This window comes from Parasphingorhabdus sp. (genome assembly GCF_036964565.1).
Classification (GTDB): domain Bacteria; phylum Pseudomonadota; class Alphaproteobacteria; order Sphingomonadales; family Sphingomonadaceae; genus Parasphingorhabdus.
This window is the reverse complement of record NZ_JBALTN010000004.1, coordinates 1-55,256: the sequence shown is the minus strand read 5'-3', so window position 1 is coordinate 55,256 and position 55,256 is coordinate 1. Positions and strand designations below refer to the sequence as shown.

Sequence of the window (55,256 nt, the reverse complement as noted above, 5' to 3'; positions counted from 1 at the left end):
CGAGCGTGGCGAAGACGCCGGGATGGCCATCGGTCGGGACGATCTCGACATGCTGGAATCCGGCGTCCCTTGCCAAGTCGGCCATATATTGCGCGCCTTCCGCCATATTGCGGTCTTCGGCGGCGATCGAAGGAAGGGCGATCCAGTCCTGAATACGCTTGACCGATTGCTCGCGGCCCGCTTCCGCTGCCTTGCGGATGGCGGCCAAATCCGTGGTGGCTGCAAGCGCCATCCCCGGCGAAAGGAACATTGCCCCGGCGCCCGCCATTGCCGCTCCCCGTAGCGCCTGACGGCGGTCGATGGTCGTGAATTCCTTGTCGTCGGTCATTGGCTGTCCCCTTGTTCGGAGAGGCAAGAATGACCGCAAAATCTCCTCATCGCAAGAGCGAAGCGACGCCCGCGGTCAGGCCACCATAGCGGTCTTGCTGAAATGCTCGGTGAAGCGCGGCTGCATCGGCTGGCTGGCGACCATCGCCAGCGGCAGGGCGGTCTCGCAATGGGCGCATTCGGCGCTGAACCGGCCGACGTGCCAGTGCGACTTGCCGCAGCCCGGGCAATGGTTGACGACATCAAGATGATAGAGCGGCTGGTAGCCGCGCTGCAGTCCGTGGTCGGCCAGGGCTTGAGCAGGCTGATTGATGAATGATCGGGGTGACAAGTACATCGTTTCTTCCTTCCATATTGCCAGACTGTGGACCCTTGCAATGGCATCTCGTTGCTGAATCAGCGATGAACCGTTGCTTTTGGTCGATGAAATGATATGCCTCTTCCGCTCCCAGCAATAGGATATTTACGCCAAATTGCCGTGACCGGCATCACACGGTCCGATAACTGCCTGCGAAACCGAGAGAAAAACATTTTTGGTTCGGCCGCTGGGTGGCTTGGATTCCGGGCTCAGGGCGCTCCCAGCTTCCGCCAGGCCAGTCCGGCAAATTCGCAGAGCAGCGGCCGCGTGTCGCGCGGGTCGATGATGTCCTCGACGCTGAACTGTTCCGCGGTGCGGAAGGGCGAGGTGACCTTGTCGAGCTTGGCGCGGATTTCGGCCAGCCTTGCGACCGGGTCGGCGGCGCTTTCGATATCGCTCTTGTAGGCGACCTCGAGCCCGCCGGCGATCGGCAGCGAACCCCAGTCGCCCGAGGGCCAGGCGAAGCGATACTGGAAATTCTCGGCATTGCTCATCGCGCTGCCGGCGATGCCATAGGCGCGGCGAACGATGACGCTGGCCCAGGGCATGGTCGCCCGGTAGACGGCGTTCATTGCCTGCACGCCATAGCGGATGGTGCCGGTGCGCTCGGCCTCGGCGCCGATCATGAAGCCGGGATTGTCGACCAGATGGACGACCGGCAGATGAAATTGTTCGGCCAGCTTGGCGAAGCGCTCGACCTTTTCCGACGACTTGGCTTCCCACGACCCGCCGAGGAACGACGGGTCATTGGCGATTACCGCGACCGGCCAGCCGTCGAGCCGGGCAAAGGCGGTGATCGCGGCGCGGCCCCAGCGCCTGCCCATTTCGAACACCGAGCCCTCGTCAAACACGGACGTCATGATCTTGCGCATCGAATAGACCTGCTTGTCGGCGCGCGGCACGGCGGAGAGCAGGCTTTCGTCGCGGCGGTCGACCGGATCCCAATTTTCGGTGCGCGCGGACTTCTGGTCCACGTTGCTCGGCAGATAGGAGAGGAATTTGCGGGCGGTGACAAAGGCTTCCGCCTCGCTGGCGACCTCCTCGTCGACGACGCCATTGGTCGCGTGGATGTCGGAACCGCCAAGCTGTTCCTTGGTCAGCGTGTCGCCGATCGCCGCGGCGACCGCCGGGCCGGCAGCGAATATCTGCGACAGGCCCTTGACCATGATCGAATAATGGCTGGCAACGGTGCGCGCCGCGCCCATCCCCGCCGTCGGTCCCAGCGCCAGCGCCACCACCGGCACCGTGTCCAGGTTCCTGATGATGTCTTCCCAGCCGGGCACGGCGGGGACATAGGTGAAGCCCATATCCTCGAGGCTCTTGACCGAGCCGCCGCCGCCGGTGCCGTCGATCATCCGGATCATCGGAATGCCCAGCGTGTGCGCCATTTTCTCGCACTGGGTAAATTTCCGGTGCAGCGCCGCATCGGCGGCGCCGCCGCGCACGGTGAAATCATCCGCGCTGGCGACCACCGGGCGGCCCTCGATATTGGCGCGGCCGAAGATCAGGTTGCTCGGCGCGAAATCCTCGAAGCTGCCATCCTCGGCATAGGTGCCGCGGCCGGCGATCTTGCCGATCTCGCGGAAGCTGCCCTCGTCGACGATGCCGGCGATCCGGGCGCGCGCATCGAGCTTGCCGCGGCCATGCTGGCGCGAGACCTTTTCCTCGCCGCCCATTTTTTCGGCCAGCCGCTGGCGCTCGGCCAGTTCGTCGAGTTCGGGTTGCCAGCTCATGTTTTTCTCCCGCCCGCTTTACACAATGGCGCCTGTTTAATTTCCGTGACTTTTGGCTGGAGGCAGCAGAAAACTGCCGATCGCACCCGCCCTGAGGGGTGCCGAGTGTGACCTTTCCGAATCGGCGTGGCGCGACAGGCGGAAAGAGGCATCATCCCGCCAATATAGCGCCGCGCGGCGATGTAGGACAGGGCAGATTGGCGGTGGGCTGGATTCCGGATCATTCGACGGGTTTAACCGACTGGTTAAGGGAGGGGAAGCGGCAAATTGGGGAGGGTGGTGTCCCGGTGTGGTTCCCCGGCGCAGGCCGGGGTCCATCGCGGAGGCGTTGCTCCAGGAAAGGGGGTTCCTGACCGCAATGCCGCGAGGCAGGCTCTTCGCAAGGCCCATTGTTCGGTGACGGAAGTTCTGGAGATGGGCCCCGGCCTGCGCCGGGGAACGGGGTGCGCTGTTGAAAGCCATTGCCAGAAGTTGCCTGGTATATTACTGCATTAGGGCAGCAATACAGAGAGGGAGCGGGCGATGTTCAAATGGGTGCCTTTTGTTGGAGCCTTGTGCCTTCATGCCGTTTCTGCGCATGCCCAGAGTCCCGATCCCAAGGATGCGCCAAGCGAGTCGATCGAAATCCTGGATGTCGGATTTAGCGATGCGGGTCTGTCGGGTGCCGGCGGCGAACGGCTGAAGGCGGAACTGGCAGAGGCGCAGTTTGTTGCGCTAGGCGAGGATCATGGATTTGCCGGTGCGCCGCAACTGGCCCTGGCGCTGGCCAGCGAAGCGCGGGCCTACGGGCCGCTCTATCATGCCGTGGAAGTTGGGCCGGTGACGATGGATTGGATCCGCGCACGGCTGGCGTCGGGCGGGCTCGAGGCCATGCGGGCCGGCATCGCGGGCAAGGCCCTGGCTATTCCTTTTCTCAGCAACCGCGAAGATGCAGCACTGGCGGACAATTTTGACCATGGCGAAAGGGTCTGGGGTATCGACCAGGAATTTGTCGGGGCACCGACGATCCTGATGGATGAACTGGCCAGGCTTGCACCGGATTCTGCGACACAGGCGAGGCTGCACGCGATCCGCGATGCCGATATCGCCAGTCTCGCGAAAGGCGATTTTGGCGCTGTCTGGCTGAACCGGGCCAGCGCGATGGAATTTGCGGATCTGCGGAAGGTCTTTGCCGGCTCGGAACCGGCCGGGGCGATGATCGATGCGCTGGCGGCCAGCGCCCGGATTTACCAGTTGAACGAGCAGGGTGCCTATCTGCAGAATAACGAGGCGCGCGCGGCGCTGATGCGCGGCTATTTTCTCGATCGGTATCGGGCAGCGCCGGAAGCCGCCCCACGGGTTCTGTTCAAGATGGGTGCCTATCATATGGGGCGGGGTACAACGCCGACCTCCATTTATGACCTCGGGTCGCTACTGCCCGGTCTGGCTGCGGCCAACGGCCTCAAGTCGGTGCATATCGCCTATCTGCCGATGGACGGCACGGTGCGGGTGATCAGGCCCGCCGAGGGCAGGGCGACCGCGGTCCAGGCCTATGAAGACGAGGGCATTGCCGCGATCCTGGCGGCGGCAGATTTTGCGCCCGAACGAATCGGTCTGTCCGGCCATGTGCTGATCCCGATCGCACCGCTGCGTCATGCGCTGGCCGGGAAAAAGCTCAACGCGCTGCCGGGCTTCGCCCGGTTCGTGCTGCTGGGCTATGATTATCTGGTGACCACGCGCGAGGCCGAGGCGGCCACGGCTTTCGAGGCGCTGGCCGACTAGTTCCACGCTATCGCATCGCAACGCCGATCAGCGCGGTCGAGGGAATGGGCAATTCCGTCCGGTCACTCGCCATCTGCCGCACCTCGGCGACAACCAGCGCCTTGTCCGCGTCGCTCAGGCTGGTCCAGTCGGGGGACATGCCGAACAATGTGTCCGGTTCGTCGAGAGCGGCCACGTCCAGCAGGAAGTCATGGGTGACGCTATCGATTTCGGGGTCGCGATAGCCGGCCGCGACCAGTTCGCGAGCAAAATCAGCGGGGTCGCTCAAGGCCTGCACCGCTTCCGGCATAGTCATGCCCGAGCGATCGGGGAACAGCCTGCCCCGGATCTGGCCGAGCAGCAGGAAGGTGGCGGCCCCCTGGTCCTGCCAGGTCGCGACCACGCCGTGGCCGCCGGGCCGGGTCACCCGGGCCATTTCCCTCAGGCCCTTGCGCCAGTCGGGGAACATGATCACGCCGAAGATCGAGAAGACCGCATCGAAGCTGGCATCGGGCAGGTCGAGCGCCTGGCCGTCCATGGTCCGGGTCTCGACATTGGCCAGTCCGGCCTCTTCGATGCACGCCACCATGCCGGGAGAAAAGTCGGTCGCCAGTACCTGCGCGCCGGTCCGGGCGGCTGCCAGGGCAAGGGCGCCGGTGCCGGCGGCGATGTCGAGCACCCGGCTGCGGTCGGTGAGGGGGACCTTCGCGAGCGCCGCCTCGGCATAATGCGAGGTGAAGCGATGTGCGGTCTGCTGATAGTTTCGCGCCGTCTTGTCCCAATGGTCGGGATTTTCGAACGGGGGCCTTTCCACTTCCGTCATTTACCATTCTCCACGAATCATGTAACATTAGAAGTATCATGACTATAGGGGCTTGCCAAGCGGGATAATGAGGGGAAGAGTTACAGGATGCGAAACGACAGCCGTCTTTCCCGAATGCTCCATGTGCTTCTGCACATGGCGCGGCACGACGGGCCGATGACATCGGAGGCAATTGCCGCGATGTTGCGGACCAATGCAGTCGTCGTGCGCCGAACGATGGCCGGGCTGCGCGACGCCGGCTATGTCCGTTCGGAAAAGGGTCATGGCGGCGGCTGGGTGATCGCCTGCGATCTCGAGCATCTGTCGCTGCTCGACGTCCACCGGGCCGTGGGCGGACCAAGGCTGTTCGTGATCGGCAACGAGCATGCAAATCCCGATTGCGCGGTCGAGCAACTGGTCAACGAAGCGGTCGAGGATGCGCTGGACGAGGCCGAGGCCCTGCTGGAAAAGCGGCTCGCCGCCGTCAGCCTGGCCGAACTGAGCCGGGGCTTCGATGTCCGCTGTGCGGGGTTGAGCTGAACCGGAACCTTTGCGGCGCAGTCTGGCGCTTTACCTCGATAGCTTTCCGTGCAAACTGCGCCGATGATGGGCCTGCGCGATCCGATTCGATTGATTCCATTGCTTTTTCTATGCGCTATCGCGCTGGGTACGCTGTTGTTGAGTCTTCCCTGGGCGACCACTGAAGGCGTCCGCGCGCCGCTTTTGACCGCCCTGTTCACTTCGACGTCGGCCGTAGCGGTGACCGGACTGATCGTGGTCGATACGCCCACCTACTGGTCCACCTTAGGGCAAGTGACGATATTGCTGCTGTTCCAGATCGGTGGCTTCGGCATCATGACCGCCGCCACGCTGTTCGGCCTGATGGCCGGACGCGGCTTTGGCCTGCGCGAGCGGATGGCCACCCAGGTCGAGCGCAGCCGGCTGGAAACCGGCGATACCGCCTCGGTCCTCAAGCTGATCTTCGTGATTACCCTGGCCGTGGAAGCAGTGGTCGCCGCTATCCTGTCGGGCCGCATGATGACGACCTATGCCATGCCCGTCGACCAAGCGCTGTGGCACGGCATATTTCATTCGGTCAGCGCGTTCAACAATGCCGGATTTTCGACCCATTCCGACAGCGTCATCGGCTACCAGACCGACCCGTTCATCCTTGGCCCGATCATGTTTGCCGTGATCCTGACCGCGCTGGGCTTTCCGGTGATGCAAGATATAAAGGCCAACCACTTCCACTGGCGGCGCTGGTCTCTGCATACGAAAATCACCGTATCAGGCACGGTGGCGTTGCTGGCCTTCGGCTTTGTCGCCATCCTGCTGATGGAATGGAACAATCCGGCAACCCTGGGGGTGATGACGCTGGACGGAAAGCTGCTCAACGCCGCGTTCCATTCGGTGATGCCGCGCACCGCGGGTTTCAACAGCCTGGATGTCGGTGCGTTCGAGGACGAGACCATCATGGTCAATTATTTCCTGATGTTCATTGGCGGGGGCAGCGCCGGGACAGCCGGGGGTATCAAGATCACGACCTTCGTCGTGCTGTTCGCCATCATGCTGTCGGAAGTTCTCCGCCGCCGGGACGCGAGCCTGTTCCAGCGCCGCTTTGGCAGCGCGGTCGAACGGCAAGCGCTGTCGGTCACCATGCTCGCAGCCACGATGATTTTCGTGGCAACGACCTATATCGCCTCGATCAGCGCCCTGCCGCTCGACGATATCCTGTTCGAATGTATATCCGCCTTTTCCACCGTCGGCCTGTCGACCGGCATCACCGCCGACCTGCCGCCAAGCGCCCAACTGGTCATCATAGCGCTGATGTTTGTCGGGCGGGTGGGAACCATTACCGTTGCTACGGCTCTTGCTCTTGGCAGGCGTGATCGCGCCTATCGTTATCCCGAGGAGAATCCCATTGTCGGCTGACAAACGCAAACCGGTTTTGATCATTGGGCTCGGTCGTTTCGGCGGCGCGGTGGCAAGGACGCTGGAGCGCATGGGCCACGAAGTGCTCGGTGCGGATACGGATCCGCGTCAGGTGCAGGCCTTCGCGCCCGAGATCACCAAGGTTGTGGAAGCGGATTGCACCAATAGCGCAACGCTCCAGCAACTGGGCGTGCTGGACTTTGAGGCCGCGGTCGTGGCCATCGGCAGCGACATTGAAGCGAGCGTGCTGACGGTGCTTGCCTTGTCCGATCTGGGCCTGACCAATATCTGGGCGAAGGCCAGCAACGAGAAGCACGCCCGCATTCTGGAACGGACCGGAGCGCATCATGTCGTTTTCCCCGAGCAAAGGATGGGCGAGCGGGTTGCGCATCTGCTCAACGAACGGCTGCTCGATTTCATTTCCTTCGGGGACGAATTTGCCATTGCCAAGCTGGCGGCGCCGGCGGCGATCGTCGGTCTTCCGCTGATGATGAGCGAGTGCCGGAAGAAATATAATGTTACGGTGGTGGGCGTCAAAAGAGATGGCGAGGATTTTATCCACGCCATTCCCGACACGCTGATCTTTCCCGAGGACGAGCTTGTCGTATCGGGGCGGATCACCGATATCGAGCGTTTTTCCAACATTTGATGATGAAGGCTCGGGCCGGAGCATGGTTTCCGGCGTCCGGGCGGCTCGGGTTCATTGCTCGTCGCCGTAGATCGCCACGCTCGCCTCGCCGCCGCTGGTCGCCCGGCCGCGGTACATGCCGGGTGTGTTGAAACTGTAGCCGGCCTGGCCCCAGGGGGTGGCGTAGATGATGCCGCCGTCGCCGCCGAGGGTGCCGAGTTCAGCGATCACGTCGTCGGCGATCTGCTGGATTTCCTCGTCCGGCAGCATGAACTCGCTGGCGTGGATGACATAGGTGTAATTGCCGTCGGAATCTTTCGGCACGGCCAGCTGGGCTTCGGCGATGGCGGCGGGAAAGCGAATCCGGATGCGGGTGCAGATTTCGTGGGCGACGCCGAGGCGGATGAAATATTCGCCCGAACCGGTTGCGGAAATGGCGCAGCTGCGATCGTCGGCGTAGGTGCCGGCGCCGATGACCGGGCTGTCGCCGATCCTTCCCCAGCGCTTGCCGGTCATGCCGCCGGTCGAGGTACCCGCCGCCATATGGCCCTGGCTGTCCATCGCCACCGCCCCGACCGTGCCGAACTTATAGTCGATGTCGGCGGCGCTGACCTCTTTCGAAAGCAGCCTGTCGATCTGTTCGAGCCGGTAGGGGGTGGCGTAATATTCCGGCGGGACCTGTTCGAGGCCCTGCTCGCGGCTGAACTGGTTGGCGCCTTCGCCGGAGAGCATGACATGCGGGCTATGGTCCTTGACCGCACGGGCCAGCAGGATCGGATTCTTGGTGCCGTTGATGCTCGCCGCGGCGCCGGCCGAAAGGTCGCTGCCGTCCATGATGCTGGTGTCGAGCTCGTTGGTCCGGTCCCAGGTGAAGACCGCGCCCTTGCCGGCGTTGAAATTGGGGTCATTTTCCATCGAGACGATGGTGGCGGTGATCGCGTCCATTGCGCTGCCGCCATCGTCGAGGATCTTCGAGCCGATCGCCAGCGCCTGGTTCAGAGCCGCCCGGATCTCGGCATCCTTTTCGGGCGTGATCCTGTCGCGTTCCAGGGTGCCGGCGCCGCCGTGGATGGCGATCGACCAGCGGCCTTTTTCGGGTTCGGCTTCAGTCTGCGCCATCACGGTACCGGCCCAGCAGAGCATGGCGATCACGGCAAAAGTGGATCTGATCATCGGCGGGCTCCTCCTGGCACCGGTCTAGATGCCAAAGGAGGGGGCTGCAAGGCCGATGTCTACCAGGGGATTTCGCGGCCGCTCTGGTCATAGAATTTGCCGTTGCGGTCGGGGCTGAGGCCGTCGATCACCGCGCGCATGCCCTTGACGCTTTCCTGCGGGGTCAGGTCGGCATTCTCGCCGCCCATGTCGGTCTGCACCCAGCCCGGGTGGAGCATGGCGAGGGTCAGGCCGTCGTCCTGCCACTGCTGGGTGAGCGAGTGCCAGGCCTGGTTCACCGCCGCCTTGCTGGTACGATAGTATATCATGCTGCCGCTGTCGTTCTCGGCGATGCTGCCGACTTGGCTGGACAGCACCACCATCTTGCCGTCCGCGGCTTTGGTGACATGGTCCTTGAGCGCGGTTGCCAGCCGCACCGGTCCGATGACGTTGACGTTGAACAGGTCGAGCCACTGGCCGCGGTCGAAGTCCGACGGGCCGTAGACGCCGGCGTTGTTGACGAACAGGTCGATTGGTCCGTCGCCCAGCTCCTGGACGAATCTGTCGATGCTGGCATCGTCGGAAGCATCCAGCGGCAATACCGTGACGCCGTCGATGGCGGCCAGTTCGCTGGCCTCGTCCGGTTCCCGGGCGGTGCCGATCACGTCCCAGCCTTCGGCTGCATATTGTTTCGCCATTTCGAGGCCGAGGCCCCTGTTTGCACCGGTGATCACGATATTTGCCATGTCCATTTCCTTCGGATTTGCGTCTTTTTTCGCCATTGGCCCAATCGCCCCTCGCACCTGCGGGGGGAAGCCGCTATATATGGGTACATGAGCAACAGCCCCGCAGGTTTCAACCGATGACCGCTGAAAATCCCTCCCTGCGCCCGTGGCGCGACATTGAACGGCGCAAATGCCGGCAGATCATGGTCGGCGACGTACCGGTCGGAGGCGATGCGCCGATCACCGTGCAGACGATGACCAACACGCTGACCTCGGACGCGAAGGCGACGATCGACCAGATCCGCCGCTGCGAGGAAGCGGGGGTCGACATCATCCGCGTTTCCTGTCCCGATGTCGAGAGCACGGCGGCGCTGAAGCAGATCGTGCGGGCGAGCAACGTGCCAATCGTCGCCGACATCCATTTCCACTACAAGCGCGGCATCGAGGCGGCGGAAGCGGGCGCGGCCTGTCTGCGGATCAATCCCGGCAACATCGGGTCGGCGGCGCGGGTCAAGGAAGTGATCGACGCGGCCAAGGCCAATGGCTGCGCGATCCGCATCGGGGTCAATGCCGGCAGCCTGGAGAAGGATCTGCTCGAGAAATATGGCGAGCCCTGTCCCGAGGCTTTGGTCGAGAGCGCGCTGGATCATATCAAGATCCTGCAGGACCATGATTTCCACGAGTATAAGGTCGCGGTCAAGGCGTCTGACGTGTTCCTGGCGGTGGCGGCCTATATGCAGCTGGCCGACGCGGTCGACTGTCCGTTGCACGTCGGCATCACCGAGGCCGGCGGCCTGATCGGCGGCACGGTGAAAAGCTCGATCGGCATCGGCAACCTGCTCTGGGCCGGGGTCGGCGACACGATCCGGGTGAGCCTGTCGGCGGAGCCGGAAGAGGAAGTGCGGGTCGGCTATGACATGCTGAAGGCTCTGGGTCTCAGGACGCGCGGTGTCCGTGTGGTCAGCTGCCCGAGCTGCGCGCGGCAGGGTTTTGATGTGATCCGCACGGTGCAGAAGCTGGAAGAGCGGCTGCAGCATATCCGCACGCCATTGTCGCTCTCTGTATTGGGTTGCGTCGTCAACGGCCCGGGCGAGGCGCGGGAGACCGATATCGGCATCACCGGCGGCGGCAAGGGCAAGCATATGGTCTATTTGTCCGGCGTCACCGATCACCATGTCGCGGACGAGGACATGGTCGATCATATCGTCAAGCTGGTGGAAGCGAAGGCGGCGGAGATCGAGGCGGCGGATGTGGCGCTGGAGGCGGCGGAATGAGTTCGGGCGGCCGCAAGCGCGCCAGCGACTTCCACCCGCATATACTCGAGATTTTCGACGGCTACGTGCACGGCGCGATCTCGAAGCGGGACTTCATCCGGCAGGCGGGGCAATTTGCCGCCGCCGGGGTGACCGGGGCGATGATCCTGGATCAGCTGCAACCGAATTATGCCTGGGCGGCGCAGGTCGAGCCGGATGATCCGGCGATCACCGCCGAGCGGATCAGCTATATGAGCGCTGAAGGCCACGGCCAAATCAAGGCGCTGATGGCGAAGCCGGCGGGGGCCACCGGCAAGCTGCCGGCGGTGCTGGTAATTCACGAGAATCGCGGGCTTAATCCCTATATCGAGGATGTCGCGCGGCGGGTCGCCAAGGCCGGCTATCTGGCGCTGGCCCCCGACGGCCTGTCGCCGCTGGGCGGCTATCCGGGCAGTGACGACGAAGGGCGGACGATGCAGGCCAAGCTCGACGGTGCCAAGCTGATGGAGGATTTTTTCGCGGCGTTCGAATTTCTGCGCGATCATCAGGGCTCGACCGGCAAGGTCGGTGCGGTCGGTTTCTGCTATGGCGGCGGCGTGTGCAACGCGCTGGCGGTGGCCTATCCCGATCTCGCCGCTTCGGTGCCCTATTACGGCCGCCAGCCCGATGCCGCCGAGGTGCCGGCGATCGAGGCGCCGCTGATGATCCACCATGCCGGCAATGACGAGCGGATCAACGCCGGCTGGCCGGCCTATGAGGCGGCTTTGTCCGAGCATCAGAAGGAATATAGCGTCCATTTCTATCCGGGCGTCAACCATGGTTTCCACAATGACACGACGCCGCGCTACGACGAGGAAGCGGCGACGCTGTCGTGGCGCCGGACGCTGGCCTTTTTCGACACCCATCTGCGGGGCTGAGCCGGTTTTGCACCGAATATCGTTCCTGCTGTTTCTCGCCCTCGGTAGCGCTGCTGCCGTGCAACCGGCGCTGGCCGAATCGCCTGCCCAGACGGGGCATCCCGAAGCGCGCGTGTTTGACGACAGGGCAGACGCGGCGGCGGAGGTTGATGCGGCGCTGGCGCTGGCGCAACAGTCCGGGAAGCGCGTGATGCTGGTGCTGGGGGCCAACTGGTGCCATGACAGCCGCGGTCTGGCGGGATGGTTTGCCGAACCGCGCTTTGCCGCGATGCTCGATGCCAAATATGAACGGGTCAATGTCGACGTCGGGTACAAGGACCGAAATCTGGCGATCGCCCCGCGCTTTGGCATTGCCGAGATCAAGGGGACGCCGACGGTGCTGGTGCTGTCGCCCGAGGGGCAATTGCTGAACCGCAAGTCGGCGCCGAAATGGCGGAATGCCGCCAGTCGCGAGCCGGATGATATTTTTGCCTATTTCGACCAGTTTACCCCCGAACCCTGATCCGAAGGAAAGCAGGTGCCGCGCGCATTGACCTATTTGCTGATATCCGTGGCCGTGATTGCCGTGATCCTGTTCTTTCTGCCGCTGCGCCTTGCGGTCGGCATGGCTGGGCTGGAGGGCTCCGGCTTTTCTGCCCGCGCCGTCACCGGCTCGGTGTGGAACGGGCGGATCGAGGCGGCCCAGATCGGACCGTTCGGGCTGGGTGACCTCGATGCCGGGGTGCGGGTCCTGCCGCTGTTCACCGGGCGGGTGCTGATGGATCTCGAGCGACCGGCGGCCGGAGGTGATCGCGGGTTGGTCGCGACGGTGGGAAAAAGCGGCAACCGGCTGCTGGTGCAGGAGCTGACGACGGTCGTGGCGGTGGGCAGCCAGCTGGCGCCGCTGCCCGCATCGGCGATCGACCTGCAGGCCGTCAATATCGCCTTTGCGCGCGGGCGCTGCGAATCGGCCAGTGGCCAGGTGCGGGTATCGCTGGATGCCAATATTCCCGGTCTTGATCTGAAGCAGGGCTTGCTCGGCCGCGCCGAATGCCAGGACGGGGTGCTGGTGCTGCCGTTGCAAAGCGGGTCCGGCATGGAGCAGCTGACCCTGAAACTGCAGGGCAACGGGTTCTATACCGCGCGACTGTTTCTGTCCGGCAGTGATCGCGCCTGGACACTGCTGCTGCCGACGCTCGGATTCCGGAAAGTGCCGAGCGGCTATGCGATAAAGGTCGCCGGGCAACTGGGAGCAGGCCCGAGTCGCTGACAGCGTTGAGCGGCTATTCCTCCGTCCGGCCGGGGTAATAGTAATAATAATCATATTTGCGATGATAGGTCTTTTTCCCCGATATCTTCTCGAACATCCATCGAGTGAACCGGAAAAGCATCTCGAGGCCGCTCCCGATCAGGCGCACGATCATCAACGTCGGTAAAAGCACCGGCACCAAGGGAAATAGGTAGAATTTCCTTCGCAGCAGCCTGACCATCGTGCCGCTTCGCGCGCGTCGGGCTTGCCGAACGTGCAGTGCGGCAAGAAAAAAGGAGAGCACAAGATATGCGGCCAGCACAGTAACCATATTCATGATTTGAGTATCCCTGCTTATACAAAGGCAAAGCTGGTCTCTTGGCCAAGACTCGAAAATCCCCATTTCCGGTGATCTTAGCTATATTTATTTACAAACGGTTACAAATTAATTTTTCTCTGACCCGGTTTCCCGTTGTTGCGTCATCCCGAAGCGGGTACCCTTGCCCTCAAACGCGATATTGAACGGTGAAAAGCAGCATGAAATTTTCGATTCTGGACCTCTCTCCGGTTCCCCAGGGAGCGGATGTAAGAACCGCGCTCGACCGGTCGCTGGCTCTTGCGCGGCATGGCGAGACTCTGGGATATGAGCGGTTCTGGATGGCCGAACATCACGGCATGGACGGCATCGCCAGCGCCGCCACCGCAGTGGCTCTGGGCTATATCGGGCAGGGCACCAAGACGATCCGCATCGGCGCGGGCGGGATCATGCTGCCCAACCATGCCCCGATGGTGATTGCGGAACAATTCGGCACGCTCGAGGCGCTGTTCCCCGGACGCGTCGACCTTGGCCTTGGCCGTGCACCGGGATCGGACCAGCGAACCGCGCAGGCGCTGCGCCGAAACCTGAACAGCGATGCCAATGAATTTCCGCGCGACGTGCTCGAGTTGCAGGCGTTCCTGGCCGGCGACGAGCGGCTGGGTGTCCAGGCAACCCCGGGGCAGGGCAGCCATATCCCGCTCTATATCCTCGGCAGCAGCCTCTTCGGGGCACAGCTGGCGGCGGCGCTCGGCCTGCCTTATGCCTTTGCCTCGCATTTCGCGCCGCAGATGCTGGACGAGGCGCTGTCCATCTACCGCCGGGATTTCAAGCCGTCCGACCAGCTCGCCGAACCCTATGTCATGTGCGGATTCAATATTTTTGCCGCCGACAGTGACTCGGAAGCAGAATATCTGGCGAGCTCCATGCTGCAGAGCTTTGTCGCGCTGCGCACCGGGAATCCGGGCAAGATGCCGCCGCCGGTCGAGGGCTATCGCGACAGCCTGCCGCCCCAGTTCCAGTCGATGCTCGGGCAGATCATGCAGGGCAGCGCGATCGGATCCCTGGACAGCGTGAAGCAGGGGGTGGAAGCTTTTGTCGAGCGGACCGGTGCCGACGAGCTGATCATATCGGGATCGATCTTCGATCAGGCGGCACGCGAGAAAAGCTACGAAATTGCGGCGGAGATCCGCGACCGGATTGTCGCCTAGCGCCAATTTCCGGCCACAGAAGCCTTGATTTTACGGCCAGCCCTGCGCATGACCTGAGCCAATCCGAACATCAAAACAGGGCCCCCCTATGGCAGACAATAAAGTGCAACGATCCGGCAGGAATTCTGCGCTCCGCGGCTTTCTGAAAAGCGAAGCGGCCGGCGGCATCCTGCTGATGGCGGCTGCCGCGCTGGCGATGGTGGTGGCGAACAGCCCCTTGTACGACATGTATCACCATTTTCTGCACGAGTTGAAGGGACCGACCCTGTCGAGCAAGCTGGGCCCGATGACGCCCCATTTGTGGATCAACGACGGGCTGATGGCGATATTCTTCATGCTGGTCGGGCTCGAAATCAAGCGCGAATTTGTCGACGGCCGGCTCAACACCTGGGATCGCCGTCGGTTGCCGGTGCTGGCGGCTGCGGCAGGCATGGTGGTTCCGGCGCTGATCTACCTGTTCGTCGTCAGTGATGCGCCACCGCTCTACAATGGCTGGGCGATCCCGGCGGCGACGGATATTGCCTTCGCGATCGGCGTGCTGGCCCTGCTGGGCCCGCGGGCACCCGCCTCGCTCAAACTGTTCCTGGTCACGGTTGCGATCGTCGACGACATGGGTGCCGTGGCGATTATCGCGCTCGTCTACACATCGGAGATCAACGGCGCGGCGCTTCTGGCCAGCGGCGCGATACTGGCGATCATGTACACGATGAACCGGAACGGGGTGCTCAGGCTGTGGCCCTATCTGATCGGGTCGGGCCTGCTCTGGTACGCGGTGCTGATGTCCGGCGTGCACGCGACCATCGCCGGCGTCTTGGCCGCGATGACGATCCCGATCGTGATCACCCCGACCTCACCGGACGCGAAACATTCACCGCTGCACCGGATGGAGCATGCCATCGCGCCGTGGAGCGCCTTCCTGATCGTGCCCGTGTTCGGTTTCGCCAACGCCGGCGTGTCGCTGTCCGGTCTCGGCATGGAGCAGATTTTCGCGCCGCTGCCGCTGGGCATTGCCGCCGGCCTGTTCTTCGGCAAGCAGATCGGCATTTTCGCCAGCGTCTGGATCGCGGTGAAAACCGGCTTTGCCGGGCGCTTGGGCGGGGCCAGCTGGCTGCAGGTCTATGGCGTTGCCATGCTCTGCGGCATCGGCTTCACGATGAGCCTGTTCATCGGCGCGCTCGCCTTTCCGGGAAATGCCCTGCTGATCGAAGAGGCCAAGATCGGCGTGCTCGGCGGCTCGCTGCTGTCGGCGGTGGTCGGCTATTGCGTGTTGCGCTTTGCACCGCAGGACACCCATCTGAAATCGCTGGGCAAGGAGGAGGCGGAGCAATTGCTCTATGCGCTGCCCGACAGTGAATCGGACAAGCTGAAAGACATCCGCTGATGCGGTCCGGGCTGGTCGCGGCGGGCTGCCTGATACTGGCCGCCTGCAGCGCGGTTGCCGGGCCGGCTGCGCCGGCGCCGGTCGCTGGTCCTGCCGTGGCGCCGGCCGTCTCCGAACTCGGTGCCATCGCTACCGACTATGTCCGGCTGACGCTGGCGCTTGGCGAGCAGGAAGCCGGCTATGTCGATGCCTATTACGGGCCCGCCGAATGGGCCGCAGCAGCGAAGACCGATCCGCGCGACATGCGCGAGCTGGGCAATGCGATCGTGGAGCTGATGCAGCGGCTCGACGCGTTGCAGGCCAGCGACGATCCGCTGGTTGAGGCGCGCAAGCGCTTCCTGTCGGCGCAGCTGGAAGCGGCGCTGACCCGGCATGCGATGATCCAGGGCGAGGTCTTTCCCTTCGCCAAGGAAGCGCAGGGCCTGTTCGGGGTGACGCCGGAACTGCGGCCGCTGGCGGAATTCGATGCGGTGCTGGAGGAGATCGACAATCTGGTGCCGGGGGATGGCGCGCTCAGCGAGCGGGTGGCGGCGTTCGAGCAGAATTATATCATTCCGAAGGACCGGCTGAAGCTCGTGTTCGATACCGCCATTGCCGAGTGCAAGGTGCGGACCAAACGCCATTTCGACCTGCCCGAGGGCGAGAATTTCAAAATGGAATTCGTCACTGGCAAGAGCTGGAGCGGCTATAATTATTATCAGGGCAATTACCAGAGCCTGATCCAGGTCAACACCGACCTGCCGATCTTCATCGGCCGTGCCGTCGATCTCGGCTGCCACGAGGGTTATCCGGGGCACCATGTCTACAACATGCTGCTCGAGCGTAACCTGACCAAGGGCAGGGGCTGGCAGGAATTTTCCGTCTATCCGCTGTACAGCCCGCAGAGCCTGATCGCCGAGGGATCGGCCAATTACGGCATAGAACTGGCCTTTGGTGGCGAGGAGCGGCTGGAATATGAGCGGGATGTGCTCTACCCGCTGGCCGGGCTCGATCCCGACACGGCGGCCGCATACTGGGCATTGCAGATCGCCAAGCAGGCGCTGAGCGGGGCGAGGATGACGATTGCCCAGCAATATCTGGATGGCGAGATCACGCGCACCGAGGCGATCACGCTCAACCGGAAATATCAGCTGGTCTCGGCCGAGCGCGCGGCGCAGATGACCGACTTCAACGAGCAATATCGCAGCTATGTGATCAATTATGGCCTTGGCATGGAGATGGTCCGCGACTGGATCGAGGCGCAGGGCGATGCGCCGGTGTGGCGCTGGAAGGCGATGGAGCGGTTGCTGAGCGAGCCGATGCTGCCGGGGGATTTGGCGGAAAAGTGAGAGCTGCGGCCGTCATCTTTCCCTGGAAGCCGAGCCAGGTTCAGGATGACGATCGCGATGGTGCGAATCCCTCTTGCGCATCCCAAAAATCGGCGTAATCCAAGCGCAGTTTTTCTGATTGGGATTGTTCCATGGCGTTTCACCTGTTCGGACGTATCAAGCCTCTCGATGCAATCCTCGCTACGGCAGAGAAAAAGGCGCTGACCCGCACGCTCGGGCCAATCCAGCTGACCCTGCTGGGGGTCGGCGCGATCATTGGCACCGGGATTTTCGTGCTGACATCGGAGGCGGCGCAGAAGGCAGGCCCCGGCATGATGTGGAGCTTTGTCATCGCGGGACTGGTCTGCGCGGTGGCGGCGCTCTGCTATTCGGAACTGGCCTCCATGGTGCCGGTATCCGGCTCGGCCTATACCTATACCTATGCGGTGATGGGCGAATTGCTGGCCTGGATGGTCGGTTGGGCGCTGATCCTCGAATATGCGGTGGCGGCGAGCGCGGTTTCGGTGGGCTGGTCGGGCTATTTTGTCGGGCTGCTGGCCAATGCCGGGATAGAATTGCCGAGGGCGCTGACCATCGGCAGCTATGCGCCGGGCGGGCTGATCAACCTGCCGGCGCTGATCATCGCGCTGCTGGTCACGCTGCTGCTGATGATTGGCACCAGCGAGAGCGCCAAGGTCAATGCGGTGCTGGTGGCGATCAAGGTGACGGCCCTGACCATGTTCATCGTCCTGACCGTGCCGATGATGCAGGGGCAGAATTTCGATCCGTTCCTGCCCAATGGCTGGTTTGGCGAAAGCCGCGGCTTTGGCGCGGTCGGCGCAGCGGCCTCGATCTTCTTTGCCTATGTCGGATTCGACGCGGTGTCGACCGCGGCCGAGGAAACCAAGAATCCGCAGCGCAACGTGCCGATCGGCCTGATCGGCAGCCTTGGCATCTGCACGGTCTTCTACCTGCTGGTCGCCGCCGGTGCGATCGGCACCGTCGGCGCGCAGCCGATTGTCGATGCCGCGGGCAATGTGCTGGCGCCCGGCAGCACCGCATTTGCCGCCCAGTGCCAGGCGCTGCTGTCGGCCGGCCGCGAGCCGCTGGTGTGCAGCCACGAGGCGCTGGCCTTCGTGCTGCGGACGATCGGCCACCCGGCGTTCGGCAACATGATCGGTATCGCCGCCTTCCTGGCGCTGCCATCGGTCATCCTGATCATGCTGTTCGGCCAGACCCGGATTTTCTTCGTGATGGCGCGCGACGGCCTGCTGCCCGAGAAGCTGGCCTCGATCCACCCGAAATGGAAGACCCCGCATATCGTCACCGCCATCACCGGCGTTGCCGTATCGGTTTTCGCAGCCTTTCTGCCGGTCGGGCAACTGGCCGACATTTCCAATTCGGGAACGCTGTTCGCCTTTCTGATGGTAGCGGTGGCGGTGCTGATCCTGCGCCGGACCGATCCCGGCCGGCATCGCCCGTTCCGCACGCCGCTGGTCTGGATTGTCGCGCCACTGGCCATTCTCGGTTGCCTGGGCCTGTTCTACAATCTGCCCTATGAAGCGAAAATGGTGCTGCCGATCTGGGGCGGAATCGGGTTGCTGCTCTATTTTGCCTATGGTTACAGGAAGAGCCATGTCGGGCGCGGCACGATCGAGGTTCACGAATCGGATGCCGACGCACCGCCGCAGCCGCTACCACCCATCGCAGGCCAATAACCGCCAGTTTTCGGTGTCGACGGGTCGAAAATTCGTGACCCTGTTAACTTGTCGCTAACCAATTTCGTTCACTCCGGTTCTTGAAACATGCACCGCGCCGCACAGGGCGCTTCATGGACAGGGACCGGACTTGATGACAACGCCAGGCAATATTGCAGATACCCCCGTGGATGTAGCGATTATCGGGGCAGGGCCTGCCGGCCTGACCGCCGCCTATCTGCTCTCGAAAAAGGGCTATTCGGTCACCGTGATCGAAAAGGACCCGAAATATGTCGGCGGCATCAGCCGGACAGTGGAGCATGAAGGTTTCCGCTTCGATATTGGCGGCCATCGCTTCTTTTCGAAAAGCCAGGAAGTGGTCGACCTGTGGAACGAGATTCTGCCCGACGACTTCATCCAGCGGCCGCGGATGAGCCGCATCTATTATGAAGGCAAATTCTACAGCTATCCGCTGCGTGCCTTCGAGGCGCTGTGGAACCTCGGGATCTGGCGCTCGACCCTGTGCATGCTGAGCTATGGCAAGGCGAAGGTCTTTCCAAACCGCAATGTGAAGAGCTTCGAGGACTGGACGGTCAACCAGTTCGGCTACAAGCTCTATTCGATCTTCTTCAAGACCTATACCGAGAAAGTCTGGGGCATGCCCTGCGACGAAATGTCGGCCGACTGGGCGGCGCAGCGGATCAAGGGCCTGTCGCTGTGGAACGCGGTGACCGACGGGCTGAAACGCTCGCTCGGGCTCAACCGGAAGCCCAATGACGGGCAGGAAGTGAAGACGCTGCTCGAGACCTTCCGCTATCCGCGGCTCGGACCCGGCATGATGTGGGATGCCGCCAAGCGCCATGTCGAGGACAGGGGCAACAGGGTGCTGATGGGGCACAGCCTGAAACAGCTGGCGCAGGATGGCGACGGCAACTGGCGGATGAGCGCGACGAGCGCCGATGGCGAAACCATCATCACCGCCAGACACGTGATTTCCAGCGCGCCGATGCGCGAACTGGCGACCCGTATCCACCCGCTGCCGAAATCGATGCCGGAAGCGCAGGACCTTAATTATCGCGACTTTCTGACCGTGGCGATCATGGTCAAGTCGGAGGACCTGTTCCCCGACAACTGGATCTATATCCACGACGACCGCGTGCAGGTGGGCCGGGTGCAGAATTTCCGCAGCTGGTCGCCGGAAATGGTGCCGGACGAGAATATCGCCTGCGTCGGCCTGGAATATTTCTGCTTCGAGAATGACGGCCTGTGGTCTTCTTCCGACGCCGAACTGGTGGAACTGGCGAAAAAGGAAATGGCGATCCTCGGCCTGTGCAAGGCGGAAGATGTCGTTGGCGGGGCGGTCGTCCGGCAGGAAAAGGCCTATCCGGTCTATGACGACGCCTATGAGCAGAATGTCGCGGCGATGCGCGATGATCTGGAGGGCCGGTTCCCGACGCTGCATATGGTCGGCCGGAACGGCATGCACCGCTACAACAACCAGGATCACGCGATGATGACGGCGATGCTGACGGTCGAGAATATCGAAGCCGGTACGCGCAAATGGAATGTTTGGAATGTCAACGAGGACGCCGAATATCATGAGGCGGGTGACGAAGGCGCGCAACGGGTGATCGCGGAAGAGATCAGCGAGGACCGTGCGGCAGCGCTGGAAAGCATGCGCGATGTGCCCAAGCGGGTCGAAGAGACGCCCCGGGACAAATCGCGGAAGGCTGCGTAATGACGCCGTGCAGCCGCGGCATGGCCTGTTCTCCCGCGGAAGCGGAAGTTGATCTCCACCGGCTTACCCAAGACGCACCCGCAGGAATCGGATTCCTGCCTCCACAGGGGCACTGAACCATGGATCGCGGCGGTCAGGACAGACGATCGATTGTCGGTCTCTGGGTTGGGCATCTGCCTGGCCCTCTTGCCATGCTGAACCGGTTTTCGCTGACCCGCTATCTGCTGGCGAGCATTGTCAGCCTGGCCTTTGATGTCGCCCTGTTCATGGTGCTGGTGGCCTTTCTGGTCGATCCCGGCTGGGCCTCGGCCGCCGGCTATAGCGCCGGCATTGTCGTGCACTGGCTGATTTCCTCCAGCTTCGTTTTCCCGGGCAAGGCGCGCGACGGCGCGGCACTGCAATTGCAGCGGCTCGGCTTCATCGGCACCGCGGTGCTGGGTCTCGGCATCACCGTCAGCATGGTCAGCGCACTGACCGGTGCCGGGGTTCAGCCGGTCATGGCCAAGGCAGCCGCAGTGGCGGTCAGTTTCTTCGCGGTCTATCTGACCCGTAAATATGGGGTGTTCCGGTGAGCTACATGGACAATAGCATCGCGGCGCCCGAGCCGCGGCTGCGCTTCAGCGCCGATTTCACGCGCTTTCTCAACTGGGCGCTGGTCTGGATCGTGCTCGCCAATATTCCGTTCATGGCGATGTGGCTGGTCGGGGCACCGCCGCGCGCGATCCCGATTGCGCTGGCGGGTCTTGTCGGCCTGATCGTCAAGCGAATGCCGCGTGCGGTACAGTGGATCGCCTTTGTCGCGACGATGCTCTATTCGCTGCTCTCCTTCGTCGCCGGCCTGTTCAGCCTGACACTCAACTCGCTGCTCTACTCGCTGCAGTTTTTTGCCGAGATCAAGCCGAGCAACTCGATCGAATATATTGCCGCTGCCGTGGTCATTCTCGGCATATTGATCGGCAGCTGGTTTCTGCTGAAGCGCGACACCAATTTTTCCAAGCCGCTGCATATCCTGCTTGGCGGGGCGCTGATCTTCGGGCTGGTCGGGGCCGATGCCGCGGTCGGGCAGGGGATGCGCGGCCATTATTTTCGCCCCGCGCCCGTCGGTGCGAGCTTTGAATCGGCGGTCGTCAAATCCGGTTTCGCCGCCCGCGCCGACGGCAAGCGGCATCTGGTGCTGATCATCGTCGAATCGCTCGGCGTTCCGAAAGGCAACCAGGCGATGGCGGACAAGCTGTTCGCCTATTATGACAGCAGCGCCGTGAAGGCGCGCTATGCGGTCAGCCGGGGCACCAGCCTCTATTATAACAGCACGACTGCCGGTGAGGTTCGGGAACTGTGCGGTCGCTGGGGCGACTATTATGAGTTGCTCAGCACCGATGATCCCCGGCGGCTGGATTGCCTGCCGGCGCAGCTGGCCAGGAAAGGCTATGCGACCCGCGCGATGCACAGTTTCAAGGGGCCGTTCTTCAAGCGGGAAGACTGGTATCCCAGGATCGGGTTCGAGAAGCGCGAATTTGCAGCGGATCTGGAAAAGCGCGGGGCAGAATGGTGCGGCGGCGTCTTTGCCGGTGCCTGCGACCGGCACATACCGAAGATGCTGGCCGAAAATCTGAAACGTGCGACGCAACCGACCTTCCAATATTGGCTGACCTTGAACACCCATTTGCCGGTACCGACGGAACTGAATCTGAACGCAGGCAATTGCGAAAAGGTCTCGGCCGAGCTGGCGCGTGACTATCCGATGATCTGCCGGCAGTTTGCGATTTTCGACGATATCGACCGGGCGTTGATTGCCGAGATCACGGCCAGCGATTTTCCCGAGGCCGATATCCTGATCGTCGGCGACCATATGCCGCCATTTTTTGACCGTCACCACCGGTCGCAATTTGACCCGGAGCGGGTTCCCTGGCTTTACCTGAAAGCCAAGGGCACGCAGCCCGAGGGGTAGGATTTTGGAACGCTTGCGCGGCAACCTGCCCCTATTGCTGATCTGGCTCGCGGTCTCCGCGGTGCTGATCCTGGTCAGTCATGGCCGGATCGCGACCGGTATCGGCTGGGATCCCGACGACCAGCTGCGCATGGTGCAGCTGCGCGACTGGCTTGGCGGGCAGAGCTGGTTTGACACCACCCAATATCGCATCGGTCAGCCGGACAGCCAGCCGATGCACTGGCCGCGCTGGGTCGAACTGCCGCTGGCGCTGGTATTTCTGGCGGTGCGGCCGTGGCTGGATGCCACCAGCGCGGAAACCGCGGCGATGGTGATCGTGCCGCTGATCACGCTCGGCATGATGATGTGGCTGATGCTGAAAATCGCCGAGCCCCTGTTTGGCCGGGCCGTCGCCCTGCTGGCTGCTGCCCTGACCGCCACCGCCGTGCCGGTCATTGCCCAGATCCGGCCGATGCGGGTGGATCATCATGGCTGGCAGATCGTGCTGGCGCTGGCCGCCTTGTGGACCATGTACTGGCCCGAGAAGCGCAAGGGTGGGATCGCGCTTGGCGCGGCGCTGGCGTTGTGGCTGTCGATTTCGCTGGAGGGGCTGCCGCTGTCGGCGGCCTTTGTCGTGCTGCTGGTCTGGCGCTGGGTGTTCCAGGTCGAGGAAGGGGTTCGGCTGTTCTGGACGCTGCTGTCCTTTCTGGCGACCAGTCTCCTTCTCTACCTTGCCGCGCAGGGTGGTTTTGACGCGGCGGTCAATTATTGCGACGCCCTGTCGCCGGCCCATCTGCTCGCCTGCGCGGCGGGAGCGGCGATCATCCTGCCGTCGATCAAATGGCTGCCCGCGCATATCGGGCTGCGCATCGCCGGCCTGGCCGCCGCTGGCGGCGCGGCGCTGGCTGTACTGAACGGAATGGCACCGCAATGCATCGGCGGCGCATTCGGGACGATGGATCCGCTGGTCCGCGACTATTGGCTGGTCCATGTGCTCGAAGGCCTGCCGATCTGGTACCAGAACGCCACGACCATGGTCACGCTGCTCGGTGGGTCGATCATCGTCGGGCTGGGCAGCCTGATCTACATCCTGCGCGTCCGGCCCGCCGGGCTGGATCGCGACCAGCTGTTCGTGCTGGCCTATGCATTGCTCTGGGCGGTGATGCTGTCGCTGTTCGTCCAGCGCGCGACGGCGGTTGCGGCCGTCTATGGCGTGCCGTTCATGGCCTGGGCGGTGCATCAGGCCTTTGTCCGCGCCCGCACGGTCCGGCGTCCCGTGTCGCGGATATTCGCAACCGCGGCGGTGGTGTTGCTGATCATGCCCGGACCGCTCGCGGTGGCCCTGTTCAACCGCGTCTCTGCGGAGCAGAAGCCGCCCGTGGAGACTCCTGCAAGCGACAGTTGCGAGGGCAATGATTCGCTGGCAACGCTCAACGCCTTGCCCCGGTCCAACCTGTTGGCTCCGTTTGATTTCGGTCCGCGGATCTTGCTGCTGACGCCGCATGATGTGCTGGCCACGAGCCACCATCGGAACGATCGGGCGATGGCCGACCAGATCCGGATTTTTACCTCGGCACCAGATCTGGCCCGGACGATCCTCGAGGACCACGATATCCGCTATATCATTGCTTGTGCAGATGAGTCCGAGCTTCGGCTCTACGCGAAAAAACATCCCGAAGGCCTGTGGGCCAGACTGGCCGCCAACCGCGCACCGGAATGGCTGCAACCTGTCCATATTCGGGACAGTCCTCTGATCGTCTGGCGAGTAATGTCAAAATGATTGCGTAACACCATGTAAAACATAATAATTTGCTCATTGATGTCGAATGCAAGAACCATGGAGACAGAAATGGCAAGGGTCACGGGGCTTGGCGGGATTTTTCACAAGGTGAAGGATCCCGCTGCAACACGCAAATGGTACAAGGAATATCTCGATCTCGGCGGGGAATTTGGCCCGATGCTCAACTGGTCGGACGAGCAGGGCGACAAGCCCTATAGCCTGATCAGTCATTTTGCCGAAGACAGCGACTATCTGGAGCCCAGCGGGGCAGCCTTCATGATCAATCTGAGGGTCGATGATCTCGACGCCTATGTCGAGCAGCTCAGGTCAAAGGGACTGGAGATTCTGGGGCAGATTGACGAGGGCTATGGCAAGTTCGCCTGGATCCTCGACTGCGACGGAATCAAGCTGGAATTCTGGCAGCAGGTCGATGCGCCGGACAGCTGAGCGGCGGGTCAGGCGGGAGTGAACTTCAGCGCCAGCCCGTTGAGGCAATGGCGCTCGCCGGTCGGTTTCGGACCGTCATTGAAGATATGGCCCAGATGGCCGCCGCAGCGCGCGCAATGGACTTCGGTCCGCGGATAGCCGAGCTTGTAATCCGTGGTGGTTCCGATCCGGTCCTTGGCGATGGGTGCCCAGAAGCTGGGCCAGCCGGTGCCGCTGTCATATTTCGTCTTTGATGAATATGCAGCGAGATTGCAGCCGGCGCAGGAATAGATGCCCTTGCGCTTTTCGCTGTTGAGCGGGCTGGAATAGGCACGTTCAGTGCCTTCGAGGCGCAAGATACGATAGCGTTCGGCGCCGAGGCGCTGCTTCCATTCTTTTGGCGTCCGGTTTATCTTGAACGGCCCTCCGGCCCGGGCATTGGCATCGTCGAACAGGCCCGAAACGCTGATCAGTCCATAGGCTCCGGCAGCAGCCAGGGTTCCGGTGATGACGGTGCGTCGGTCGAGTCTCTTCATCTGCAATTCCTTTCCATGCCCCGCTGTTGTTCGCGGCAAGTCATGCAATGGTTACAGGATAGGGCCTGAACGGGACGTGATCAATATTTCGAGAGCTCGACTTCCAGTTCGCGAAAGCCGTGGACGAAGCAGGCGTGGACGCGGCGATGCTTGCCGGTCGGATTGACCTGCATCCGCCGCTTGTGCATTTCCTCCAGCAGGATCCGGATCTGCAATTCGGCGAGACGGGCGCCGACGCAGCGGTGGATGCCGTAGCCAAACGCCAGATGGCGCCGGGCATTGTCGCGGTCGACCTTGATCTTGTCGGCTTCGGGAAACACCTCTTCGTCGCGGTTGGCGGAGATATACCAGAGCACGACCTTGTCGCCTTTCTTGATCTCGTGCCCAAACAGGTCGTGATCTTCCAGCGCGGTGCGCCGCATATGGGCGAGCGGGGTCTGCCAGCGGATGATTTCCTGCACCGCATTGGGGATGAGGTCGGGATTCTGCTGCAGCTTCTCCCGTTCCTCGGGAAACTGGCCCAAACCATAAGCAACGCCAGACATGGTGTTGCGGGTGGTGTCGTTGCCGCCGACAATCAGCAGCACCAGATTGCCCATGAATTCCATCGGATCCATGTCGCGCATATGTTCGGAATGGATCATCATCGAGATCAGGTCGGGGGTCGGTTCGGCATTGACCCGCTCGTTCCACAGCCGGGTAAAATAGGCGCCCATCTCGAACAGGATCTGGCGGCGCTGGCCGGTCAGGTCCTCCGCGACCGACAATTCGACATCACCGGCCCAGTCGGACCAGTAGGTGAGCATCCGCCGGTCTTCCCACGGGAAGCCGAACAGGATCGCGAGCATGCCGGTGGTCAGTTCGATCGACACCCTGTCGACCCAGTCGAATTTCTCGCCCCAGGGCAGGCCGTCGAGCACTTCGGCGGTGCGCTGGCGGATTTCGGTTTCCATCCGCTGCATCTCGGTCGGGGTGAAGGCCGGGGCGACGGTGCGGCGCTGCCCGGTATGCTTCGGCCGGTCCATGGCGATGAACATCGGCAGCTGGAAATCCTGGTCGAACTCGGGATCGGCGATGGTGATGCCGCCGTGCGAGACATCGGAGGAATAGATGTCGGGCAATGCCTCGACATGCTGGATCGGCTTGTAGGTGGTGACATTCCAGAAATCGCCGTGGACGCCGCCGGTGACCTTGTTGATCGGCGCCTGTGCGCGCATCTCGGCGAAAGGCTTGCGCCAGAGATCCTTGCTGTACAGTTCCGCCCGGCTGACATCCCAGGGGTTGGGGTCGGAATCCGTCTGTGGCGGATTGCGCTTGTACCAGGCCTCCAGCGCCTCGTCGGCGGTGGGCGAGGTGGTCAGGTTGTCGAGGTCGATCTGTGGAACGGAAGCCATGGGTCTCTCCTGCCGTTGCCTGTTTGGGCAATCGGTTGCGTTTCAAAACCCGTTTAATCTGCCTCTATTGACAGCAATGTCAATGTCTTTTCGGCAAATGGCGTGAATCCAAAGACTATTTTCCGGTGACTCGCGCGAACAGGCTTTTCTTGCGGGCGGCTTGGCCGGACTTCATCACGTTGCGCCGGAACAGCATGACCGAAAAGCGGATGATCAGCATCGTGAAAATCCCCTGCCAGACCAGGGCCAGGCCATGCTGCCAGATATTGTCCATCTGCGCCGCGCGCGCGATCATCGCGAACGGAGAGCTGAAGGGAAACAGCACGGCAAACCATTCGACCGGCTCGCCCAGCTTGGTGACCGCGGAATAGGCGAAGAAGAAAACCAGCAATTGCCCCATGGTGACCGGCATCGACAGGGTCTGCACCTCGCGCACCGTCGTTGCCATCGCGCCGATGCCCAGAAACAGCGAGCCGAGCAGCAGATAGGCCATCGAGAAATACAGGATCATCAGCAGGACAAACAGCGGCCAGCCGACCGCAGGGACGGGCAGCGCGTCCCAGTTGCCGCCGATCAGCAGGGCTACGGTCACGCCCGTGGTGCTCCACACGGTGATGCCGACCAGCGCCATGCCCAGCATCGCGAACAGCTTGCCGAGGAAGATCGCGTCCATCGGAATGGCGGCGGCGAGAATTTCGATGATCTTGTTGGTCTTTTCCTCGACAAGATTGGACAGGACCATGCCCGCCAGGATCATGGTCAGCAGGATCAGGATAGCCTGGCCGCCCTGCGCCGTCAGCAGCTGGTCGCGCTCGCTGGAACTGCCGGTTTGTGGGATAATTCTTGTTTCCATGGTGACCGGAGCGGGCCGTGACAGCGCAGTTTCCGCCATCAGCGTGACCTTCCCCTGCCATTTTTTTATATCGCCTTCCGAGCCGGTGAGCATGGGCGCCGCCAAGGTCCCGGAGAGAATCGCCGACAACGATTTGGTGCTGTCCAGCTTCGACAGGATGTCCGCTTGCTGCGGCGTAAAATCGTTCAGCACCCGCAGCTCTGGCAAGGCTTTGGAGCCGAGGCTGGCGGACAGCTGCGCGCGCGCCGCCACCAGCATTTCGGTTTCGGCGGGGCTCAGGGCGACGCCGATGACCGGATTGTCGATATCGCGGGCAACCTGCGATCCGAGACCGCCCGCGACAACGATTATGGCGATGGGAAACAGCGGTCCGAGGAGAAAGAAGAAGAAGGATTTGGAAAAGATGATCGCGGTGAAATCGCGGCGGGCGATGACAAAGGCGGCGCGGACGGTCTCGATCATGCGGCTTCCTCCCCGTTTTGATTGGCATCGGCTTCCATCTTGCGGGCCACCGCTTCCCCGGCAATCTGGACAAAGGCATCGTGCAGCCCGGGCCGCTCGATCGACAGCGACTCGATGCCGGCGCCGCCTTCGACCAGCGCGTGCAGCAACGGCTCGACGCCGCTGTCCGGCAGCGTGAAATGCCAGTTGTGACCAAGCGGCTGGCAATCGGCGGGGATGGCGGAGCGCCAGGGGCCGTCGAGATTGCGGGTTTCGAGATGCACCTGCGGGCGCAGCCGGTCTCGCGCCTCGGAAACCTTGCCCTTGAACGGAATTTTTCCATCCGCGATAATCGCAATTTCCTCGCACAGCCGCTCGGCATGGGCAATCACGTGGGTGGAGAAGATGACCGTTACCCCCGCGTCGGCCTGGGCCCGGATCAGTCGTTCCAGCTTGCCCTGGTTCAGGGCATCGAGGCCGGAAAACGGTTCGTCAAGGATGATCAGGTCCGGGTCATGGACAAGCGTGCCCAGCAATTGCACCGTCTGGGCCATGCCCTTCGACAGCTGGCGGATCTGCTTGTCGGCGGCAGCGGCGAGCCCGTGCTCCTCCATCCGCGCGCGCCCGCGCCTTCGGCCTTCGGCCAGCGGCAGGCCGCGCAGCGCACCCATGAAGGCAATCGCGTCATAGGCCTTCATCGACTGGTAGAGGCCGCGCTCCTCTGGCAAATAGCCCACCTGGTGCGCCTTCGAGATCGGGTCCGGCGATCCGAGCAGGAAGCGCTCGCCTTCGTCCGGGTCGATGATCCCCAGAAGCATCCGCAAGGTCGTGGTCTTGCCCGCGCCATTGGGCCCCAATATGCCGAATATGCTGCCCTTCGGGATGGTCAGGCTGATGCCGTCAACGGCGGCTTCACCGTCGAATCTCTTGACAATGTTGCGGGCCTCTATGGCGAATTGGGGGTCGGGCGCGTGCATTTACGGCTTTCATATCTGGCGTGAGTATCTGATAGGGACAGGCTATGGCGAATGACAAGTTAAGATTGGCAAAAGCGCTGGAAATAAAGGCGCGCGAGGAAGGGTTCTCCGCCATCGGGATCGCTCCGGCAACGCTCGCACCGGATACCCGGCAGCGATTGCAGCGCTGGCTCTCCGAAGGCCGGCAGGGCGACATGATCTGGATGGCGAATCGGGCCGACGAGCGTTCCGATCCGGTGGCGCTGTGGCCCGCTGTCGAAACGGTGATCATGCTCGGGATGAGCTACGCCCCCGCCGCCGATCCGTTTGCGCTGGAAGGGATATCCGATCACGGCCGGATATCGGTCTATGCGCAGGGCAAGGACTATCATGACGTCGTCAAGGGTGCGCTCAAGCGCACCGCCGGCTGGCTGGTCGGGCAGGCCGAATGCGAGGTGAAGGTCTTTGTCGACACCGCGCCGGTGATGGAAAAGCCGCTGGCGGAAGCCGCGGGCCTTGGCTGGCAGGGCAAGCATACCAATGTGGTCAGCCGGACCCACGGCAGCTGGCTGTTTCTCGGCGCAATCTACACCACGCTGCAGCTGGAGCCGTCGAAGCCCAGGCGGGATTTGTGCGGCAGTTGCTCGGCCTGCCAGGATATCTGTCCCACCGGAGCATTTCCTGCGCCCTATCAGCTCGATGCGCGCGCCTGCATTTCCTATCTGACGATCGAACACAAGGGCCCGATCCCGCACGAATATCGCAAGGCGATCGGCAATCACGTCTATGGCTGCGACGACTGCCTGGCGGTCTGTCCCTGGAACAAGTTCGCGCAGGCGGGGGCGGCGAACAAGGCGTTCCTGCCGCGCGCCGAACTCGCGGCACCGGCGCTGGCCGACCTGCTGGCGCTCGACGATGCCGGGTTCCGGCAGGTGTTCTCCGGGTCGCCGATCAAACGCAGCGGGCGCAACCGGATGGTCCGCAACGCGCTGATTGCCGCGGGAAACAGCGGCGACGTCGCGCTGGTCGCGCCGGTGCAGGCGCTGCTCGCGGATGATGACGCGGTGGTCCGGGAAGCGGCCAGCTGGGCGCTGGACCAGTTGGCGTCAGCGTGACCGCAGGGCGTTGACGCAGCTGACGCGGTCGACGGCAGCGCCGTCACTGCGACGGGTGTCGATATGGGTCACCCGGCCATCGCCACCTTCCTGCGGGGGATAGAGATAGGCATCCAATATGCAGGCGCCGCTCGCGAACTGCAGCTTGCGTGCCGGTGGTTCGGATATGTCGAGCTGCGGATCGCCGAACAGGCGGGTCAGCTGACCGGCGGTCTTGCCCATGACGATTTCGAGGCCGGCCACAGAATTGAGCGGGGAGGCCGCGACCGAAGGCAGGCCCGTGGCACGCGGCGCGCTGGTCGAGGCGCAGGCAGCCAGGGCCGGAAGGGACAGCAACAGCAGGATCTTGGTTTTCATGGTCGCAAATTTTCCTTTTTCCCATGTACCAGGTGGGTAGCCATAGCGGCTGCCAGAACCGGCGCAAGAAAATTGACGAACGGCACCGCGAGCAGCAACGCGGCGATCAGTCCGAGCAGGAAGCGCTGCGGTTTGGGGAGGCTCCATTCCGCCGCGATATTGCGATAATCGGGAATATGCCGGGCCGCGACCATGTCCTGGAGATCCCGGCCGAGCAACAGGCCGTTCACGGCGAAAAAGGCGATCGGCAGGCCGATGCCGGTGACCAGCAGCAGGATATAGAGCGGCGCGGCAAGAATATTATAGGCTAAGGCGCGACCGGTCGATGCCAGGCCCATCCGGATACCCAGCGCATAGCCCGGCGGCTTCGCCGTCTGCGCCCGTTCCGGATAATAGCGCTGCTCGACCGCATCGACGATATCGTCCGAGAAAATATTGAGGACGAAGATGGCGACGATCCGGAACAGCAGCACGCCGGTCAATATGGCGATGAGCGCTGCCGTGGCAGCGGCCGCAAAGCCGCCGTCCGTCCACCCCAGCCAGGCGAACAGCCAGACCAGCGCAAAATAGGCGGCGACACCGAACAGAATGAACAGCAAAATGGTGAGCAGCACCACCTTGAGCAGGATCGCCAGGATTTTTCGGTCGGTGAATTGCGCAAGCGCGCGGGTGAAGGCCTGGATCATTTTCGCTCCATGTCACGTTTGCCGAGCCAGCGTCAATTATGCTTGAAGGCAACGGGGCAACATCCTAACGCACCCCCAACCCTGCAAACTGCCCCAAGAGGATCCTTATGACCACCGAAGCCCGTTATGATATTGTCGCCATCGGCAACGCCATCGTCGACGTCATCGCCCAAGCCAGCGACGATTTTCTTGACGAGGAGCAGCTGGTCAAGGGCAGCATGGCGCTGATCGACGCCGAACGGGCGCAGGAATTGTATCGGGACATGGGACCGGCGCGGGAAATCAGCGGTGGCTCTGGAGCGAACACGCTCGCCGGCGCTTCGACGCTCGGCCTGCAGTGCGCCCTGATCGCCCAGGTCGCCGACGACCAGCTGGGCGAGGTTTTTGCCCACGACATTCGCGCCACCGGCATCGATTTTGATGTGCCGCCGCTTGGCAAGGAGCCGCCGACCGCCCGCTGCCTGATCTTTGTGACCCAAGACGCGCAGCGCACGATGAACACCTTTCTCGGCGCGTCCCAGTTTCTGCCGCCGGCCGCCGTCGACGCCGATCTGATCGCCAGCGGCTCCATCCTGTATCTGGAAGGCTATCTGTGGGATGCCGAGGAGCCCAAGGCAGCGATGGCGCTGGGAATTGATATTGCAAGGCAGAACGGTCGCAAGGTCGCCTTCACGCTGTCCGACACATTCTGTGTCGACCGGCACAGGGCGGAGTTTCTTGATCTGATCGACAATGGCAAGATCGATATCCTGTTTGCCAATGAAGCGGAAATCATGATGCTGGGCGAAGGCGAAGACTTTGATGCGGCGGTGGCGGAGACCGCTGCCAAGGTGGAAACGCTGATCGTGACGCGCAGCGAACAGGGTGCGATTGCCGTCCGGGACGGCAAGACAACGGCTGTCGCGGCCGAGCCCGTGGATCAAATCATTGATACGACGGGTGCCGGAGACCTGTTCGCAGCCGGTTTCCTGAGCGGCTATATCGAACAGCGGTCGATGGAAGACTGTCTTACCATCGGCGCAATCGCCGCTGCGGAGGTGATCTCCCATTATGGCGCACGGCCGGAAGCGGACCTGCGCGCACTGGTTGCCGCCCGGCTCGGCTGATCAGCCTTTCATCTTGAACAGCTTGCGGTCCTCGGGGCCGAAGCCCCATTTCCAGATGACCCAGGCATAGCTGCCGAGAATCATCGGGATGCCGACGATCAGTTCGGCCCATTCGGGCAGCAGGGTCGCCAGATAGCCGGTGGCACCGGCAACGCCGACCGCAAGCAGCAGGGTCCAGCGCCAGCCGTTGACCGGTGCGTCGAGTAGCTTTGACAGGAAGATCGCCTTGACCACCGACGCATAGGCGAGCGCAACCATCAGGGCTGCCGCGACCGCCGCCGCCTGGAACAGCGGCCCCCAGCCGAGATAGACGCAAATCTGGATGAAGGCGACGCTGAGCGCGGCCTGCAGCAGCAGCATCGACAGCGAGATCAGCAGATTGCGGTGACGAGCTATGTAGACCAGCGCCGATTCGCTGACCACTGCGGTCGCCGCCACCGCTTCCGCAGCCAGCAGAAAGGCGAGCGCGCCGGTGCCACCGACGAAATTCGGGCCGACCAGCCCCATCACCGCTTCGCCGGGAATCGCAAGCGCGAGCGCGATACCGATCTGGGCGGCGATGATCCAGTAGCCGACCTGGCTGACCTGGCTGGCAATGGCTTTCATGTTGCCGGCCTCCAGATTGCGGGTGATCACCGGACCGAGAATGGGATCGAAGCTGGTCTTGAGCTTCTGCGGCAGGCTCGCGACCTGCTGGGCGATATAGTAGATACCGACGACGGCCGGCGAGGCAAACAGGCCGAGGATCGCCAGGTCCAGCCGGCGCGACCCCCATTCGGCGGCGTCGGCCGCTGCCAGCGGCATGTTGAGCCGGGCGATTCTCGCGATTTTCATGGGTCTCGGCCGCCATCCCCAGGGCAGGCCGTAGCTCTTGAACAGCGGCCACAGGGACGCGCCGAGGGCGGCGATCATCGAAACGACATAGGAGAGGATCAGTCCGTCGCGCAGCGAATAATAGGAAAAGAGAAAGGCGGCGATGCTGATCGTCCAGGGCTCGACGATCGACCGGGCGCGCACGGTCGCGGCGATATCGTAGCGATAGGCGAGGGCGGCGAGCGCGATGTCCGCTCCGACCACCGTGAAGATGACCAGCGGCAGGAAGCGGTCGAGGCCGTTTATCTGGCTGTTGGGGAACATGATGAAGGGAAAGGCGATCAATATCGCTGCTGCCACGCCGGATGCGAGGAAACTGACCAGAAGGCCGTCCCAGACCACGTGGACATGGGGTCTCTTGGTCTTGCTCAGCTGCGCGGCCAGTCCCCGTTTCAGACCGAGCGTGGCGAGCTGGGCGGCAAATTCGACCACCAGTATCGCATAGGCAAAGCGCCCCAGCGCGTCGGCACCATAGATGCGGCCAGCAATGAACAGAAAGGGCAGGCGCGCGGCGAGGCGCAGCAGGAAACCAAAGATATTGGTCCGCCCGCCCTTGGCCAGCGCGGCAATATCATCCTTGTTCCTGTCAGCGGGGGAGCTGCCGCCCACAGGCGCGGCACCGACCGTGCCTGATGAGTCAGGGCTGTTCAAATCGCTCTCCGGCTGGTCCGCTTCAAGACATGTCGTCTACAGCAGTTCTGCTTGCTTGTCATTATCATGCCTTGCCGGCCTATCGTCGTTCCGAAACCAGCGGCCTTTTCATGAGTCGGGTGACCACAGACTGAACATCGGCTTCGCCGTTCAGCAAGGCGCACACGGCATCGACGATCGGCATTGCGATGCCGCGTGCCATCGCATCCCGCTGCAGCACCGGTGCGGTGGAGGCGCCCTCCGCCACCGTTGCGCGATCCGACAGGAGCGATTCCGCCGACTGGCCTTCGCCCAGCCCCCGACCCAGCGAGAAGTTGCGCGAGCTGGTCGAGGAACAGGTCAAAACCAGGTCGCCGAGGCCGCACAGGCCGGAGAGGGTTTCAACGCTGGCCCCGCGCGCTGCTCCGTAGCGGAGCATTTCGGCAAAGCCGCGGCTGATCAGCGAAGCGCGGGCATTCTGCCCGAGGCCGGCGCCGTCGACCACGCCGCAACCAATCGCCAGCACATTCTTGACCGCCCCGCCAATTTCCGCGCCGATCACATCATCGGAATAATAGGGCCGGAAACCGGTTTTGGCGATCACCGGGTTGAGCCGGTCCCACAGGTCCTCGCTGTCGCACGCCAGGGTCAGGGCGGTTGGCAGTCCTTGCGCGACTTCATGGGCAAAGGTGGGTCCGGACAGGACCGCAAGCGGATTGTCCGCCCGCAATTCCGCCGCAACCTCGCTCATCAGCATCCGGCTTTGCGCCTCGATTCCCTTGCAGCACAGCACGAGCGCTGCATCGCTATCCGGCAGTGCCATCAGAGTGGTTCGCAGATGCTGCGCCGGTGTGACCAGCAGCAGCACGTCGCAAGCCGCCATCGCCTGCAGGTCGCCGGTCGCGCGGATCGTGTCGCGAAGCCGGTGACCGGGCAGAAAGGACCGGTTTTCCCGATCCTGATTGATCTGGTCGACCAGGTCCGGTTCGCGCGCCCACAGCAGCAGTTCGTCCTGGCCCTCGGACAGGACCTGCGCCAGCGCCGTACCCCACGCACCGGCCCCGACCACGCCAATTTTGCCTGCCGCGCGGTTCACGCCTTCACCCCCGCGCCGCGCGCCTTTTCGGCCGTAGGATCGAGGGGCCAGCGCGGCCGGGCGACAAAATCGAGGGGATCGGTGAGGCCGGCGGCGAACCGCTCGGCCCCGGCCCAGGCAATCATTGCCGCGTTATCGGTACACAGCCATTGTGGCGGCGCGGTGAAGGCCATGCTGTTCTGTTCCGCGACCTGTTCGAGCATCGCGCGAATCGGGCCGTTGGCAGCGACGCCGCCGGCAACCACGAGATGGGCGCAACGGTCATGTTCCTCTATCGCCTTTTCCAGCCGGTCCCGCAGGCAGTCGACGACCGCCTGCTGGAAGGAAGCGGCAATATCTTCCGGCCTGTGGGTGCCGGATTGATGGGCGCGGACCACCGCGCTTTTCAGGCCGGCAAAGGAAAAATGCGGCTCGGCGGAGCGAAGCAGGGGGCGGGGCAGGGGAACGGCGGCCGGATCGCCCTGGCGGGCAATGGCCTCCACCTTCGGGCCGCCGGGATAGCCGAGGCCAAGGATTTTCGCGGTCTTGTCGAACGCCTCGCCCGCGGCATCGTCGATCGTCGTGGCCAGCCGCCGATACTGGCCGACCCCCTCGACCCGCAATATCTGGCAATGGCCGCCGGACACCAGCATCAGCAGATAGGGAAAGGCGAGATCGGCGTTGACCAGGCGCGGCGACAGCGCATGGCCCTCGAGATGATTGACGGCAATCAGGGGCTTGTCCGCGGCCATGGCCAGGGCCTTGCCGGTGACCAGGCCCACCATGACGCCACCGATCAGGCCGGGACCGGCGGTCGCGGCGACGGCATCGACATCAGCCAGCGACTTGCCGGCTTCGGCGAAAGCGGCTTCGATCAGGGGTGTCAGGATCTCGGCATGGGCGCGGGCCGCAATCTCGGGAACGACGCCGCCATAGGGTGCATGTTCGGCTTCCTGGCCCGCCAGTTGGTGCGCCAGAATCTGGCGATCGGACGTGACCAGCGCGGCCGCTGTTTCGTCACAGCTCGATTCAATTCCCAATATCAGGCTCATGACGCTTTTACTTAGGCGCTCAAGCCATTAGGACAAGCGCTATCATGAGCGAAGACAGCAAAAAAGAAATTCTCGCCGGCCTCGACCGGCCCCTGCGCATCGGCACGCGCCAGTCGCCCCTGGCGATGGCCCAGGCAGAGATGACTGCCAACGCGCTGCTATCCACCCATGGCTGGCGGCCCGACCAGGTCGAACTGGTGCCGATGGTGGCCAGCGGTGACAAGATACTCGATCGCGCGCTGGCCGACGTGGGTGGCAAGGCGCTCTGGACCAAGGAACTGGATCACGCGCTGGGCAATGGCGACATAGACTGCTCCGTGCACAGCATGAAGGATGTGGAAACCATCCGGCCCGAACAGTTCATTCTCGCCGGGATGCTGGAGCGCGCGGATATTCATGACCGTCTGGTCGGGGCGGAGTCGATCGAGGCCCTCGCCGAGGGAGCAATTGTCGGCACCGCCTCTCCGCGCCGCAAGGCACAGCTGCTGCGCCAGAGACCCGATCTCGATATCCGGCTGATTCGCGGCAATGTCCAGACCAGGCTGCAGAAAATAGAGAGCGGCGAATTTGACGCGACCATGCTGGCCGCGGCGGGCCTGAACCGCCTCGACATGGCGGATGTCGGCGTCGAGATATCCGACGAGATCATGCTTCCCGCCCCGGCGCAGGGTGCAATCGGGATCGAGGTACAGTCCGGCGACCGCCACGTCCGGCATCTGATCCGCGCGATATCCGCGGCCAATACATTTCGTGCGGTGATTGCCGAGCGCCTGTTTCTGAAACAGCTGACAGCCGACTGCCACAGCCCGGTCGCCGCGCTGGCCACGATCGACGGGGCGACGGCGCATCTGCGCGCTGAAATTCTGTTGCCCGACGGTTCGGAATGCGTGGAGGACAGTTCGACTTTCGATATCGGCGATGTCTCCGCACCCGCCATATTGGCGGACAAACTGCTGGGCAAAGCCAGCCCCGCGCTGAAAGCCATATTTGGACGATGAGCCTGCCGGTACTGATCCTGCGGCCCAAGGATGGTGCGCGGCAGACCGAGCTTCGGGCCGAAAATCTGGGGTTGAAGACGGTTGTCGATCCGCTGTTTGCGGTCGAGCCGGTCTTGTGGTCGGCGCCGTCGGCGGCGGATTTTGACGCCCTGTTGCTGACCAGTGCCAATGCGGTGGACCATGGCGGGCCGCAGCTGGACGCGTTCAGGGCGTTGCCGGTGCTGGCCGTCGGGGAAGCAACGGCAAGCACGGCCAGAGCCGCCGGATTCCAGGTAGCGGAAACCGGCAACGCCGGCGCGCAGCAATTGCTGGAGCAAAGGACGGCCGACCGGTACGGCAGGCTGCTGTGGCTGGCGGGCGAGCAGCATAGCGACCTCGATCCGGGCGCGCGGCGGCTGGACATCATTCCGGTCTATCGGTCGGCGGCGGTTCCCCTCGGCGCAAAAGCCGTTGCCTGCCTGCACTCGGAAACGATAGTGCTGCTCCACTCGGCCCGCGCGGCTCAGCATCTGGCAAGCGAGATGGACCGGCTGCAAATCCCGCGTGGCAGGCATCAGGCGGTCGTTTTTTCCGGGAAGGTGGCCAAAGCGGCCGGTCGCGGGTGGCGCAGTGTCCACACCGCCAGCCGTCCGGATGACGACGCTTTACTGTCTCTGGCGAGCGGACTATGCCAGAAAAAATGAGAATATTTGGTTCGCCATATGGCCGGGCCGGGAAGGGAAACCGGAATGAGCCGTGATTTTGAGAGACTTTCGCCGTCGACGGGCAAAAGCAATCTGACGCGCAATGTGCTGATATTGATGGTTGTCGCCTTCATCGGAGGGGCCATACTGACCGGCTGGATCTTGTCCCGCTACAATCCCTTTGACAGCAGTCCCGATACCGACGCCGTTGCCGGTGCGAATGGCAACGGCACGGCAAAAAAGCCGGACCCGGTTGCGGCGCTTGCCAATCGGATTGATGCGGATGGCAGCGTCCTGCCGCCCCGGGCGCAGTCGTCCGAAGCGGCGCCTGCGCCGACCCTGGCGCCGGATCTGGAACGGGCGTTGGCGGTCCGGGTTGCGGATCTCGAGGATCGCTTGTCGCGGATCAACGTGCAGGCGCAGGCGGCGTCGGGCAATGCCGCGCGGGCCGAGGGTCTGCTGATCGCCTTTGCCGCGCGCCGTGCCCTCGATCGCGGATCGCCGCTTGGCTATATCGATTCGCAGCTCCGGCTTCGCTTTGGCGATGCGCAACCCAAGGCCGTGACGACCATCGTCAACGCCTCGCGCCAGCCGGTGACGCTGGAAGAGCTGTCCGCCGGTCTCGACGATCTGGGCCCGACGCTGATCACCGGTTCGAGCGGGGCCGGATTCTGGTCCGACTTTCAGCAGGAGCTGGCGGAACTGTTCGTGATTCGGCGGCCGGGAACGCCGTCACCGGCACCGCACCAGCGCCTGACGCGAGCGAAGCGCTATGTCGAAACCGGCAATGTCGATGCCGCCATCGCCGAGGTAGAGAAACTGCCCGGCGTGGAAAAGGATGAGGACGCGCTGCAATGGATGGAGAAGGCACGGCGCTACAACGAAGCGCGGCGTGCTTTGGACGTTATCGAAACCGCAGCCATTCTGGAGCCGCAGCAATTGCGCACCGCGGACGGTGACAAGGTCGACCAGCCTTCGCCGCTGGCACCGACAAATGCGATCCCCGCGCCCTAGGCCTTGAGAAAAATTTCCGCGAGACCAGCGGGTACGCGAACCGGGCGCTGGCTCGATCGTTCGATGATCGCCCAGCTGGTTTTCGCTTCAACCCTGATCGCGCCATCCGGCCCGGTGAAGCTGACGTTGCGCCAGAAGCGCGCGCCCTTCGGCGGTTCTGAAATCCATGTTCGTCCGGTCACGGTCTCGCCGGCGCCGACATTGCCGCGATAGTCGATCTCGTGCCGGGTCACGACCCAGATATAGCGGTCAATGGCATCCTGCGGCGCGATCGCCTGCCAGTGGGCCGTCGCGACCTCCTGTATCCAGCGCACCCAGACCGCGTTGTTGACATGGCCGAGTTCGTCAATGTCGGATGGTTGGGCGGTGATTTCGATAGTGAAGTGTTCCAACATTAGTTAGAATTGCTTTGTTCAATTTTGGACCGATAACCGAGATATTGAATAATATTTGATTTTTCCACCCGCTCGATTTCAAAATTCGCACGTGGATACCGATTTTGTGAAAGGTTGCGAAGGCGGAGCGTCTCTTTTTTTGTCGCTCCAGCTTTTGAAAAAGCGAAAACATATCGGACCATCAGGAGAATGTCGTCTCCATCTTCTGTATTTTTGACTCCCTCCCCCCAGAGCCTGCTGCCGATATAATAGAAGCCCATTTATTCCGCCATGCCCGTCTGCCAAAGAATAAAGGCGAATTCCTCCGCCGTTTCCTCCAGCGCGTTCCAGCGGCCCGACTTGCCACCATGGCCTGCGCCCATATTGGTCTTGAGCAGCAGGATATTGTCATCGGTCTTGGTCGCGCGCAGCTTTGCCGTCCATTTCGCCGGTTCCCAGTAGGTCACGCGCGGATCGTTGAGTCCGCCGGTGATCATCATCGGCGGATAGGCCTGCGCCGTCACATTGTCATAGGGCGAATAGCTGCGGATATATTCGAAGGCGGCCTTGTCGGTAATCGGATTGCCCCATTCCGGCCATTCTCCGGGCGTCAGCGGCAGGCTTTCGTCCTGCATCGTATTGAGCACATCGACAAACGGGACATGCGCGACCACTGCGCCCCAGAGATCGGGGTCGCTGTTGACGATCGCGCCCATCAGTTCGCCGCCGGCCGAACCGCCGGAGGCGGTGATCCGTCCCTCACTGCTGTAGCCCTTGGCGATCAGACCCTTGGCAACATCGACAAAATCGTTGAACGTGTTGGTTCGCCTGGTGAGCTTACCGTCGAGATACCAGTTGCGACCGAGGTCATCGCCGCCGCGGATATGGGCGATGGCATAGACGAAGCCGCGATCGACCAGGCTGAGCCGCGTGGTCGAGAAGCTGGGCGGCACGGCATAGCCATAGGCACCGTAGGAATAGAGATGCAGCGGCGCGCTGCCGTCGATCTTGGTGTCCTTGCGATAGACGAGCGAAACCGGCACCGGGGTGCCGTCGCGGACCTCGATCATCATCCGTTCGGTGACATATTGGCTGGCGTCGTAGCCGGAGGGTATCTCCTGTACCTTCAGCGTCTCGAGCGACCGGTCGGCGAGATGATAATCGAACACCGTGTTCGGCATGACCATCGACGCATAGCCAAGCCGCAGCTTGTCGACATCATATTCCGGATTGTCGTCGACTCCGGCGCTGTAGCTGGCCTCGGGGAACGCAATCCGTTCGACTTGCGCCGGATCGTCATAGGAACGGATCTCGACCTGGTCGAGGCCATTTTCGCGGCCCTCGGTGACATAGAAATTCTTGAAGGTGCAGACATCGGTCAGATAGAAGTCGTCCGATCCCGCGATCAGCGTGGTCCAGTTGTCCGGATCGCCGATGGGCGCCGTCGCCAGCCGGAAATTGACATGATCGTCGTTGGTCAGGATGTAGAGCGTGCCGTCATGTTCCTCCACCTCATATTCCCGGCCGGTTTGCCGTGCCGATACGAGAATAGGCTCGGCCAGCGGATCGTCGGTCGGCAGCAGCCGCACTTCGCTGGTCTCGTGGTCCCCCGTGGAAAGGACGATATATTTTTCCGAATGGGTCAGGCCGATACCGACCCGGTACCCGCCGTCATCCTCGTGATACAGCTCGACATCATCGGCGATATCGGTCCCGAGAACATGCAGGCGGGCATTGTCGGTGCGCCATTGCTCGTTGGCGAGGCCGTAGAGCAACATACTGGAATCGGCCGACCAGACCAGGCTCGACAGCGTTCCGGGAATGACATCGGGCAGCAGTTCGCCGGTGGTCATGTCCTTGATCCGCGCCTCGAACCGCTCCGAACCATTGTCGTCATAGGCATAGGCCAGCAGGCGGCCATCGGGGGATACCGACGCCGCGCCGAGGCGGAAATATTCCTTGCCCTCCGCCAGCAGATTCTCGTCCAGCATCAGCTGGTCTTCGCCTCCGGACACCGCCTTGCGCCAGTGCTGGCGATATTGCATGCCCTCTTCGAACTTGCTCCAGTAGAGCCAGTCGCCGTCCTTCTGCGGAACCGAGCTGTCGTCTTCCTTGATCCGTGCCTTCATCTCGCGGAACAGGGCGTCGGTCAGCGGCTTGCGATCTGCCATATTCTGTTCGAACCACTGGTTCTCGGCCTTGAGATAGGCCAGCACATCCTCGTCCTCGACCACCGGGTAGCGCGGGTCCTTGAGCCAGTGCCAGGGGTCGCTGATCCGGTATCCGTGTCGCTCGTAGCTGTGGGCGCGCTGCTCTGCAAATGGCGGAAGGGTAAGCTTTTTGGTCATGGTCTCTGGTCTTCTCCGGCCGGTTTTAGGTGGCGATTGGGGCTCGGAACCCCTATGTGTTCCACCATAAGCTAATTCAAGGAGTTTGCTCAGCGATGTTGATGTCCACCTACGAAGCCCGCCTCCACGCGTTGCGGGAACAAATGCAAAAAGACGGTCTCGACGGATTTGTGGTCCCGATCTGCGACGAGCATATGAGCGAATATGTCGGCGAATATGCCCAGCGACTGGCGTGGCTGACCGGCTTTGGCGGTTCGTCCGGGTCAGCGGTTGTGCTGAAGGACAAGGCGGCGATGTTCATCGATGGTCGCTATGTCGTGCAGGTCCGCGACCAGGTCGACGGCAATCTGTACGAATATGTCAATATCAAGGACCAGAAGCCGCATGAGTGGCTCGCCGCCCATGCGCCGGATGGTGGGAAGATCGGTTACGACAGCTGGCTGCACACCCGCGACTGGGTACAAGCGGCGAGCAAGGCGCTGAAGAAATCCGGCGCGGAGCTGGTCGAGGTGGCCCGCAATCCGATCGATGCGGTCTGGGAGGACCAGCCGCAGCGCTCGCCGGAGAAACTGGCGGTTCACGGCGATCAATATGCCGGCAAGTCGGCGCGGGACAAGCGCGCCGATGTCGCCGCCTGGCTCAAGGAAAACGGCTATGATGCAACGGTGATTGCGGCCCTGGATTCGGTCGCCTGGTTCTTCAACATTCGCGGCAAGGACATTGCCAACACGCCCGTACCGCTCGCCTATGCGATTGTCCGCGCCGACGAGACGGCAACGCTGTTCGTCGCGCCGGAAAAGCTGACCGATGCGGTGCGCGAGCATCTCGGCAATCATGTCGAGATCCGGGACTATGCGGAGCTCGCCGACGCCCTGGCAGATATGAAGGGCAAGACCGTGGCGGTCGATCCGGAGCGGTCGGTCGCCGCCATCTTTTCGGCGCTCGACAGCGCCGGCGCCAACGTCGTCAAGGAGCGCGATCCAACGATCCTCGCCAAGGCGATCAAGAATGAAGCGGAGATATCCGGTCACCGCGCTGCGCAGAAGCGCGATGGTGCGGCGCTGACCAAATTCCTGCACTGGATGGCCAGCGAAGCGCCCAAGGGCGGCCAGGACGAACTGTCGGCAGCCGCACGGCTGCGCCAGTTCCGCGAGGAAAACCCCGAGCTGAAGGATCTCTCCTTCCGGACAATTTCCGCCGCCGGCGATCATGGCGCCCTGCCGCATTACAGCGTCAACGAGGAAACCAATCAGCCGATCGCGATGAATTCGCTCTATCTGGTCGACAGCGGCGGCCAGTATCTCGACGGTACCACCGATGTCACGCGGGTGGTGGCGGTGGGCGAACCGACCGCGGAAATGCGCAAGCGCTACACCCAGGTGCTGCAGGGCCATATCGCCCTCGACCAGGCGGTGTTCCCCAAGGGCACGACCGGCGGCCAGCTCGATATACTCGCACGCCAGTATCTGTGGGCCGATGGCGTCGATTTCGGCCACGGCACCGGTCACGGCGTCGGCAGCTACCTGTCGGTACACGAAGGACCGCAGCGCATCGCCAGCTTCGGCGGGATGAACGAGGCGCTGCAACCGGGCATGATCCTGTCCAACGAGCCGGGCTATTACAAGGCTGGCGAGTTCGGCATTCGCATCGAGAATCTGTTCCTTGTCGAGGAGCGCGAGATCGAGGGCGGCGAACAGACCATGCTCGGCTTCGAGACGCTGACCTTCGCGCCGCTGGAGCGCAAGCTGATCGATGTCGCGATGCTCTCTGCGGAACAGCGCCAGTGGGTCGACGACTATCACGCCAAGGTTCGCGCAGTGATCGCACCCCAGCTGGAAGGCGATGATCTGGAGTGGCTGAAGGCGCAGACGGCACCACTAGGAACCGATTGACGCGACTCGTTTGTTCCCGTAATGTTCTTTCTCCCTATCGAGGAGAAAGTTGATGATTGGCTATGTCACTTTGGGAACCAACGACCTGCCGCGCGCGGCGAAATTCTATGACGCGATCGCCGCCGAAATGGGTGTCGGCCGGATGATGGATTTCGACCAGTTCATCGCCTGGGGCACAATGGACGGCCCGCCGGGCGTCGCCGCGACCAAGCCCTTCGACGGCCAGCCGGCCACCGTCGGCAATGGCGTGATGGTGGCGCTGGAGGCGAAGGACCCGGATCAGGTACAGCGCATCTATGATATCGCCCTGTCCCATGGCGGCAGCGACGAGGGTGCACCGGGGCCGCGCGGCGAAGAGGGCTTTTACGCCGGCTATTTCCGCGATCCCGACGGCAACAAACTGAACGCCTTTTGCATGACGGGTCCGCAACCCGGTTGACAGGCCCGGCGCGCTCGGGAAAGAGCCTGCGCCATGACAGAACAGAGAAATCCCCGCGACGGCTTTCGCCTGATCACGCCGCTGCGCGTGCGCTATGCCGAATGCGATCTGCAGGGCATCGTCTTCAACGCCCATTATCTGGCCTTTGCCGATATCGGCATGACCGAATATATGCGCGCGCTGATCGCGGCGGACAGGCCGAAGGGCGATGATGACATGCTGGGGTCGTTCACGCGGCATTTCGGCGGCGACAACTGGGTGCGCCACGCCGATGTCGACTATCGCGCTTCGGCGAAAGCCGACGACCTGCTTGACGTCGCGGTGCGAATCACCCGCTTCGGCAAGACCAGCTATGGCCTGCTCGTCCACATATTGCGCGGCGACGAACTGCTCAACGTCATCAAGCTGACCTATGTCTGGTTTGACCCGGCCACCGAGACAGTGTCGCCGGTTTCGGCAAAATTCATCGCGGCGGTGAACGAATTCGAACACATCAAGCCGGAGCGCGCGGTGGTCAGCGTCTAGCGCTTGCCCCCCTGGATCAAGGCCTGATCAAGGCTTGGCTTCGTCCTTGTCAGGTGCCGCCTGCCTCGCCTGCGCCTTGCGCAACCGCAGATTGCCGCGCAGCTGCGCGGCGAGCCGCTCGGCTTTTTCGGCTTCCTTGCGCAGTTTCTCGGACTTGGGCTGTGGCTTGGGCATGGCGGTCAATTGCCATTATCGCGCGAAAGATGCAACTCCGCTTGACAAGATCGCGCGCATTTGGTCTTAGGCCCGCGGTCTGGCATAAACCGCAACGATTGGCGGACAATGCCGATGCATCGAAATGGTCGGCTGCTGTAGCTCAGTGGTAGAGCGCGTCATTGGTAATGACGAGGTCGAGAGTTCAATTCTCTCTAGCAGCACCATTTGTTCAGCTTAGTGAAAATCGGTTCCCTACGGGGGGTGCCCAAACGTGGGTGCGTGCTTGGGTATGGCGTGGGTGGTGCTTTGGTCCATTAAGTTTGTACAAGTAAATTTTGCTAGTTGTGGTATGAACCGTCTAAGTCATGGTAACCTAACACTTTAGACTCGGGGGCTGGTGAATGATCAATAACTTTGAAGTAGTAAAGAATCAGCTCTCCGAGCTTTCGGAAGTCATCAACAAATTTAAATCTGAAGCCGTGCAGTTGCGCATTGTTGAAATTGTTCTGGGTGACGGGAGCTTTCCAAAGCTGTCTTCCTCTGGCGCCGCAGAGCCGCCGCTAAAGTCAGGACCTTCTCGGCGTCGCAAGCAGAAGAGTGTTAAGACTGCGGCGGAACCGTCCAATGGAGTAATGCAAGACAAGGTGGCGAAAAAGAGCAGACCTAGCGGTCAAGGCGCGGTTGCAATTCTTTCGGAACTCGCGGATGGTTCTTTTTTCGACCAGCCAAAGACCTTAAAAGATATTGTAGACTACTGCGAGAAAAAGCTCGCCCGTCGATTTAAGGCAAATGAATTTTCTGGAAAATTGGGTCGGCTGACACGTGACGGAGTGCTCGACCGGAACAAGAATGGCGACAATCAGTATGAGTACACCAAAATCTAAGTCCCCGCTTGACGCGGCTTTGGCCAATGTCAGCACGGTGTTCAGAAGCAAAATAATCAATCAATTCTTGGCTTTGAAGACTGGTCTTGCCGCCGGAAATGATAAAGTCGTCGGAATTGAGGCCGGTCATTTGTGTGAAACCGTTCTTAGGCTTCTGCAAGATGAGGTGCACGGAAATCACACAAATTTTGGTACAAGTATCGGCAACTTTGGAAACGAATGTAGATTGCTGGTTACAAGTGGCAATGCAGCAGTAAATGAATCTCTGCGAACGGTGATCCCGCGTGCGCTAGTTTACGTCTACACGATGCGCAACAAGCGGGGAATTGGGCATGTAGGAGGCGATGTTGACGCAAATCGGATCGACTCCTTAAGCATCGCTCAAACGTGCGACTGGATTGTCTGCGAGCTGATACGTTGTTTCCATGGCCTTTCACTTGAAGAGGCTCAAGATGTGGTAGATGGATTGGCTGTCCGCAGCGTACCAGAAACTTGGGAAGTTGGTGGGAAAAAGCGTGTCTTAAAGAAGGGGCTCAAGTTCAAGGACCAAGTCTTGTTGCTTTGCTATCAAGATCCAAGTTCTGCCATTTTGTGTGAAGACATGTTTGACTGGGTCGAATACTCGAATTTTTCAACGTTCAAGACAAAGGTTTTAGACCCTTTGCATAAAGAGCGGCTGATCGAGTATGACAAAAATTCGGACTACATCACTATTTCCCCCTTGGGAGCCAAGGAGGTTGAGGATCGTATCTTGTAGCGGTGGATGGAAAGCATCCGAAGTATACGCAAAACTTTTGTCTTTCAGCCGGTCCGGTTAGTAGCATTGTTTCAAGCAGAACGTGACCGAGTTGGCTTATTGTCTAGAAAGCTCTCTCTATATAACTGCTATATAACGCTTATCCACAAGGGGGGCAGCATGCTGATTACCACGGCTAGCTGTTCTAGGATTATGCCCTTCAGCGTGCGGTGATCTCAAACCAACTGATACGATGCTTGCCATCTTTGGCCTTGGGCAGATCTTTCCTGGAGATCATCCGGCAAGCCAGCTCGAAATCCTGATTGATCTTCACCACCAGTAGCTTGCTGAAATTGCCGCTGGCTTTGACCTCCACGTAGTCATTGGCCTTGAACGGCGTGATGGTTTTGACCTCGACAAAATCGTTGCCAAGGCGTCCATCGGAGCCCTGCGCATAGTTACGATGCAGCTTCACCCCGTAGGTTATCGCTCCAAACAGTTCCCCGATATCACCATACACCTGCAGATGGCTGCCTGTGGTAAAGTGATACTGTTCCGCGACGCTGAGGAGGTCTTCGAATATTGGTATCAGGGACCGATCGGCGTTGGGATATTTCGCGCCCCATTCCTTGTACCGGATTTGCTCTTCGATCTCGCCCCAGCCGACCCATTCGCCGTCATCCCAAATCGCATTGTCCGGACCCAACATAATCGCCTCCCACGTTCACCCAGCCTTTTCGGATCAACTGATTAAAAATGAGAAAACACGGATAGAAAACGCATAATGTATCATTTGATAACGCGAAGTAAAATCCATCTTATTTGAATAGGCAAAATGGCTGATTATTGATTGCAATGCCACTGCCAATTCATCCTGTATAACAAAGCTGAACCAATGACCCTCTGGATTAAATTCCGGGGGGTTTTGCGTTGTGCGAAACAGAAAGACCATCAAATGATAAGCATACGAAGCTCCTCCGGGATGACCAGTACGATAGCGCTTTTAGCTGAAGGAAAGCTCAAAGATTTACTGAAGCTCCGCATGGCTCAGTTATCGGTGTGGGACGGCTATGACCTCGGACAGATAAGCCAGTTCGTCATATTGACGGCAGGTGATAGCGACGCCGATGCCGCCAACGACGTTAGGTTTAGCCTCCTGGAAAACATGGTAGACGGAATCAGATTCCCTGATGAAGGGTTTGAGCCATCGTTTGAATTTATTGATTACCATGCTGATGCCCAAGGGCTGGGATGGTGGGAATTGATCTACATTTTCGGTAGTGATTTCGGGATCACGGTCCTGCTTCAAGATCACAAAGATTGTGATCCAGAACTATTGGCCATGTGCCGGAAATATTCCGAAATTAGGCACAAAGTATGACCCTAATTGGGAGGCTGGCGCTGTTTTGTGTTTTGATGGGGCTGGTTAAAATGACCACCGAGGTCCTGTTGGTCGCATTGGCGTTGGCGTGGATTTACGGTGCCATCGTCAGGCCAGCGGAAACTTTCACTCTGCTGTTTCTGCTGACACTGGCCGCGTGCATTAGGGCTTACCCCGGCTGGTCGCTGCTGGGATTGGGAATCATATTGCTGTCAATTTGGATCGCGACCAAAAAATCATGACGTGGTGGCCGGTGTGATCGCCGGCCATCATTTTTTTTTCGCACTGGGGTTGACCAAATTGATATAACATCCCATTGTGAGCACTGGGATGGAATGCTGTGACCGGTTATTCCGCCGCGACGTGGATTGAATTATTTCAAACCACAGCATCGATGAATTACCCTGTTCAGTCCGGCAGGCAATGGTTCATCGGAGTAGCACTTTTGCCAGGAGGCATGGACACACTGTTCAACCTTTAGAAGTGCCACCGGTCTATCCAAAATTTACACGGATGCTTTCGCAAAACGCCGGAATTATGTTCCGGAGAAAGCTTTGTTATGCCCGTTAACAACACGAATCTGAATAAGAATACAAATGCAAATCGCATTAGTGCAGCGTCGATCACCGTGCCACAAGGTACCGATCCTGGACGCCAACCTATCGATGCTTCATTGATCACTGTTGCTTCAAACCAGACAGACGACCGTCTAATCGCGGCATCCTATTGGACGGAATATGGCTGGAAGGTATTGCCGTCCGACCCAAAGACAAAAAAGGTCTATGCATCTGCCGAAGAAAAACAATCTGGCTTCACGCATGAAGCCTTTAAGGAACACTTAGACCAATTTCCTAAGCATCATCCCGCGATCGTGCTGGACGAAAAACTGATTGCCATTGCATCTAGCGGTAATGATTACAGCCAAAAGCTATCCAGCTTTGTTCAAGGCTTGAGACTTAGTGTGGCACCGTGTTGTTGGCTCGTCGACAAGAACCGAGAAATGATTTTCTATCGCTTGCCGGACGGCAACAGTCTCCCTGCCACGGTTAAGCTAGCCGACGGTATAAAACTGTTGCGCGAAGGTGAAGTCCTGCTGTTGCCTCAAGGTGAATTCCTAAATCAGAAGAACTTGAGATTGTCGGAAGTGCCCCAGTTATCAGCAAAGGATCTAGATGCATTTAGGGTCCCGAAGCCCACAGTAAACGAAGCACCTCCGACATCTAAGGAAACCCAACTCTCCAAATATAGCTTGAAGGGATTTGCTAATACTCTGGAACAGCAAGCTGAAGCTGCCACTCCCATTTTAGGACAATTAGCACTTAAAGGGCATGCGACGGCTTTCTATGCGTCACCAAATACCGGGAACCCGAAGACGCTGAAGCCCTATTCAGACATCAAGAAGGCATGGCAGGAGGCAAGGAAGCTTGCAGATTTGGAAGACGTTCATTTGCATGATCTGCGCCATAGTTTCGCATCCATGGCACTTAATTCTGGCGCTGGAATCGACCTTTACACCGTCGGAAAAATCTTAGGTCATCAGAGTATCGCCAGTACTGAACGCTATTCGCATCTCGCCAATGATACGCTCATGGCAGCGGCCGAAGCGGGAGCCGCCAAGCTGGATGTGAACTGGTCGAATTAGAGGTTTACCCGGATTGGAGCTTTCTGCCCTCGTGGCGGGATTGCTTTGATCCGGGTGGGCATTGCCACCGCTATTTTTTTTTTTTTGCTTTGAAAGCGGACTGACTGGAAACGCCCTAATTCCGGTCGTTCCGATGCATTCTATTATTGCCGTAAAGCGGCCGACCAAATGACTTTGTGTTTATCAAGCCGGAGCACCGTATCCCAAATCCTTAACTTTCCAAACGAAGCGCAAAGCTATCTAAATCGTTGACCAAATCGGAAACTGTAAACCCATCTAGATACTGGAAAAATGCCTCGACCGCACCGTGGAGAGCGTGTCGTAAGCCACAGGCGGGAGTGACTACGCATTGGTTTGTCGCGGGATCAAAACATTCCACAAAGGTTCCGGTGTCTTCCATTGTTCGAACAACCGTTCCCACATTCAGGGTATCTGCTGGCCGGGCTAACTTTAGACCGCCGCTACGTCCGCGAACGCTTTCAATAAAGCCTTCAGCCGCTAGCCGCTGTGCCACCTTCATCAAATGGTTTTTCGAAATACCATATTGCCGTGCAATTTCAGCGATGGAGTGATGGCCATCTTTTGCGGCTAAAAACATCAATGTACGCAGCGCATAATCGGTCTGAACGGATAATCTCATAAAAGATGCATATCATATATTGCGTTTAAAAGCCAAGCAGCATAAACAGTGTATATCAAATGCATCTTAACCGAGTCGAGATTATGACCGAACCAAGCTATGCCGAACGCGCCAGAGCGAGAAAAATGGCTCAAGCCAATGCGCTGGGCATTGATGATGCGTTGATTTCCAATGTGGTTGAGAAATTTTATGGTGCCATCCGGAGTGACGCGCTTCTCGGGCCAATATTTGAATCCCATGTCGCAGACTGGACACCGCATCTTGCCCGGATGTAAGATTTCTGGGCGTCGGTAACGCTCGAATCGGGCCGTTTCCGAGGCAATCCCATGCTCAAGCATATTGCCGTCGGCGGCCTCGACAACTTGCATTTTGACCGCTGGCTTGTGCTCTGGAACCAGACGTTGGACGATGTCGCGCCCAGTGACGCGGCGGCCCAAGTTTTTCGCGAGGCTGCAGAACGCATCGCTTCCAGCCTGCTCACCGGCATCAAGGTCCAGCGCGGCGGTCTCGACGCCATTTCCAAACCAAAGGAGAAACAATCATGTTGATGGATTTTCAAATGGAAGGCGGACAGGCGGTCACCGCTGAAATCAACGCCGAAATGCAGGACCTGTCCGAGCACTACCGGTCACCGTCGCATGAGAGCCGGAATTTTGAGCTGCCCGCTTCGGTATGGATCACGATGTTCGGTTCTTATGCTGTGTTCTTCACGGCTTTATTCATTGCAACCGGTCACGGCACGGCTGCTATTTTCGCGCTAGTGATCAGCATCGCCTATACCGTCATGTATTTCGGCACTGCGGCGGTTTTGAACAACGTGAGTGCAGCCGAGCGAAAAACATTGCCTCCCGCCAAATCCATAGGCGGGATCGAAACGCAGACGGGCTGGATGGACAATACCGCTGCATATGCCCAGATTTTGACGGTACCGATATTGCTGGCGGTCTTTGCCTGCTGCTTTGCCGTCATCCGGGCCGTGATCTGATGTCCGGCACTTCCAAGCCAGCCGCGCCTTATGGTGCTTCACCGATATTCGATGAGATCAGCCTGCCTGACAAACTGCGCAACGAGCACAGCACGAAGGATGGCACCTGGGGCCTGCTGCGGGTGCTGGAAGGCGAGGTCGAACTTGTCTTTATCGATCCACCATCGCAGCGGCTGGTAACGGTCGATGACCCGGCGCCGATCCCGCCTCAATCGCCACATTTTGTCAAACTGACCGGCCCGATGAAGATGCAGGTCGAGTTTTACCGGGAATATCCCTTGGCTGGCGAAGATAAAGCGGATGGATGACTATAGCATAGCGCGCGCCGTGCATGTCCTCGCCGTCTTGCTATGGATTGGCGGCGTGGCCTTTGTCACGCTGGTGATCATGCCGATGCTTAAGGCCAGCGAGAAGCCGGAAGACCGTCTTGCTAGATTTCAGCAAATCGAAAGCGGCTTTGCCTGGCAAACGCGGATCTGGGTTCTACTTGCTGGTGCGAGCGGTTTATGGATGATCTGGCGGACCGATATGTGGAGCCGCTTCTATGATGCGTCTTACTGGTGGATGCATGCTATGATCGCGGTCTGGGCGATATTCGCGCTGATGCTTTTTGTCATCGAGCCGCTCCACTTGCATCGCCGTATGTCACAATCGACAGATCCGGCACGAGACTTTGCGAAAATGGTGCGAATGCACCAGATTTTGCTGACTTTCAGCATCATCACGGTTTTCGGTGCGGTCGGCGGAAGCCACGGACTTTTTTGACGTAATGGGGGGACGGCATCATGCAAACTTATCGGCAGACTTTTAGCATCAAGCGGCTTTGGATCATACTGACAGTCGGGATGATATTCATGTTCGGCATCCTGCTGTTGCTCGGCGCGCAGATATATCAACAGGCACCGCCCATGCCGGAAGCTGTAAAATCAGCCTCGGGCGAAGTGCTTTACACGCTGGAGGATATTGAGACCGGCCAGAACGTCTGGCAATCAATCGGGGGCATGGAACAGGGCTCGATCTGGGGCCATGGCAGCTATCTCGCACCGGACTGGAGCGCCGACTGGCTTCACCGCGAAGCGGAAACATTGCTTGGCTTGTCGATGGAAACGCCATTGGCCGGTCTGTCCGATACGCAGCACATGGCAATGCAAAAAGCGGCGTTGCAGGACGAAATGCGCACCAACAGCTATGATCCCGCAACCGGTGTCATCACCGTCAGCGATTTGCGCGCCCAGGCGATAAAGCAGGTCGAGACCCATTATGTCAGCCTCTATGAGGGCAGTGACCCGCAATCTTTAGCGCTGCGCCGCGATTATGCTTTTCCGGTCCACGGGCTGTTGAACAGCAAGGAAGCGAAACAGCTTTCGGCCTTCTATTTCTGGACCGCCTGGGGCGCGACGACCAATCGCCCGGGTCAGGAGATCACCTACACAAGCAACTGGCCGCACGAGCCGCTGGTTGGCAACAAACCAACGACCGAAGTGCTGATGTGGAGCATTGCCTCGGTGATCCTGCTGCTTGGCGCTGCGGGCGCACTGATCGCTTATTATGCCAAACAATTTGATGTCTGGCGGCAGGAGATCGAGCCGGAAGAGGGCTATGCCAAAGCCGACATATTGGATAGCGCCGTCATCACGCCATCGATGTGGGCGACGGCGAAATATTTCTGGATCGTCTGTGCGATGTTTCTAGGGCAGGTCTTGCTCGGGATTGTCACCGCTCATTATGCGGTCGAGGGGCAGGGCCTCTATGGCCTGCCGTTCGCGGAATATCTTCCCTATGCGGTGACGCGGACCTGGCACACGCAGCTTGCGGTGCTCTGGATCGCAACCGCATGGCTGGCGAGCGGACTTTACGTCGCGCCTATGTTGGGCGGCAAAGACCCGAAATTCCAGCGCTTTGGTGTCAATTTCCTGTTCATCAGCCTGCTGATCATCGTGATCGGTTCGTTCGCCGGTCAATGGGCGGCGGTCCATCGTTTCTTTGAAGACCTGACAATGAACTTCTGGTTCGGTCATCAGGGTTATGAATATGTCGATCTTGGCCGTTTCTGGCAGATCTATCTGACGATCGGATTGTTTCTATGGGTCGGGCTGGTGGTCCGGGGTCTATGGCCGGTTCTGCAGCAAAAGGGCGGCAAGTCGCTGATCTATCTCGTATTGGTATCCGCCATCGCCATCGGCCTGCTTTATGCCGCCGGTCTGATGTGGGGACAGCATACCCATATTTCGATAATGGAATATTGGCGCTGGTGGGTTGTCCATCTCTGGGTCGAAGGCATTTTTGAGGTCTTCGCCACCGCCATCATCTCGCTGCTGTTCGTGCGCATGGGCCTGTTGCGGACATCGACGGCAACCGTGATGGTGCTGTTTGCGACGATCATCTTCCTGTTCGGAGGCGTGCTCGGGACGTTCCACCATCTCTACTTCAGCGGCACGCCGACTTCGGTGATCGCGGTTGGTGCGATGGTCTCCGCGCTCGAAGTCGTCCCGCTGCTGGTTGTCGGTTTTGAAGCCTATACCAGGCACAAGATTGAACATGAGGCCGAATGGGAAAGCAATTACCGCTGGCCATTCATGTTCTTTGCCGCGGTATTATTCTGGAACCTGGTTGGCGCGGGGCTGTTCGGCTTCATGATCAATCCGCCGATCGCGCTTTATTATATGCAGGGTCTTAACACGACCGCGAACCACGGCCACGCGGCCCTGTTCGGGGTATACGGGATGCTCGGCCTTGGCCTGACCCTATATTGTATGCGCGGTCTCACCAATGTCGCGTTCTGGAACGAGAAAATACTCAAAATCTCCTTCTGGTCGCTCAACATAGGTCTGGCGATGATGACATTCCTGTCGCTGTTGCCGCAGGGTGTGCTCCAGACTTATGTCAGTATCGAAAAAGGCTATTCTTTCGCCCGTTCGGCCGAGTTCATTCACAGCCCGACCATGCAAGCGCTGGTCTGGGCCAGAGTGCCGGGCGATATCGTGTTCAGCGTCGGTGTCTTTGCTTTCGTCTGGTTTGTACTGAAAGCGTTTACGCAGCGTGAAAAGGCAGTCAGTAATTGAAATGGCAATAAGCTGTGTTGTCCCCTTGACGCAATTTCTTATGCGAAGCAGACTGTCCGGAAACCACCCAGCCGTTGCCATTCGAACTGATCAGATGAAAATCAAAGCAGCCAGTCGGCAAGCGCCCCCATTTCCGGTCATTTAGCCGTCCAGTCGATATTTCCGAAAGCGGCCGCCAGCACGACCCATACGGACGTCTGGCTATCAAAGGATGCAAGGCATCGTGAAAACTTGAAGCGTGGCTGAGGAAGATTATCTTTTGTCGTTTGCGTTATAGAATGCCGGCAAAGAGTTTAAGGGTATTGAATAATTGGAGGGGGGATAGAAATCAGCTGGTACATTGGGAACCTGCAATCCCGCCGATGCGATCAGATATGGAGAAACCCTCCGCCGGGTACATAGACCACCGTTTCCATCGCTCACAAGTCGTTCCTTGAATTCGATTCCCTGTTGAAGTTTATGAGAACGGCGCACGACCGCGAGAGCCAGTTGGCCATCCCCAAAATCAATTACGAATTTGGTGCCAACAGGTACGTCCAAAAGCCCTTCCATCAACGCTCCAGTGGGTGAAAGATTACGCATCATCAGCGAATAGCAATGGTTGTCGTGAATGGCGCGAATTTTGCGGTACATCAAAACGCGGTCGTTGCGATACTTGGCTGGGCCGGCCGGCTTTACAATCCATTCCCCGTTTTCAACAAGGCCAAGCAATTCATCGGACCGAACAGCCCTGCTATAGACAAAGCCTTGAACATGACTAACGTTAAGATCGCGAATCCATTCAAGCTCGTCCATAGCTTCGATGCCTTCGGCCGTTGTTTCCATATCCAGTGCCTCTGCAAGCGCTACTATTGCGGCAATAATGGCGCCATTGCGCGAGCCTGGAATCGTCGCTCCCCTAACAAAACTCTGGTCTATTTTGATTTTGTCAAATGGTGCTGTTTGCAAATAACTTAATGATGAATATCCGGTTCCAAAATCATCGAGGGCCAAGCGAACCCCGATTTCCTTAAGATCTGCGAACATTTGATCCGTCTTTTCAGATTCTTCTAAGAATACACTTTCGGTAATTTCCAATTCGAGCCGTTCAGCGGAGAGGCCAGATTGTTTTAGCGCTTGCTGCACAATGCTGGGCAGTTTCTCATCTGCAAACTGAATTGGCGACACATTGACCGCAACTCTGAAATCACTAGGCCATTTTACTGCGTCAAGACATGCCCTATTCAAGGCCCATTCAGCATTGACATCAATCCTAGTGTCTCGATCATTTGCATCGAGGAAATTCAAAAATATCTCGTCATCGGTTAACTGTCAACGGCGGAGTAAAATCAGGCCATATGGCGGCGCAAAAGTAGACCAGTTTTTGGTTGAGCGTGATGGGTGCAAAATGGCGGCGGCCAGTCAGCCGCGCTCCCCAAATAGCTGGCGGTTGACTGGCCGCTTTGGCCCGTCAGGGCCAAATCTGGATTGGCTGGATCAGGTGGCGGCTTTTGCCTTCCGGGCACGGCTTTGGCCGAGTCGATAGCTGTCGCCATTCATCTCGAGGATGTTGACGTGGTGGGTCAGCCGATCGAGCAGTGCTCCGGTCAGACGTTCGGTGCCGAAGGTTTCGGTCCATTCGTCGAATGGCAAATTGCTGGTTATCATCGTGGAGCCGCGCTCATAGCGCTGCGAGATCAGTTCGAACAAGAGCTCTGCACCGGTCTTGGACAATGGCACAAAGCCCAACTCGTCGATGATGAGCAGCTTGACCGCGGCCAGCTGCTTTTGCAGGCGGAGCAGACGGCGCTCGTCTCGGGCTTCCATCATCTCGTTGACCAGCGTCGCGGCGGTGGTGAAGCTGAC

The 55,256-nt window shown here is 60.5% G+C and carries 60 protein-coding genes and 1 tRNA gene (1 of these 61 running past the window's edge); 37 read left to right on the top strand and 24 right to left on the bottom strand.

Annotated features, from left to right (window positions below; translation table 11 throughout):
- From V7650_RS06240 to V7650_RS06230, 3 genes are all read right to left on the bottom strand, one after another.
- Positions 1–328 carry the start of a M20/M25/M40 family metallo-hydrolase gene (locus V7650_RS06240; RefSeq protein WP_335655392.1) on the bottom strand. It extends 1,211 nt beyond the left edge of the window, so only the first 328 of its 1,539 coding nucleotides appear in the window; the start codon lies at positions 326–328; its stop codon lies off the left edge, out of view.
- Between the two features lie 75 nt (positions 329–403).
- Positions 404–664, bottom strand: coding sequence for a hypothetical protein (locus tag V7650_RS06235; protein ID WP_335655391.1), 261 nt, complete (start codon positions 662–664; stop codon positions 404–406).
- A gap of 230 nt (positions 665–894) precedes the next feature.
- Positions 895–2,418, bottom strand: coding sequence for an acyl-CoA carboxylase subunit beta (locus V7650_RS06230; RefSeq protein ID WP_335655390.1), 1,524 nt, complete (start codon positions 2,416–2,418; stop codon positions 895–897).
- Positions 2,419–2,940: 522 nt separating this feature from the next.
- Between V7650_RS06230 and V7650_RS06225 the strand changes: the two genes are divergently transcribed.
- Positions 2,941–4,179 (top strand): hypothetical protein, encoded by a 1,239-nt coding sequence (locus tag V7650_RS06225; protein ID WP_335655389.1) that lies wholly within the window; start codon positions 2,941–2,943, stop codon positions 4,177–4,179.
- A 7-nt stretch (positions 4,180–4,186) separates the two neighbouring features.
- Here the strand turns inward: V7650_RS06225 and V7650_RS06220 are convergent, their stop codons facing one another.
- Positions 4,187–4,981 carry a class I SAM-dependent methyltransferase gene (locus V7650_RS06220; RefSeq protein ID WP_335655388.1) on the bottom strand — a complete coding sequence of 265 codons (795 nt, stop codon included), beginning with the start codon at positions 4,979–4,981 and terminating at the stop codon, positions 4,187–4,189.
- Between the two features lie 87 nt (positions 4,982–5,068).
- Here V7650_RS06220 and V7650_RS06215 point away from each other — a divergent pair, with 87 nt between their 5' ends.
- The 3 genes from V7650_RS06215 (at position 5,069) to V7650_RS06205 (ending at position 7,541) form a co-directional block, all read left to right on the top strand.
- Entirely contained in the window at positions 5,069–5,500 is a 432-nt protein-coding gene (locus V7650_RS06215; RefSeq protein WP_335655387.1) for an Rrf2 family transcriptional regulator, read from the top strand.
- A 138-nt stretch (positions 5,501–5,638) separates the two neighbouring features.
- A complete protein-coding gene (locus tag V7650_RS06210) occupies positions 5,639–6,892 on the top strand; it encodes a TrkH family potassium uptake protein (RefSeq protein ID WP_335655386.1) in 1,254 nt (417 codons plus the stop codon).
- The gene (locus V7650_RS06205) at positions 6,882–7,541 is read left to right on the top strand and encodes a potassium channel family protein (protein WP_335655385.1); all 660 of its coding nucleotides are present in this window, start codon (positions 6,882–6,884) and stop codon (positions 7,539–7,541) included. Before V7650_RS06210 ends, V7650_RS06205 begins: the two co-directional genes overlap by 11 nt.
- A 51-nt stretch (positions 7,542–7,592) precedes the next feature.
- Here the strand turns inward: V7650_RS06205 and V7650_RS06200 are convergent, their stop codons facing one another.
- Complete coding sequence (locus V7650_RS06200; protein WP_335655384.1) at positions 7,593–8,693, bottom strand: isoaspartyl peptidase/L-asparaginase family protein; 1,101 nt, start codon at positions 8,691–8,693, stop codon at positions 7,593–7,595.
- Between the two features lie 59 nt (positions 8,694–8,752).
- Positions 8,753–9,418, bottom strand: coding sequence for an SDR family oxidoreductase (locus tag V7650_RS06195; protein ID WP_335655383.1), 666 nt, complete (start codon positions 9,416–9,418; stop codon positions 8,753–8,755).
- Between the two features lie 116 nt (positions 9,419–9,534).
- Between V7650_RS06195 and ispG the strand changes: the two genes are divergently transcribed.
- The 4 genes from ispG to gspN are packed head-to-tail and all read left to right on the top strand — an operon-like array spanning position 9,535 to position 12,816.
- Positions 9,535–10,671, top strand: a complete 1,137-nt coding sequence (gene ispG, locus V7650_RS06190; RefSeq protein WP_335655382.1) for a flavodoxin-dependent (E)-4-hydroxy-3-methylbut-2-enyl-diphosphate synthase — start codon at positions 9,535–9,537, stop codon at positions 10,669–10,671.
- The gene (gene yghX, locus V7650_RS06185) at positions 10,668–11,567 is read left to right on the top strand and encodes a YghX family hydrolase (protein ID WP_335655381.1); all 900 of its coding nucleotides are present in this window, start codon (positions 10,668–10,670) and stop codon (positions 11,565–11,567) included. The genes ispG and yghX overlap by 4 nt, the downstream gene beginning before the upstream one ends.
- A gap of 7 nt (positions 11,568–11,574) precedes the next feature.
- Entirely contained in the window at positions 11,575–12,069 is a 495-nt protein-coding gene (locus tag V7650_RS06180) for a thioredoxin family protein (RefSeq protein ID WP_335655380.1), read from the top strand.
- A 15-nt stretch (positions 12,070–12,084) separates the two neighbouring features.
- Complete coding sequence (gene gspN / locus V7650_RS06175) at positions 12,085–12,816, top strand: type II secretion system protein N (protein WP_335655379.1); 732 nt, start codon at positions 12,085–12,087, stop codon at positions 12,814–12,816.
- 13 nt (positions 12,817–12,829) lie between these two features.
- On the opposite strand, the gene V7650_RS06170 is transcribed toward gspN, so the two are convergent.
- Positions 12,830–13,132, bottom strand: coding sequence for a hypothetical protein (locus V7650_RS06170; RefSeq protein WP_335655378.1), 303 nt, complete (start codon positions 13,130–13,132; stop codon positions 12,830–12,832).
- Between the two features lie 200 nt (positions 13,133–13,332).
- Here V7650_RS06170 and V7650_RS06165 point away from each other — a divergent pair, with 200 nt between their 5' ends.
- The 9 genes from V7650_RS06165 (at position 13,333) to V7650_RS06125 (ending at position 24,599) form a co-directional block, all read left to right on the top strand.
- Positions 13,333–14,322, top strand: a complete 990-nt coding sequence (locus V7650_RS06165; protein WP_335655377.1) for an LLM class flavin-dependent oxidoreductase — start codon at positions 13,333–13,335, stop codon at positions 14,320–14,322.
- Between the two features lie 88 nt (positions 14,323–14,410).
- Positions 14,411–15,703, top strand: a complete 1,293-nt coding sequence (gene nhaA / locus V7650_RS06160; RefSeq protein WP_335655376.1) for a Na+/H+ antiporter NhaA — start codon at positions 14,411–14,413, stop codon at positions 15,701–15,703.
- A complete protein-coding gene (locus V7650_RS06155; protein ID WP_335655375.1) occupies positions 15,703–17,031 on the top strand; it encodes a hypothetical protein in 1,329 nt (442 codons plus the stop codon). The genes nhaA and V7650_RS06155 overlap by 1 nt, the downstream gene beginning before the upstream one ends.
- Before the next feature lie 131 nt (positions 17,032–17,162).
- Complete coding sequence (locus tag V7650_RS06150; RefSeq protein ID WP_335655374.1) at positions 17,163–18,728, top strand: amino acid permease; 1,566 nt, start codon at positions 17,163–17,165, stop codon at positions 18,726–18,728.
- 133 nt (positions 18,729–18,861) lie between these two features.
- The gene (locus tag V7650_RS06145) at positions 18,862–20,445 is read left to right on the top strand and encodes an NAD(P)/FAD-dependent oxidoreductase (RefSeq protein WP_335655373.1); all 1,584 of its coding nucleotides are present in this window, start codon (positions 18,862–18,864) and stop codon (positions 20,443–20,445) included.
- 119 nt (positions 20,446–20,564) lie between these two features.
- Positions 20,565–21,017 carry a GtrA family protein gene (locus V7650_RS06140; RefSeq protein ID WP_335655372.1) on the top strand — a complete coding sequence of 151 codons (453 nt, stop codon included), beginning with the start codon at positions 20,565–20,567 and terminating at the stop codon, positions 21,015–21,017.
- A 5-nt stretch (positions 21,018–21,022) separates the two neighbouring features.
- A complete protein-coding gene (locus V7650_RS06135; protein WP_335655371.1) occupies positions 21,023–22,393 on the top strand; it encodes a sulfatase-like hydrolase/transferase in 1,371 nt (456 codons plus the stop codon).
- A 4-nt stretch (positions 22,394–22,397) separates the two neighbouring features.
- Complete coding sequence (locus V7650_RS06130; protein ID WP_335655370.1) at positions 22,398–24,152, top strand: hypothetical protein; 1,755 nt, start codon at positions 22,398–22,400, stop codon at positions 24,150–24,152.
- Between the two features lie 69 nt (positions 24,153–24,221).
- Positions 24,222–24,599: a VOC family protein gene (locus V7650_RS06125; protein WP_335655369.1), complete on the top strand. Its 378-nt coding sequence runs from the start codon at positions 24,222–24,224 to the stop codon at positions 24,597–24,599.
- Between the two features lie 8 nt (positions 24,600–24,607).
- Here V7650_RS06125 and msrB read toward each other — a convergent pair whose 3' ends face one another.
- The 4 genes from msrB to V7650_RS06105 form a co-directional block, all read right to left on the bottom strand.
- Positions 24,608–25,114, bottom strand: a complete 507-nt coding sequence (gene msrB, locus V7650_RS06120; protein ID WP_335655368.1) for a peptide-methionine (R)-S-oxide reductase MsrB — start codon at positions 25,112–25,114, stop codon at positions 24,608–24,610.
- A gap of 80 nt (positions 25,115–25,194) precedes the next feature.
- The gene (locus V7650_RS06115; protein WP_335655367.1) at positions 25,195–26,508 is read right to left on the bottom strand and encodes a cytochrome P450; all 1,314 of its coding nucleotides are present in this window, start codon (positions 26,506–26,508) and stop codon (positions 25,195–25,197) included.
- Positions 26,509–26,623: 115 nt separating this feature from the next.
- The gene (locus V7650_RS06110) at positions 26,624–27,823 is read right to left on the bottom strand and encodes an ABC transporter permease (RefSeq protein WP_335655366.1); all 1,200 of its coding nucleotides are present in this window, start codon (positions 27,821–27,823) and stop codon (positions 26,624–26,626) included.
- Positions 27,820–28,779, bottom strand: a complete 960-nt coding sequence (locus V7650_RS06105; RefSeq protein ID WP_335655365.1) for an ABC transporter ATP-binding protein — start codon at positions 28,777–28,779, stop codon at positions 27,820–27,822. Before V7650_RS06105 ends, V7650_RS06110 begins: the two co-directional genes overlap by 4 nt.
- 44 nt (positions 28,780–28,823) lie before the next feature.
- On the opposite strand from V7650_RS06105, the gene queG reads away from it, so the two are divergent.
- Positions 28,824–29,873: a tRNA epoxyqueuosine(34) reductase QueG gene (queG, locus tag V7650_RS06100; protein WP_335655364.1), complete on the top strand. Its 1,050-nt coding sequence runs from the start codon at positions 28,824–28,826 to the stop codon at positions 29,871–29,873.
- Here the strand turns inward: queG and V7650_RS06095 are convergent.
- Both V7650_RS06095 and V7650_RS06090 read right to left on the bottom strand, forming a co-directional pair.
- Positions 29,865–30,230 carry a hypothetical protein gene (locus V7650_RS06095; RefSeq protein WP_335655363.1) on the bottom strand — a complete coding sequence of 122 codons (366 nt, stop codon included), beginning with the start codon at positions 30,228–30,230 and terminating at the stop codon, positions 29,865–29,867. The genes queG and V7650_RS06095 overlap by 9 nt on opposite strands.
- Positions 30,227–30,916 carry an EI24 domain-containing protein gene (locus V7650_RS06090; protein ID WP_335655362.1) on the bottom strand — a complete coding sequence of 230 codons (690 nt, stop codon included), beginning with the start codon at positions 30,914–30,916 and terminating at the stop codon, positions 30,227–30,229. Before V7650_RS06090 ends, V7650_RS06095 begins: the two co-directional genes overlap by 4 nt.
- A gap of 107 nt (positions 30,917–31,023) precedes the next feature.
- On the opposite strand from V7650_RS06090, the gene V7650_RS06085 reads away from it, so the two are divergent.
- Positions 31,024–32,022: an adenosine kinase gene (locus tag V7650_RS06085; protein ID WP_335655361.1), complete on the top strand. Its 999-nt coding sequence runs from the start codon at positions 31,024–31,026 to the stop codon at positions 32,020–32,022.
- Here V7650_RS06085 and V7650_RS06080 read toward each other — a convergent pair whose 3' ends face one another.
- The 3 genes from V7650_RS06080 to tsaD all read right to left on the bottom strand — a co-directional run bounded on the left by V7650_RS06080 (position 32,023) and on the right by tsaD (position 35,652).
- Positions 32,023–33,504 (bottom strand): lipopolysaccharide biosynthesis protein, encoded by a 1,482-nt coding sequence (locus V7650_RS06080; RefSeq protein ID WP_335655691.1) that lies wholly within the window; start codon positions 33,502–33,504, stop codon positions 32,023–32,025.
- A gap of 121 nt (positions 33,505–33,625) precedes the next feature.
- Positions 33,626–34,621: an NAD(P)H-dependent glycerol-3-phosphate dehydrogenase gene (locus V7650_RS06075; RefSeq protein ID WP_335655360.1), complete on the bottom strand. Its 996-nt coding sequence runs from the start codon at positions 34,619–34,621 to the stop codon at positions 33,626–33,628.
- Positions 34,618–35,652 carry a tRNA (adenosine(37)-N6)-threonylcarbamoyltransferase complex transferase subunit TsaD gene (gene tsaD / locus V7650_RS06070; protein ID WP_335655359.1) on the bottom strand — a complete coding sequence of 345 codons (1,035 nt, stop codon included), beginning with the start codon at positions 35,650–35,652 and terminating at the stop codon, positions 34,618–34,620. The genes V7650_RS06075 and tsaD overlap by 4 nt, the downstream gene beginning before the upstream one ends.
- Positions 35,653–35,696: 44 nt before the next feature.
- On the opposite strand from tsaD, the gene hemC reads away from it, so the two are divergent.
- Genes hemC through V7650_RS06055 form a run of 3 tightly spaced genes read left to right on the top strand, consistent with a single transcriptional unit; the run spans position 35,697 to position 38,347 of the window.
- Positions 35,697–36,650: a hydroxymethylbilane synthase gene (gene hemC / locus V7650_RS06065; RefSeq protein ID WP_335655358.1), complete on the top strand. Its 954-nt coding sequence runs from the start codon at positions 35,697–35,699 to the stop codon at positions 36,648–36,650.
- Positions 36,647–37,333 carry a uroporphyrinogen-III synthase gene (locus V7650_RS06060; protein WP_335655357.1) on the top strand — a complete coding sequence of 229 codons (687 nt, stop codon included), beginning with the start codon at positions 36,647–36,649 and terminating at the stop codon, positions 37,331–37,333. Before hemC ends, V7650_RS06060 begins: the two co-directional genes overlap by 4 nt.
- A 45-nt stretch (positions 37,334–37,378) precedes the next feature.
- Positions 37,379–38,347 (top strand): mitofilin family membrane protein, encoded by a 969-nt coding sequence (locus V7650_RS06055; RefSeq protein WP_335655356.1) that lies wholly within the window; start codon positions 37,379–37,381, stop codon positions 38,345–38,347.
- On the opposite strand, the gene V7650_RS06050 is transcribed toward V7650_RS06055, so the two are convergent.
- Genes V7650_RS06050 through V7650_RS06040 form a run of 3 tightly spaced genes read right to left on the bottom strand, consistent with a single transcriptional unit; the run spans position 38,344 to position 41,069 of the window.
- Positions 38,344–38,742: an acyl-CoA thioesterase gene (locus V7650_RS06050; protein ID WP_335655355.1), complete on the bottom strand. Its 399-nt coding sequence runs from the start codon at positions 38,740–38,742 to the stop codon at positions 38,344–38,346. The genes V7650_RS06055 and V7650_RS06050 overlap by 4 nt on opposite strands.
- Positions 38,742–39,002 (bottom strand): hypothetical protein, encoded by a 261-nt coding sequence (locus V7650_RS06045; RefSeq protein ID WP_335655354.1) that lies wholly within the window; start codon positions 39,000–39,002, stop codon positions 38,742–38,744. Before V7650_RS06045 ends, V7650_RS06050 begins: the two co-directional genes overlap by 1 nt.
- Positions 39,003–41,069, bottom strand: a complete 2,067-nt coding sequence (locus tag V7650_RS06040; RefSeq protein WP_335655353.1) for a S9 family peptidase — start codon at positions 41,067–41,069, stop codon at positions 39,003–39,005.
- 101 nt (positions 41,070–41,170) lie between these two features.
- Between V7650_RS06040 and V7650_RS06035 the strand changes: the two genes are divergently transcribed.
- Genes V7650_RS06035 through V7650_RS06025 form a run of 3 tightly spaced genes read left to right on the top strand, consistent with a single transcriptional unit; the run spans position 41,171 to position 43,925 of the window.
- The gene (locus tag V7650_RS06035; RefSeq protein WP_335655690.1) at positions 41,171–42,961 is read left to right on the top strand and encodes an aminopeptidase P family protein; all 1,791 of its coding nucleotides are present in this window, start codon (positions 41,171–41,173) and stop codon (positions 42,959–42,961) included.
- 52 nt (positions 42,962–43,013) lie between these two features.
- Complete coding sequence (locus V7650_RS06030; protein ID WP_335655352.1) at positions 43,014–43,400, top strand: VOC family protein; 387 nt, start codon at positions 43,014–43,016, stop codon at positions 43,398–43,400.
- Positions 43,401–43,433: 33 nt separating this feature from the next.
- On the top strand, positions 43,434–43,925 hold the full coding sequence (locus V7650_RS06025) for an acyl-CoA thioesterase (protein WP_335655351.1): 492 nt from the start codon (positions 43,434–43,436) through the stop codon (positions 43,923–43,925).
- Positions 43,926–43,952: 27 nt separating this feature from the next.
- Here V7650_RS06025 and V7650_RS06020 read toward each other — a convergent pair whose 3' ends face one another.
- Complete coding sequence (locus tag V7650_RS06020; RefSeq protein WP_335655350.1) at positions 43,953–44,099, bottom strand: hypothetical protein; 147 nt, start codon at positions 44,097–44,099, stop codon at positions 43,953–43,955.
- Between the two features lie 131 nt (positions 44,100–44,230).
- Here V7650_RS06020 and V7650_RS06015 point away from each other — a divergent pair.
- The 3 genes from V7650_RS06015 to V7650_RS06005 all read left to right on the top strand — a co-directional run bounded on the left by V7650_RS06015 (position 44,231) and on the right by V7650_RS06005 (position 45,722).
- Positions 44,231–44,305: transfer RNA gene (locus tag V7650_RS06015), tRNA-Thr, on the top strand.
- Positions 44,306–44,482: 177 nt separating this feature from the next.
- Positions 44,483–44,965 (top strand): hypothetical protein, encoded by a 483-nt coding sequence (locus V7650_RS06010; protein ID WP_335655349.1) that lies wholly within the window; start codon positions 44,483–44,485, stop codon positions 44,963–44,965.
- Positions 44,946–45,722 (top strand): hypothetical protein, encoded by a 777-nt coding sequence (locus tag V7650_RS06005; RefSeq protein WP_335655348.1) that lies wholly within the window; start codon positions 44,946–44,948, stop codon positions 45,720–45,722. Before V7650_RS06010 ends, V7650_RS06005 begins: the two co-directional genes overlap by 20 nt.
- Before the next feature lie 199 nt (positions 45,723–45,921).
- Here V7650_RS06005 and V7650_RS06000 read toward each other — a convergent pair whose 3' ends face one another.
- Positions 45,922–46,410 carry a DUF6998 domain-containing protein gene (locus V7650_RS06000; RefSeq protein ID WP_335655347.1) on the bottom strand — a complete coding sequence of 163 codons (489 nt, stop codon included), beginning with the start codon at positions 46,408–46,410 and terminating at the stop codon, positions 45,922–45,924.
- 273 nt (positions 46,411–46,683) lie between these two features.
- Here V7650_RS06000 and V7650_RS05995 point away from each other — a divergent pair, with 273 nt between their 5' ends.
- From V7650_RS05995 to V7650_RS05985, 3 genes are all read left to right on the top strand, one after another.
- Positions 46,684–47,082, top strand: coding sequence for a hypothetical protein (locus V7650_RS05995; protein WP_335655346.1), 399 nt, complete (start codon positions 46,684–46,686; stop codon positions 47,080–47,082).
- Positions 47,079–47,324, top strand: coding sequence for a hypothetical protein (locus V7650_RS05990; protein WP_335655345.1), 246 nt, complete (start codon positions 47,079–47,081; stop codon positions 47,322–47,324). Before V7650_RS05995 ends, V7650_RS05990 begins: the two co-directional genes overlap by 4 nt.
- 317 nt (positions 47,325–47,641) lie before the next feature.
- Positions 47,642–48,724, top strand: a complete 1,083-nt coding sequence (locus V7650_RS05985) for a site-specific integrase (RefSeq protein ID WP_335655344.1) — start codon at positions 47,642–47,644, stop codon at positions 48,722–48,724.
- Positions 48,725–48,935: 211 nt separating this feature from the next.
- Here V7650_RS05985 and V7650_RS05980 read toward each other — a convergent pair whose 3' ends face one another.
- Positions 48,936–49,364 (bottom strand): RrF2 family transcriptional regulator, encoded by a 429-nt coding sequence (locus tag V7650_RS05980; RefSeq protein WP_335655343.1) that lies wholly within the window; start codon positions 49,362–49,364, stop codon positions 48,936–48,938.
- An 83-nt stretch (positions 49,365–49,447) separates the two neighbouring features.
- On the opposite strand from V7650_RS05980, the gene V7650_RS05975 reads away from it, so the two are divergent.
- The 6 genes from V7650_RS05975 to V7650_RS05950 are packed head-to-tail and all read left to right on the top strand — an operon-like array spanning position 49,448 to position 53,411.
- Entirely contained in the window at positions 49,448–49,639 is a 192-nt protein-coding gene (locus tag V7650_RS05975; RefSeq protein WP_335655342.1) for a hypothetical protein, read from the top strand.
- A gap of 51 nt (positions 49,640–49,690) precedes the next feature.
- A complete protein-coding gene (locus V7650_RS05970; RefSeq protein ID WP_335655341.1) occupies positions 49,691–49,912 on the top strand; it encodes a hypothetical protein in 222 nt (73 codons plus the stop codon).
- Positions 49,906–50,349, top strand: a complete 444-nt coding sequence (locus V7650_RS05965; RefSeq protein ID WP_335655340.1) for a hypothetical protein — start codon at positions 49,906–49,908, stop codon at positions 50,347–50,349. The genes V7650_RS05970 and V7650_RS05965 overlap by 7 nt, the downstream gene beginning before the upstream one ends.
- A complete protein-coding gene (locus tag V7650_RS05960; protein ID WP_335655339.1) occupies positions 50,349–50,657 on the top strand; it encodes a DUF1971 domain-containing protein in 309 nt (102 codons plus the stop codon). The genes V7650_RS05965 and V7650_RS05960 overlap by 1 nt, the downstream gene beginning before the upstream one ends.
- The gene (locus V7650_RS05955; protein ID WP_335655338.1) at positions 50,650–51,114 is read left to right on the top strand and encodes a hypothetical protein; all 465 of its coding nucleotides are present in this window, start codon (positions 50,650–50,652) and stop codon (positions 51,112–51,114) included. Before V7650_RS05960 ends, V7650_RS05955 begins: the two co-directional genes overlap by 8 nt.
- 20 nt (positions 51,115–51,134) lie before the next feature.
- On the top strand, positions 51,135–53,411 hold the full coding sequence (locus tag V7650_RS05950; protein WP_335655337.1) for a nitric-oxide reductase large subunit: 2,277 nt from the start codon (positions 51,135–51,137) through the stop codon (positions 53,409–53,411).
- 252 nt (positions 53,412–53,663) lie between these two features.
- Here the strand turns inward: V7650_RS05950 and V7650_RS05945 are convergent, their stop codons facing one another.
- On the bottom strand, positions 53,664–54,698 hold the full coding sequence (locus tag V7650_RS05945; RefSeq protein ID WP_335655336.1) for an EAL domain-containing protein: 1,035 nt from the start codon (positions 54,696–54,698) through the stop codon (positions 53,664–53,666).
- A gap of 189 nt (positions 54,699–54,887) precedes the next feature.
- A partial coding sequence (locus tag V7650_RS05940) for an ATP-binding protein (RefSeq protein WP_335655335.1) occupies positions 54,888–55,256 on the bottom strand: 369 nt, incomplete at its 5' end.

Bases quoted from the DNA above. Each gene is read 5' to 3' on its own strand.
- V7650_RS06235 (WP_335655391.1), bottom strand. From the start codon at position 664: ATGTACTTGTCACCCCGATCATTCATCAATCAGCCTGCTCAAGCCCTG.
- V7650_RS06230 (WP_335655390.1), bottom strand. From the start codon at position 2,418: ATGAGCTGGCAACCCGAACTCGACGAACTGGCCGAGCGCCAGCGGCTG.
- V7650_RS06225 (WP_335655389.1), top strand. From the start codon at position 2,941: ATGTTCAAATGGGTGCCTTTTGTTGGAGCCTTGTGCCTTCATGCCGTT.
- V7650_RS06220 (WP_335655388.1), bottom strand. From the start codon at position 4,981: ATGACGGAAGTGGAAAGGCCCCCGTTCGAAAATCCCGACCATTGGGAC.
- V7650_RS06215 (WP_335655387.1), top strand. From the start codon at position 5,069: ATGCGAAACGACAGCCGTCTTTCCCGAATGCTCCATGTGCTTCTGCAC.
- V7650_RS06200 (WP_335655384.1), bottom strand. From the start codon at position 8,693: ATGATCAGATCCACTTTTGCCGTGATCGCCATGCTCTGCTGGGCCGGT.
- V7650_RS06195 (WP_335655383.1), bottom strand. From the start codon at position 9,418: ATGGCAAATATCGTGATCACCGGTGCAAACAGGGGCCTCGGCCTCGAA.
- ispG (WP_335655382.1), top strand. From the start codon at position 9,535: ATGACCGCTGAAAATCCCTCCCTGCGCCCGTGGCGCGACATTGAACGG.
- yghX (WP_335655381.1), top strand. From the start codon at position 10,668: ATGAGTTCGGGCGGCCGCAAGCGCGCCAGCGACTTCCACCCGCATATA.
- V7650_RS06170 (WP_335655378.1), bottom strand. From the start codon at position 13,132: ATGAATATGGTTACTGTGCTGGCCGCATATCTTGTGCTCTCCTTTTTT.
- V7650_RS06165 (WP_335655377.1), top strand. From the start codon at position 13,333: ATGAAATTTTCGATTCTGGACCTCTCTCCGGTTCCCCAGGGAGCGGAT.
- nhaA (WP_335655376.1), top strand. From the start codon at position 14,411: ATGGCAGACAATAAAGTGCAACGATCCGGCAGGAATTCTGCGCTCCGC.
- V7650_RS06155 (WP_335655375.1), top strand. From the start codon at position 15,703: ATGCGGTCCGGGCTGGTCGCGGCGGGCTGCCTGATACTGGCCGCCTGC.
- V7650_RS06150 (WP_335655374.1), top strand. From the start codon at position 17,163: ATGGCGTTTCACCTGTTCGGACGTATCAAGCCTCTCGATGCAATCCTC.
- V7650_RS06145 (WP_335655373.1), top strand. From the start codon at position 18,862: ATGACAACGCCAGGCAATATTGCAGATACCCCCGTGGATGTAGCGATT.
- V7650_RS06140 (WP_335655372.1), top strand. From the start codon at position 20,565: ATGGATCGCGGCGGTCAGGACAGACGATCGATTGTCGGTCTCTGGGTT.
- V7650_RS06135 (WP_335655371.1), top strand. From the start codon at position 21,023: ATGGACAATAGCATCGCGGCGCCCGAGCCGCGGCTGCGCTTCAGCGCC.
- V7650_RS06125 (WP_335655369.1), top strand. From the start codon at position 24,222: ATGGCAAGGGTCACGGGGCTTGGCGGGATTTTTCACAAGGTGAAGGAT.
- msrB (WP_335655368.1), bottom strand. From the start codon at position 25,114: ATGAAGAGACTCGACCGACGCACCGTCATCACCGGAACCCTGGCTGCT.
- V7650_RS06115 (WP_335655367.1), bottom strand. From the start codon at position 26,508: ATGGCTTCCGTTCCACAGATCGACCTCGACAACCTGACCACCTCGCCC.
- V7650_RS06110 (WP_335655366.1), bottom strand. From the start codon at position 27,823: ATGATCGAGACCGTCCGCGCCGCCTTTGTCATCGCCCGCCGCGATTTC.
- V7650_RS06105 (WP_335655365.1), bottom strand. From the start codon at position 28,779: ATGCACGCGCCCGACCCCCAATTCGCCATAGAGGCCCGCAACATTGTC.
- queG (WP_335655364.1), top strand. From the start codon at position 28,824: ATGGCGAATGACAAGTTAAGATTGGCAAAAGCGCTGGAAATAAAGGCG.
- V7650_RS06095 (WP_335655363.1), bottom strand. From the start codon at position 30,230: ATGAAAACCAAGATCCTGCTGTTGCTGTCCCTTCCGGCCCTGGCTGCC.
- V7650_RS06090 (WP_335655362.1), bottom strand. From the start codon at position 30,916: ATGATCCAGGCCTTCACCCGCGCGCTTGCGCAATTCACCGACCGAAAA.
- V7650_RS06085 (WP_335655361.1), top strand. From the start codon at position 31,024: ATGACCACCGAAGCCCGTTATGATATTGTCGCCATCGGCAACGCCATC.
- tsaD (WP_335655359.1), bottom strand. From the start codon at position 35,652: ATGAGCCTGATATTGGGAATTGAATCGAGCTGTGACGAAACAGCGGCC.
- hemC (WP_335655358.1), top strand. From the start codon at position 35,697: ATGAGCGAAGACAGCAAAAAAGAAATTCTCGCCGGCCTCGACCGGCCC.
- V7650_RS06060 (WP_335655357.1), top strand. From the start codon at position 36,647: ATGAGCCTGCCGGTACTGATCCTGCGGCCCAAGGATGGTGCGCGGCAG.
- V7650_RS06055 (WP_335655356.1), top strand. From the start codon at position 37,379: ATGAGCCGTGATTTTGAGAGACTTTCGCCGTCGACGGGCAAAAGCAAT.
- V7650_RS06050 (WP_335655355.1), bottom strand. From the start codon at position 38,742: ATGTTGGAACACTTCACTATCGAAATCACCGCCCAACCATCCGACATT.
- V7650_RS06045 (WP_335655354.1), bottom strand. From the start codon at position 39,002: ATGGGCTTCTATTATATCGGCAGCAGGCTCTGGGGGGAGGGAGTCAAA.
- V7650_RS06040 (WP_335655353.1), bottom strand. From the start codon at position 41,069: ATGACCAAAAAGCTTACCCTTCCGCCATTTGCAGAGCAGCGCGCCCAC.
- V7650_RS06035 (WP_335655690.1), top strand. From the start codon at position 41,171: ATGTCCACCTACGAAGCCCGCCTCCACGCGTTGCGGGAACAAATGCAA.
- V7650_RS06030 (WP_335655352.1), top strand. From the start codon at position 43,014: ATGATTGGCTATGTCACTTTGGGAACCAACGACCTGCCGCGCGCGGCG.
- V7650_RS06025 (WP_335655351.1), top strand. From the start codon at position 43,434: ATGACAGAACAGAGAAATCCCCGCGACGGCTTTCGCCTGATCACGCCG.
- V7650_RS06020 (WP_335655350.1), bottom strand. From the start codon at position 44,099: ATGCCCAAGCCACAGCCCAAGTCCGAGAAACTGCGCAAGGAAGCCGAA.
- V7650_RS06010 (WP_335655349.1), top strand. From the start codon at position 44,483: ATGATCAATAACTTTGAAGTAGTAAAGAATCAGCTCTCCGAGCTTTCG.
- V7650_RS06005 (WP_335655348.1), top strand. From the start codon at position 44,946: ATGAGTACACCAAAATCTAAGTCCCCGCTTGACGCGGCTTTGGCCAAT.
- V7650_RS06000 (WP_335655347.1), bottom strand. From the start codon at position 46,410: ATGTTGGGTCCGGACAATGCGATTTGGGATGACGGCGAATGGGTCGGC.
- V7650_RS05995 (WP_335655346.1), top strand. From the start codon at position 46,684: ATGACCAGTACGATAGCGCTTTTAGCTGAAGGAAAGCTCAAAGATTTA.
- V7650_RS05990 (WP_335655345.1), top strand. From the start codon at position 47,079: ATGACCCTAATTGGGAGGCTGGCGCTGTTTTGTGTTTTGATGGGGCTG.
- V7650_RS05985 (WP_335655344.1), top strand. From the start codon at position 47,642: ATGCCCGTTAACAACACGAATCTGAATAAGAATACAAATGCAAATCGC.
- V7650_RS05980 (WP_335655343.1), bottom strand. From the start codon at position 49,364: ATGAGATTATCCGTTCAGACCGATTATGCGCTGCGTACATTGATGTTT.
- V7650_RS05975 (WP_335655342.1), top strand. From the start codon at position 49,448: ATGACCGAACCAAGCTATGCCGAACGCGCCAGAGCGAGAAAAATGGCT.
- V7650_RS05970 (WP_335655341.1), top strand. From the start codon at position 49,691: ATGCTCAAGCATATTGCCGTCGGCGGCCTCGACAACTTGCATTTTGAC.
- V7650_RS05965 (WP_335655340.1), top strand. From the start codon at position 49,906: ATGTTGATGGATTTTCAAATGGAAGGCGGACAGGCGGTCACCGCTGAA.
- V7650_RS05960 (WP_335655339.1), top strand. From the start codon at position 50,349: ATGTCCGGCACTTCCAAGCCAGCCGCGCCTTATGGTGCTTCACCGATA.
- V7650_RS05955 (WP_335655338.1), top strand. From the start codon at position 50,650: ATGGATGACTATAGCATAGCGCGCGCCGTGCATGTCCTCGCCGTCTTG.
- V7650_RS05950 (WP_335655337.1), top strand. From the start codon at position 51,135: ATGCAAACTTATCGGCAGACTTTTAGCATCAAGCGGCTTTGGATCATA.